We start from the raw sequence: 54759 nt of genomic DNA on the forward strand, positions 1-54759 counted from the left end.
GAATACCAGGGCCGACCAATCTGTCTGTTCGACATCCGCTGCCAAGCGTAAATTTCCTTTTCGCCGCATAGCCCTGCTGTGGCCCGCAGCATAGAGCTGTGGCCTGACAGGTGCATCCGTTTTCTCGGCTCTCACGGCATCGAACATCATGAATAGTCTACGCAGCACAGGCGTGCCCGGATCACATTTCGGACATTTGTCTTTCGCACAGCCACTTTTAACCGTGTGCGGTGCTGAAATGCGGGCTGGTGATCCGTCGGCAGTTCTGTACGTATACTTGTATAAAGTACAGTGAAAGCCGATCCATGCCGTTCGAGACCATCGCCTCTGCTCCCCGCCGCATTGCCGTGATCGGGGGCGGTATCTCCGGCATGTCGGTCGCCCACATGCTGGGCGATAGCAATCAGGTTGTCTTGTTTGAGGCGGCACCGCGTCTGGGGGGGCATGCCCGCACCGTGATGGCCGGAAAGCGCGGCGATCAGCCGGTGGATACCGGTTTTATTGTGTTCAACACTGTGAACTATCCGCATCTGGTGGCGCTGTTCGAAAAGCTGGAGGTGCCGGTTGCCAAAAGCCAGATGAGCTTTGGAGCCAGCATCGACGGCGGCCGCATCGAATACGCGCTGGCCAACCTCGATACTCTGTTTGCGCAACGACGGAACCTGCTGAACCCGAAGTTTCTGGGCATGATCCGTGATATCCTGCGCTTCAACAAACACGCGGTCGCGGTGGCCAAACCCGGTATGGTGATCCGAGATCTGCTCACGGCCCTTGGCACGGGCGATTACTTCCGCGACTATTACATCACGCCGTTTTCCGGTGCGATCTGGTCCACTCCCACCAAGGACATCCTCGATTTTCCTGCCGAAGCGATGATCCGCTTTTTCGACAATCATCGCCTGCTGCACACCGAAGGCCAGCACCAGTGGTTCACCGTTCAGGGCGGCTCGGTGCAATATGTGCAGCGCCTGCAGGCCACTCTGGCGCGGCAGGGCGTCGATCTGCGCCTTGGCGCGGGCATCGCCGGGGTGCGGCGGCAGGATGGAATGGTCCATGTCCGCGCGACGGGTGCGGAGTGGGAAGCGTTTGACGATGTGATCTTCGCCACCCATTCCGACGACACACTGTCACTGCTGTCCGACGCGACGCTGGCAGAGCGGGCGACGCTGGGCGCAATCCGATATCAGCCGAATGAGGCGGTGCTGCATTGCGACGAAAGCCTGATGCCAAAGCGTCGCAAAACCTGGTCCAGCTGGGCCTATGTCGAACCAAAGGGCGGCCCAGGGGAACGGATTGACCTGACCTATTGGATGAACAGCCTGCAGCCGATTCCGCAAGACGACCCACATTTTGTCACGCTCAACAGCAACCGCGTTATCCGGGATGAGCTAATCTATGACAGCACGATTTTCCGCCATCCGGTCTATGATGCGGCGGCCCTGTCTGCGCAGGGGGCGATCCGCCTGATGAACGGAACCGCCAACACCTGGTTCTGCGGTGCCTGGATGAAAAACGGCTTTCACGAAGACGGCATCGCCAGCGCGGTGGATGTGGTCGAGGCGATGCGCCACCGCAGCGCCTCTGGCGTGGCGGCATGAGCGTTGACCTGATCCATGGTGAAACCTTCCATGGCCGCAAGGGGGCGGTCCGCAACAGTTTTCGCTACACGGTGGATTACGTCGCGCTGGATGCAGAGGCACCGGTACGCGGCCCGGCGCTCTTTGGCCGCAACCGCCGCAACCTGACGGCGCTGTGGGATACTGACCACGGTGGCCCGCCGGGGCAGGGCAGGGGGGCCGCTTGGGTGCGCGAAGTGCTGGCGGCGCACAGCCTGCCCGCCCCCGCCCGCATCCTCCTGATGGCACAGCCGCGCGTGCTTGGCCATGTGTTCAACCCGGTGTCGTTCTGGCTCTGTTACGATGACACGGGTGATCTGCGCACGGTGATTGCGGAAGTGTCGAACACCTATGGTGACCGCCATTCCTATCTGGCTCACCACGACAACCACGGCCCGATCACCCGCGAAGATACATTATCCGCGCGCAAGATCTTCTACGTTTCGCCCTTTCAGCCGGTTGAGGGCGGCTATGATTTCCGCTTCGACATCACGGCTGAGCGGATAGGCATCTGGATCGACTACACCACCCCCGACGGCGGGCTGTTCACCAACCTGACCGGCCGCCGCGTGCCGTTGACCAATGCGGCCATTGTGCGCGCCTGTTTGCGCCGGCCCTTCGGCTCGCGCCGGGTGATGGCGCTCATCCACTGGCAGGCGCTGAAACTTGCGCTTAAAGGCGCAAAATTCCGCAGCCACCCCAAACCCCCTGCCGAAGACGTCACCAGATGACGCCCGCGCCGCTCTGGCCATGGTCGCTGTTCGCGGCGATGATCGCCGCTGCGGGCCTGCCGATCTACATTCATGCCCCAAAGTTCTACGTCGACAGCTACGGCACCAGCCTGACCGCACTCGGGCTTACCCTCGCCGCCCTGCGGCTGATCGACGTGGTGCAAGATCCCTTGCTGGGCTGGCTGGCCGAGGTCGGGCGCAAACGCCGTGCCACGCTGGTCTGGGTCGCCGCCATGGTCATGGCCGTGGCCATGATCGGCCTCTTTGCCGTTACGCCTCCCATTGCTCCGCTGGCATGGTTCGCGCTGACGCTGATCCTGCTGTTCAGCGGGTTTTCCTTTCTGACCATCGTGTTCTACGCCCAAGGCGTGGAAAAGGCGGCCCAGCTTGGCCCCAAGGGTCATTTTCGGCTGGCTGGTTGGCGCGAGACCGGCTCGCTGCTCGGCGTCTCCGCCGCCGCCGTTGCTCCTGTGGCGCTTGGCAGCCTGACCGCGCAGCCGTTCACAGGCTTTGCCATGGGGTTCGCCGTGCTGGCCCTGCTCGCCACGCTTGCCATGCGCCGCGAATGGGGCAGTATATCCGCCCGACCCGTTGACAGACCAACCGCCGACCTGTCGCTGTTCCGCCCCATTCTTGCCGACGCTTTGGCCCGCCGCCTGCTGTTCATCGCCCTTCTGAACGCCGCCCCTGTCGCCGTTACCTCGACCCTGTTCCTGTTCTTCGTCGAAAGCCGCCTCAACGCTCCGGGCCTTGAAGGCCCGCTTTTGCTGTTGTTCTTCCTCTCCGCCGCGGCCTCTGCCCCGTTGTGGAGCCGCGCCGCCGCCCGGTTCGGCGCGAAACGCAGCCTGCTTGCCGCCATGGTGCTGGCGATCGCCGCCTTTCTCTGGGCGGCTGCATTGCGTGAAGGCGACATGATCCCCTTTGCCCTGATCTGCGCCGCCTCCGGCGCGGCTCTGGGTGCCGACCTCACCCTGCTGCCCGCCCTCTTTGCCCGCCGCCTCTCGGCTCTTGGCAAGGGTGAAGGCGCTGCCTTCGGCCTGTGGTCCTTCATGTCCAAACTCTCGCTCGCCCTTGCCGCCGCCACCCTGCTGCCTGCGCTGCAGGCTGCAGGCTTCACCCCCGGTGCCGACAATACCGAAGACGCGCTCTTTGCCCTTTCGCTGCTCTATGCCGCCTTGCCCTGCGCGCTCAAACTGCTGGCGATCACCCTGCTGGCCCGCACCGAAACCGGGGAGTCCACCGCATAGGGCTTGACCGGGGCGCGACACTTGCCGAACCTGCAACGCAAGGTCCGGTCTGTCTGAACACAATCGGAACCATCACCAACCGCCCCCGTTGACCAAGACACGCGCAGGCCGGATGAAGGAGACTGACAAGATGAGAGACTGGACAGGAAAACGCTACTGGCTTGTGGGTGCCTCCGAAGGGCTGGGTCTGGCCCTTGCACAAATGCTCTCCCGGGCCGGGGCCGAGGTCATCCTGTCCGCCCGATCACAGGACCGGCTGGATGCAGCCGTTGCCACCCTTGCCGGCAAGGGAAGCGCTTTCGCCTGTGATGTGTCTGACCGCGCCTCGGTACAGTCCGCGGCCGACCATATCGGTGCGGTGGATGGCGTGGTCTACCTTGCAGGCGTCTACTGGCCCACAAAGGCGCAGGAGTGGAAGGCCGAAGAGGTCGAGGCGATGTGCGACGTCAACTTTACCGGCTGCGCCCGGGTGATCGGCGCGGTGCTACCCGCCATGGTTGCGCGTGGCAGCGGGCATGTGGTGATCACCGGCTCGCTCTCGGGTTTTCGCGGCCTGCCCGGGTCTATCGGTTATACCGCGTCCAAGGCCGGGGTCATGTCGCTGGCGGAATGCCTTTACGCCGATCTGCGTGACAGTGGCATCGATGTGCAGGTCGCCAACCCCGGTTTCATCCGCACCCGCCTGACCGACAAGAACGATTTCTCGATGCCGTTTCTGATGGAACCGGAACAGGCCGCGCGCGAGATGTTCGAGCATATGAACAGCGACGCGTTCAAGAAAAGCTTTCCGCTGATGTTTTCCTGGCTGTTCCGCCTGTCGCAGTTTCTGCCCGACTGGGCCTATTACCGGATCTTTGCCCGCAAGTAGTACCCGTTCAGGCTGTGATCAGAGTCGCAATGAAAAACCCGTCCATCCCGCCCCAATAGTCTGGCCGCAACCGCACCCCGCCCTGCGCTGTCACCCACTCAGGTGGCAGCCACGGCAGGGCAGGCGGCACCACCGCCAGCCCCGGATGGCGCAGCAGCGCCGCCGCCAGCTGATCCTCGCCTTCCGCTGCCAGCAGCGAACAGGTGCAATAGACCAGCCGCCCGCTGGGTTTCAGCCAGCCAAGCGCCCGGTCCAGCAGGGCGGCCTGCAAGGCGACCAGCCCCGCAACCTCTGATCCGTCCTTGATGAACGGCAGGTCCGGGTGCCGCCGCAGCGTTCCGGTCGCTGAACAGGGCGCATCCAGCAAGATCGCGTCAAACTGCGCCTCGGCCTCCCAGTGCAGTGCATCGGCCACCACCAGATCGGCGGTCAGCCCGGTGCGCGACAGGTTCTCTGCCACCCGCGCCATGCGCGGGGCCGAGATATCCAGCGCTGTCACCCGCGCCCCGGCATCCGCCAGCTGCAAGGTCTTGCCGCCCGGCGCTGCGCAGACATCCAGCACAGCCTCGCCTTTTTGCACGCCCATCAACCGCACCGCCATGGCGGCGGCAGCGTCCTGCACCCACCAGTCACCGCTGTCATAGCCCGGCAGTTGCGTGATCTGCCCCGGGCTTGCCAGCCGGATGCTGCCCGACGGCAGAACCTCCCCTTCGGGCAAAGCCACAGCCCCCGCCTTGGGTGTGACATCCACGGGGGGCACCTGCGCCTGCACCGCCTCAATGGCGACCACCGCGTCACGCCCATACGCATGGACCAGCGGCTGCCGGATCCAGCGTGGCATCTGCGGTGCGGGCAGGGCGGCAAGATCGACCGGCTCGGGCAGGGCCCGCAGCACCGCGTTCACCAGACCCGACAAATGCGTGGTCCGTTTGCCACGCCGCGCCAGCGCAACCGCCTCGTTCACCACGCCGTGTGCTGCGGCACCGTCCGCCCGTTCCCACACCGCCAGCCGCAGGATGTTCAGCACCGCCAAGGGCGGAGCCTTGCGCAACAGCGGCCGCAGCACCCGGTCAATCCGGTCCAGCTGCCGCAACACCTGCACCGCCAGTCGTTCCGCCCGCGCCCGGTCCGGCCCCGACAGCCCATCGGGCAATATCACCTGTGACAGCATCTGCCCGTCGCCCAGAACTGCATTCAGCACACCCACGGCGGCACTGCGTGCGGTCACGCTGTCTGATCCGGCTTTCATCCTGCGACGTCCCTGCTTCTTGTCTCGCTGGCCAAACGCCGTATATCAAGAAGCACAGACAGGAAAGCCGCCATGACCGATACCGCCGCCACGCCCGAACTTCCCCCAGCCGCGCAACGCGCCCTTGCCGAAGCGGCAGAGCGTCGGAGGCAGACCGAAGCCTTGGTGCTGCCGACCGAGCTTGGTGGCCGAAAGGGCCCCGAGCCCGTTCGCTTTGGCGACTGGGAGAAAAAGGGCCTGGCCATAGATTTCTGAACGGAAGCGCTACGCTTCAGCGCAACCGGAATGACGCCGAATTGCCCGTGCCCCGGTCGACCGTAAACCGCAGATCACGGCCATCCCGCGCTTCGACCAGCTGGCAGTTGAACGGAATTGCATAGCCGCTCCAGTCCATGTCTCGGCAGAAGTACCCGTCTTCCCAGCGCCAGTTGCCACTGATGGCCCAGCCAAGGGCTCTACCGTTGATCCTGCCATCCGGCGTGACCTTCAGGGTCAGGTTGTACAGCCCGATCCGCAGATCCTTGTCCTTGACCAGTGACAGGAATTCATCCTTGTCACGCACCGGCGCAAAGTCATTGGCATGCGCCAGACCGGGCAGGATCGACATCAGAACCGCAAACAGAAACGCCCGCATTCTTGCCCCCAGCTTTCAGAACACTTTGTATACGCAGGTTTGCAGGCTTTGGTTCACAACCGATGAATTATATCCCCAGCACATCCATCATATCATAGTGACCGGGCTTCTGGTCCTGCCCCCACAACGCCGCGCGCAACGCGCCCCGGGCAAAGATCGCACGGTCGGTGGCCAGATGGCGCAGCACGATCCGCTCACCCTCGGCGGCAAAGATCACGTCATGCTCACCCACCACATCGCCGCCGCGAATCGCCGAAAACCCGATCGTCCCACGCTCTCGCGCGCCTGTAATTCCGTCGCGGCCCGACACCATGGCAGAGTCCAGCGTAACCCCGCGCCCGTTCGCCGCGGCCTGACCCAGCATCAGCGCGGTGCCCGAGGGCGCATCCACCTTCATCCGGTGATGCGCCTCCACCACCTCGACATCCCAGTCGGCATCCAGCGCCTGCGCCACCTTTTGTGTCAACCGCACCAGCAGATTGACGCCAAGGCTCATGTTGCCGGCTCGCACGATCACCGCATGACGCGCTGCCGCTTCAATGGCCGCGATCTGCACAGGGTCCAACCCGGTCGTACCAATCACATGCACCGCCCGCGCCTGCGCGGCGAGGGCGGCAAATTCCACCGTTGCGGCAGGCGCGGTAAAGTCGATCACGCCTTGCGCCTGCACAAACGCCTCCAGCGGGTCATCGGTCACCAGAACACCCAGCGCAGCCCCGCCCATGCATTCCCCCACATCGCGCCCGACCCAAGGGTGCCCCGACCGTTCCAGACAGCCGACCAGCCGCGCCTTGTCCGATGCCGCAATCGTGCGGATCAGCATCTGGCCCATCCGGCCCGACGCCCCTGTCACCACCAACCCCGGCACATTCTGCATGGTCATTTCCTTTTTGGCCGCCTGCTCCGCGCGCGTGGTGTAGCGCGAAGGCGCGCGCGGCAAAAGCCCGCCGTTGCGGGGCGGGCAAAAACAGCTTACATGCCCCCCATGTCGAACAAACGCAATTCCCAGGGCGATGGCCCCAATCAACGCCAGCTGCGCGTCGGCGAACTCATCCGCCGAACACTGGCCGATGTGCTCAACCGTGCCGAGATCCATGATCCCGACCTGAACCGCATGTCGATCACGGTAGGCGAGGTGTCCTGCTCCACCGATCTGAAGGTGGCCACGGTCTACGTGATGCCGCTGATGGGGTCGGTGCCGGTCGAGGATGCGATTGCGGCACTGGCCCGCAACAAGGCCGAACTGCGCCATCGCGTCGCGTCGCAGTTGACGCTGAAATACGCGCCCGACCTGCGATTCCGCCCGGACGAGACCTTTGACCGGCTGGACGAAACCCGCCGCCTGTTCTCTGACCCGAAGGTGGTCAAAGACCTGTCGGCCCCGGACGAGGACGACGACGCGGACCCAGAGGGCGGCGCGCCCCGCGACCGGGACGCCTGAGCCGATGCTGCGCCTTGCCGCCATGTTTGCGCTCCTGTTGCCGCAGGTGGCAGGTGCCACCTCCTGCGATACGGTCCGCTTTGAAGGCAGCTCGTTCACGATGTGCGAGGTGGGCACCGGCGAAGACCTGCGCCTGTTCCACGCAGGCCCCTCCGGCCCGCTGGGCAGCTTTTCTGCGGTCAACACGGCCCTCGCGGCCGAGGGCAAGACGCTGGGCTTTGCCATGAACGCGGGCATGTATCACCCTGATCGTGCGCCGGTGGGTCTGTTCATCGAACAGGGGACGGAGCAATCGGCCATCGTCACCGCCGAAGGGCCGGGGAACTTTGGCCTGCTGCCCAATGGCGTGTTCTGCATTGGTGACCGGTTCCGGGTGGTGGAAAGCCGTGCCTTTGCCGCCAACCCGCCCGCCTGCCGTTTTGCAACGCAATCCGGACCGATGCTGGTGTTGGGCGGCCAGTTGCACCCGCGCCTGATCCCTGACAGCGACAGTACCTATATCCGCAACGGTGTGGGGGTCAGCGCCGATGGTGCGCGCGCGGTCTTTGTCATCTCAAACGATCAGGTCAATTTTCACCGCTTTGCCCGATTCTTCCGCGACGCGCTGGGCCTGCCCGATGCGCTGTATTTTGATGGCAAGATTTCGCGGCTTTATGCGCCGGCCCTCCGCCGCAACGACTTTGGCTTTGCCATGGGGCCGATGGTCGGCACCGTCATCAACAGGAACTGAGCCATGGGTCGTGTGAAAAAGGGTCGGGCCATTTCGGGCTGGGTCATCATCGACAAACCGGCAGGCGTGGGATCGACCACGGTGGTCAACAAGGTGAAATGGGCGTTTCAGGCGCAAAAGGCCGGTCATGCCGGCACGCTGGACCCCGATGCCACCGGCGTTCTGGCCATCGCGCTGGGTGAGGCGACAAAGACAGTACCATACGTCACCGACGGGCTGAAATGCTATCACTTCCGCGTGGTGTTCGGGGCATCTACCAGCAGCGACGATGCCTCTGGCACCGTGCTGGAAACCCGCGCCACCCGGCCAAGCGATGCGGATATCGAGGCCGCACTGGCCCCGTTTCGCGGCGATATCATGCAGGTGCCGCCGCAGGTGTCGGCGGTGAAGGTCGATGGTGAACGCGCCTATGATCTGGCGCGTGAAGGGATCGAGATGGATCTGGTGGCCCGCCCTTTGTGGGTGGAAAAGCTGGCCGTGCTGGCGCGCCCCGATGCGGATCATGTCGATCTGGAAATGATCTGCGGCAAGGGCGGTTATGTGCGGTCCGTCGCGCGTGATCTGGGGCAGGCGCTGGGCTGCCTCGGCCATGTTGCCACGCTGCGCCGGGTCTGGTCCGGCCCGTTTGACGCTGAAGGGGCGGCTACCATGGCAGACATCGAACGACTGGCTCGCACGGACGAGATTGACAGCCTGCTGCGCCCACTGGAACTGGGCCTGACCGACCTGCCCGAATTGCCCGCCACGCCCGAGGGCGCTGCGCGCCTGCGCAACGGCAATCCGGGCATGGTGCTGGCCTCAAACGTGGATTGGGGCGACGAGGCCTGGGCGAGCCATCAGGGCCGCGCCGTCGCGGTGGGTGTCTACAAGGCGGGCGAACTGCACCCCAGCCGGGTGTTTAACCTGTAAACCGCATGCCGCCGCGCAGGGCATCGAGCCCCGCCCGGCGGCGTTGCCACGGAGCGGTTTGCCGGGGCGGGCGTGGGTGGCTTATGTCGCGTGCCTCCGGTGGGAGTATTTGGGAAAGCTGCAAATGCAATGTGATGGACAGGTCGAGCGGGCACACCAGAAGGGCGATGCAGCGTCGGTGGCGGTGTATTCGCCTTGCGAGCGCTATCGCTATCTGCTGACGCGGGTTTGGGACAGGGCCGGGGCGCGTGCCTTGTTTGTCATGCTTAACCCATCCACCGCCACTGAAGTGCAGAATGACCCAACGGTGGAGCGTTGCGAACGCAGAGCGCGGGCACTGGGGTTTGGCGGTTTCCGGGTGGTGAACATCTTTGCCTTCCGTGCGACCGATCCGCGGGTCATGCGCGCAGCACCCGATCCGGTGGGGCCGGGCAATGATGCGGCGATCCTGTCGTCGGTGCTGGACTGGCAGGCCGAACGGGTGGTTTGCGCCTGGGGCGGGCATGGGGTCTATCTGGGGCGAGGGGATGCGGTGGCGCAGCTCTTACGTGGCACCGGGCAGCCGCTGTGGCATCTGGGGTTGACCGCTGCGGGTCAACCGAAGCATCCGTTGTATATCGGCTATGCGGAACAGCCCCGGCTTTGGGCTTAACTGGGGCGCAACGTGATCTGCGACAGATCGAGGTCCGGCGCGTTGCGGATCAATGCCACGGCCACGCCATCCAGCATCAGCGTCACATCCTCGGACCCTTCCACCGGTTCAGCGCTCAACACCGGGGCAGAGTGCAGGCTGGCATCATAAATCAGCACCAGCTGATCCTCCGTCGGGGTGTAGTCCGTAATCTCGGCCACCGGCAGGCCCGGCCCGAAATCCTGCAGCTGAAACACATCCGCCCCCGCGCCGCCCGTGCCGATATCGCCGGGCCCAAGCCCGAGCAGATCATTGCCCGCGCCACCGTTCAGCCAATCTCGCGCCGCGTCGCTGACGCCTTCGGATCCGCCCCACAGCGTGTCGTCCCCGGCACCGCCATCCAGCGTGTCGCGCCCGGCCCCGCCGATCAGCAGGTCATCGCCCGCCCCCCCGGCCAGCCAATCGCGACCCATGCCGCCGTCAAGCGTATCCTGCCCTTCGCCGCCCAGCAGCGTGTCCGCCCCGCCGCCGCCAAACAACCGGTCATCCCCTTCACCTCCGGCCAGCTGATCCGCGCCCCGGCCGCCCACCAGCAGATCATCGCCCGCCCCGCCATTGAGCACATCATCGCCGCCCTGACCGTAGAGGCTGTCGTCGCCCGCGCCGCCCTCCAGCCAGTCGCGCCCCGCGCCGCCCCACAGTTGGTCATCGCCGCCGCGCCCGGTCAGCTGATCATCGCCATCACCGCCCGACAGCCGGTCCCCCGCCGCCCCGCCGCTCAGGATGTCGTCGCCCGCGCCACCTGCCAGATCCAGCGGCACCGGTTCCGGCTCGGCGATATCATCCGACACCGGCATCCCGTCATCGACAAAGCCCAACGGCGCGCCTACGCTAAACTCAGGGCCGAGATCCGCGTCAAGGATCGACCCGCCCTCGTCCTCCTCCTCCGGCAAATCCTCGGCCTCGTCGGGCGCGTCAGCCTCCCGGGTCAGGCTTTCTGCCATGATCCCCGCCCCAAGCGCGCCCAAAATGGCCAGAAGTGCCAACATCACCCGTACCCCTTACCGCGCCCGAACCCGTTAACCATGCCGCCCGCAACCCACGGATTGCACTGGAAAACCATGCCTGCAAGCCTAGCACAGCTCTGCCGCTGCGCCCAGAACATGGACCCGGAATCTTAACCCGTCGTTAACGCGCGCTCGGCCCGCCCTACAGTGGGGCTTTCCTTCGCGCGCGATATCCCCTATAGGCGCGCATCCCCCGGATTTGGGGGGGCATATTGGTCTTGCTGGACGACATCCCGGCCTGCACCACCACCCTTCTGCACAAGGAGATTTCCGATGTCGATCACCGTCGAAGAAAAAGCCCGCCTGATCAAGGAATACGCCACAAAAGAGAACGACACCGGCTCGCCGGAAGTTCAGGTGGCCATCCTGTCGTCGCGCATCGCAACCCTGACCGAGCATTTCAAGAGCCACAAGAAAGACAACCACTCGCGTCGTGGTCTTTTGATGATGGTCGCCCAGCGCCGCAAGCTGCTGGACTATCTGAAAGGCAAGGAAGAGGCCCGCTACACCACCCTGATCGCCCGCCTCGGCCTGCGCCGCTGAGCGGAGCCGCGTTCGGTTCGTGAAGCGCCCGCCCCGAGAGGGGTGGGCGTTTTGCGTTTGGGGGGAAGCGTGAGCCGGATTAGATAGGGAGTTACGTCGCCGATGCTCATGCGCCGGCAGGGTCCATCAGACTCTAAGTTCTTGGCATTCTTTACTCCACCCGCTTGTAACACAGGTGGCACCCCGCCTGCCCCTTGCATACTTGGCCGGGTGCCGCTAACCCGAAACCGCATATTCCAAAGGGGCGTGACATGGACCTGACCAACCTCCGGGGCAAGTATATTCAGGCCGTGGCCGGTGCGGCCTCCGAGGCCGGGCTGGAAGAGGTGCGGCTGGCCGCCCTTGGCAAGAAGGGCGAGATTTCGGCCCTGATGGCGACCCTCGGCAAGATGGACCCCGAAGAACGCAAGGCCGCCGGGGCCGCGATGAACAGCCTGCGCGACGAAATCGACGCCGCCCTGCGCGCCCGCAAGGCAGGCCTGTCCGACGCCGCCCTGAATGAACGGCTGCAGTCCGAATGGCTGGACGTGACCCTGCCCGGCCGCCCCCGCCCGCGCGGTACCATCCACCCGGTCAGCCAGGTGATGGAAGAGCTGACCGCAATTTTTGCCGACATGGGCTTTGCCGTGGCCGAAGGTCCGCAGGTGGAAAGCGACTGGTACAATTTCGACGCGCTGAACATCCCCCCCGAACACCCGGCGCGGCAGGAGCATGACACCTTCTTCATGCACCGGGCGGACGGCGACAACCGCCCGCCCCACGTCCTGCGGACCCACACCAGCCCGGTCCAGATCCGCGCGATGATGGATCAGGGTGTGCCGCTGCGGGTGATCGCGCCCGGCCGGGTCTACCGGATGGACATGGACCAGACCCATACCCCGATGTTTCATCAGGTCGAGGGCATCGCCATCGACCGCGACATCAGCATGGCCAACCTGAAATGGACGCTGGAAGAATTCTGCCGCGCGTTCTTTGAGGTCGACAAGGTGGAACTGCGGTTCCGCGCGTCGCATTTCCCCTTCACCGAACCTTCAGCCGAGGTTGATATCCGCTATTCCAACGTCGGCGGCCAGCTGCGGATCGGCGAAGGCGACAAGTGGATGGAGATCCTCGGGTCGGGCATGATGCACCCCAAGGTTCTTCAGGCGGCAGGGGTGAACCCCGATGAATGGCAGGGATTTGCCTTTGGCATGGGGATCGACCGGATTGCCATGCTGAAATACGGCATTCCCGACCTGCGGGCGTTTTTCGAATCCGACCTGCGCTGGCTGCGCCATTACGGCTTTGCGGCGCTGGACATGCCAGATCTGGCCGGTGGCCTTTCCCGCTGAGCAGCCCTAACGGGGCTGCACCAGAACCTCGGTCATCGTCTGCGACTCCTGCGAGGCAAGGATGAAGCACAGCGCGGTGAACCCGATCATCAGGATCAGGGCCCAGGGGGATCTGGATCTGTGAGACTTGGGTTTGTTGAGCATGGGATCCATCATGATCAAGGTCTATCGTGCAGTCTTAGCAAGAATGTGGCGAACTGCCCTGATCTGGCGGGACAACGCGTTTCTGAACCGGAAACCCACTCCGCCCGGCTTCCCCTTGTGATTGCTTTGCGTTAAGCCCGGGCGCAGGAAATCCAAGGGATATTGCGATGAAATTCACCCTCTCCTGGCTCAAGGACCATCTGGACACCCAGGCGTCGCTTGATGACATTCTCTATGCCCTGACCGACCTTGGGCTGGAAGTGGAGGAGGTGGTCAACCCCGCCGCCAAGCTTGCGACCTTTACCATTGCAAAGGTGCTGGCGGCTGAACAGCACCCCGATGCGGACCGTCTGCGGGTCTGCCGGGTGCTGACAGATGAGGGCGAAAAGCAGATCGTCTGCGGTGCCCCCAATGCCCGTGCCGGGATCACGGTGGTATTGTGCAAACCGGGTGATTATGTGCCGGGCATCGACACCACGCTGGGCGTGGGCAAGATCCGGGGCGTCGAGTCGCATGGCATGATGGCGTCCGAGCGCGAGTTGGAGCTGTCGGACGAACACAACGGCATCATTGAATTGCCGTCGGGTGAGGTGGGGCAGCGCTTCATTGACTGGCTCGCTGCGAACCGCCCTGAGGCAGTGGACCCGATGATTCACGTCAAGGTCACGCCGAACCGCCCCGATGCACTGGGGGTGCGTGGCATAGCGCGCGATCTTGCTGCGCGGGGGCTTGGCACGCTGAAGCCCCTTACCATTCCGCAGATTGACGGGCAGTTCGACTGCCCGGTCGTGGTACAGATCGACCCGGCGCTGAGGGCGAAGGGTTGCCCGCATTTTGCCGGCCGCCTGATCCGGGGGGTAAGCAACGGCCCTTCGCCAGCATGGTTGCAGCAGCGGCTGAAGACGATTGGCTTGCGGCCGATTTCGGCGCTGGTGGACATCACCAACTACTTCACCTTCGGCCTGAACCGCCCCCTGCACGTTTTTGATGCGGCGAAGGTCAAGGGAGCTCTGCGCATTCATCCGGCGGACGGCGGTGAAGAGATGCTCGCCCTTGATGGCAAGACCTACACGCTACGTGCAGGCATGATGGCGATTTCCGATGATGTCGGCGTGGAGTCTCTGGCCGGGATCATGGGCGGCGAGGTGTCTGGCTGCACCCCGGAAACCACCGATGTATTCCTTGAATCCGCCTGGTGGGATCCGATCACGATTGCCGCCACGGGGCGGGCACTGAAAATCAATTCGGATGCACGGTATCGGTTCGAACGCGGGGTTGATCCAGCATTCACCCTGCCGGGGCTGGATCTGGCGACGCAGATGGTGCTCGACCTGTGCGGCGGCACCCCGAGCCATCTGGCTCAGGATGGCGCGCCAGTTGACACGACGCGCGCCTATCGGCTGAACCCGGCGCGGGTAATCTCGCTTGTCGGGATGAATATCCCCGAAGCCGAGCAGAGGGTCACGCTAGAGGCGCTTGGCTTTACGCTCAAGGGCGACATGGCAGCCCCGCCAAGCTGGCGGCCCGATGTGCTGGGAGAGGCGGACCTGATCGAAGAGGTCGCCCGCGTGGCCTCGCTTACCAAGCTGGTTGGTAGGCCCTTGCCGCGCGTCGTGGCGGGGGTGCCGCGACCGATCCTGACGCCGCTGCAACAGCGCGAGCGCATTGCACGGCGCACGATTGCGGCGCTGGGGTACAATGAATGCGTGACCTACAGCTTTATCGACGAGGCGGCGGCAAAGCTGTTCGGTGGCGGCGGGGATGCGGTGCGGGTCGAGAACCCGATCTCTTCCGAAATGAGCCATCTGCGCCCCGACCTGCTGCCCGGCCTGCTGCGTGCCGCAGCCCGCAATCAGGCGCGTGGTTTCATGGATCTGTCGCTGGCGGAAATCGGTCCGGTGTTTTCCGGTGGCGAACCGGGGGAGCAGCATCTGCAAGCCACCGGCCTGTTGATCGGCCATTCTGTTCCGCGTGATCCCTATGGCAGCCGCCGCCCGGTGGATGTGTTCGACGCCAAGGCCGATGCCGAGGCGGTACTGGCCGCCCTCGGCGCTCCCGTCCGGGTTCAGATCACCCGCAAAGTGGCAGACTGGTGGCATCCAGGCCGGTCGGGTGTGATTGGCCTTGGCCCCAACGTCATGGCGACATTTGGCGAGGTTCACCCCAAGGTGCTGTCCGAAATGGGCATCAAGGGGGCTGCGGTCGCCTTCACCGTTCTGGTCGCCAACATCCCCTATCCCAAGGTGAAAACCCCGACCCGTCCGGCGCTGGCCATCAGTGACCTGCAAGCGGTGGACCGCGATTTTGCCTTTGTTGTGGACAGCCGGGTTGAGGGGCTGACGGCAGTGAATGCGGCACTGGGGGCGGACAAGGCCCTGATCGCATCCGTGCGGATTTTTGACCAGTTCACCGGCGACAAGGCCGAGGCGCAGATGGGGGCGGGCAAGAAATCCATCGCGCTGACCGTGCGTTTGCAGCCAACGGACAAGACCCTGACCGATGCAGAAATCGAGGCGGTTTCGGCACGGGTGATCGACAAGGTGACCAAGGCCACCGGCGGTACATTGCGGGGCTGATCCGGGTTCGATGTCGGACGAATGAAAAAACCGCCGCGCAGTCCTGCTGCGTGGCGGTTTCAATTTCTGCGGCACCCATGCGGCTTATCTGCGCCAGGTTGCCAGCCAGGCATTTATCCGGCCAAAGAACCCCTTGGCCCGGTCACGCGCAGCATCGGCGCGCGCGTCAACCGAGTCCCACACCTCACCGGCGTCGGTCAGAACCGGGTCGATCGCCCGTTCGCGGAACTGCGCCCACATCCGCCAGAGCAGCAGAAAGACAAGGCCAAGAAACACGAAGAAGAAGATGTTGAACCACGGAATGATCGTCACATCAGGCCCTTCGACCGGGCGGATGCCGACGGCGTTCGGAAAGATCGAGATCAGCTCATTGCGCCATCCGTAATGCGTGATCACTGCCCATTTCGGCACTTCGGCATTCGACTTCAGATCATCGGCTTCAGTCTGCAAGCTTGCGGTATCGAACTTAAAATAGGGCGGCCAGCGCCAGCCTGTATCTTCGTTGCGATAAACCATCGGCCTGCCATTGGGCCGGACCGATTGAATGAACTGCACATCACGGTTTGCAAGAGTGCCGGACTGGTCATCCGGCTGCGACCAGAACATGCTGGTCCAGTCGGTCAGATCCTGACGTTCCTGATAGGTGCCCACGATGCGCACCACATCATGCTGCGGCAAGGTGTAGTGCAGGAACGATCCGAAGATCGTAAGGATCATGGCCCAGAAGGCCCATTTGACATATCGCATCACAGCCTCACGCGTAATTCACCAGATATAAGAGCGTGCCGATGGCAATGAAAGGCAGCACGATCACGCCCCACAAAAGTTTCCGCCGCAGGCTGCCTTCGTAGGCAGCCATGCCTTGCTCAATGAAATCACGGCGCATGTCATCGGTTGATCCATCCGGCGGATCAGCATCCCATTGCTTTTCCAGCGCCTCACGCCGCACCGACCGGGAATAGATCAGCAAAGACCAGTAGGCGACCGCCGCGAAGACGGACCAGAACACCATCAGCCGCAGAAATCCGATCATCGCCGCCCCCCGGATTTGCCCCATGGTCCTGCGATCGGGCCAAGATTTCGGGCAGGTTTCAGCTCTGGCCTCTGGCGGTCATCCATGCCGGGCTCTGCGCCGAAAAGCGCTGCACGCGCGCCTTGCTTGTCGACCACATATTCGCGTTCCAGAAAATCCGCTACATACTGGCGCTTGCGGTCAGACCAGCGGGCATAGCTGGCATAGAACAGTTCCTTGTGCACGATGAACATCTGCCGCACATCCATCGGCGCAAGGTCTGACAGAAGCATGTTGACCAGATCGCGGTCTTTGTGCGCCCGGGCCCGCAGGGTGTAGAAATAGGCAGGATGTTCGCTGGTGATGCGGGGCCAGGTGCCACCCGCTTCGATCCAGCGCAAAAGCGCGGCCAGGCCCTGAAACTCAAGCGGCAGGCTGCTGCCAAGCGTATGCGCGATCTTGCGCAATTCGGTGCGCCTTGCGTCGCCGATATCAAGGTTCATGGCATCTGCGGCCTCGACCAGAATGAAATCCATCTTCTGCCGGATCACAGCTGCCGCATCCATGCCGCGCGCCTGAACGATGGGTTCCGCCAGCTGGTTTCTCTCCAGCCAGTCCGCAATCTGGTTGCGCAGGGACAGGTCGAAGACCGGCGCAAGCGGCACCGCCCCCAGGCTTTCGCGGGGCAGGGCAGAGATGACGGCGGGCACCGGCACATCGCGGAACACGTAAACTCCGCCGAAATGGCTGGTCCAGAAATTGGGTTGCTCAAAGCTCATCTGTGGCAGCTGGATCGGCACCCGCGTCACATCGCCGGTCTTCCTCGCCAGAGTGATCATGTCCGCAATCAGCAGATCATCGCGCCAGCCATCCGGCTCGGCGCGGAAGCGGTCGATCAGCTTTGCCAGCTTGCCCGCATCGGCGACGTGGCCGCCTATGGTGTCCGCCTCGACCATGATGCGCCGGATCTCCAGCAGCTTGGCGGGGGTCGAGATTTCAAAGACTGAATTCTGCAACTCCCCCGCCACCGCATCGCGGGCGGTCAGGGCAAACAGCTGCGCTTCGTTGGTGTCAATAAACTGCCGGATGATCCCGCGTGAGGTGGAGAATTTGGCATTGAGCAGGGGCGCATGCTTCTGCGCCGTGGTCAGCAGGATGAACTGCCGGTTGGCCCCGTTGGGGTTGAGGTAAAGATCATCGCCCAGTTCGGCCCCGATTTCAGGCGAATAGCCAGAAATGTCGATGTGGAAATCTGTCAGCGCAGTCTCTCGCCCGCACAGATGCTTCATCGCGCGCTTGTAACGGTCGATAAGGGCGGGCGAGGTGATCTCGATCAGGTTGCCGAACATCAGGCCTTTGGCAATGAGGCGTTTCATTCCTTTCCTTCATGATGTTCAACGAACGCCAGCACCGAACCGTAGCGTTCTGTTACGTGTCTCTGTTGCGAAGTCATCATTTTCGAGCCACGCTCTGGCCAATCATGCGCCTCGAACATCTGTTGTGTGCCACCATACTTCTCTTTGGCGATTCTCGCGATTGCCTTCGAATCCCACCCCGGTTCGTGTGCCATTAGCCCTTCCCCTCCAAATACCGCCGCTTCGCCTCTTCCTGCCGCCCGAAGTCCCGCACCATCCCTTCAATCGCCACCTCATCCGATTTGTCGGCATAGCGGAACTCGGAATCGGCGTAGCGGTTGACCTCCTGAATCACCATGTCGACTGTGATCGGCGTCATCAGATCGCGGATCATGGTCAGCTTTTCGTCATAGGGTTTGAACAGAAACAGGTCGGGGCTTTCCATCCAGTCATCCGGCAGTTCAAAATCCATTGCCCGTACCTTCACCGCATCTGTGATGTTCTTGATGGCACGGCCAGTAAACCGCGCGTCCGCCTCCTGAATGGCCTTCAGGTAGCGGCCGATTTTGGCGATGGTGTCCAAGGGGCCCGTCTCGGCGGCCAGTTTGTCCCAGACACGCAGCAGCCCATCTTCTTGCGGGCGGGCATGGCCCTCAAAACTGGCCGCGACTGCCCGTTTGATCTCTTGGGCTGCAAACAGGTCGTGGTCGCCCACGGGGATCGCATGGTTCTTGCCCAGCAGCAGCGACAGGATGTCGATGTAATCCTCGCGGGTCTGCGGCCCATCCACCAGAAACCGCGCGCCGGCCCGTTGGCGCAGGGCGTCGTCTACATTTTCAGGATAGTTCGAGAACATGCCGAAGGTGCAATTGCCGCGCACCACCGTGGCTGCCCCGGCAAAGGCCTGCATGAATACCGCCGTCACCTCTTGCTGCCCCGCGCTTGATTGCCGGTCGCCGCGTTTGCCTGCGACCTGATCAATGTCGTCAATGGTGCCAAAGCCGATCACCGACGGGTCAAGCACGGAGTCGATAAAGGCCTTGGCGTTTTGGCCGGATTTGCCCTGATAGCTGTCGATCTGATCGATGCTGAAATTCTGATAGCGAAACGGATAGCCCGCATTGATGCAATAGTCGTTCAGCAGACCCGCCATCATCTGGATCAGCGTGGTCTTGCCGGTGCCGGGCTTGCCGTCGCCCATGAAGGTGAAGATGAAACCGCCCAACTCGGCAAAAGGGTTCAGCTTGCGGTCGAAATCATAGGCCATCAGCATCTTGGCCAGCCGCAGCGACTGGTATTTGGCGATATGGTTGCCGACCACCTCATGCGGTTTCTTGAACTGCATCGACAGCGCGCTGCCCTTGGCTGCGCGGGCGGGCTTGAAACCGGCGATGGTCAGGCCATCCGCCTCGACCTTCCAGCTGGCGCAGGTAAAGGCCTCCAGCCGCGGGGCGGTCTGAGCGCGCAGGGCAATCTTATCCATCAGCGCCTCGGCGAAACCGGCGACGGTTGCAGCGAGGCGTGGCTCCTCGGTGGCAAAAGTGGCGATGTCCTGATCCAGCTCCCACAGCACACCTTGCAGGGCGAGCGGGGCGTTGTCGGTCAGGATTTCATCCACCGTGCCGACTTCCACAGTCGTGCTGCCCAGAAGCGGGGCCAGCAGAAAGGCGGTGGCATTGGCAAAGGTGTAGAGTACCAGAAGCGCCTCGGCGGCCAGCAGTTCAGTGAATTCGGCGCGGCGCAGGTCGGGCAGGCGGCCCTCCAGATTGGCCTTTTTCAACTCGCCCAAGGGCGATTGCGCGGCAAAGGTCTCCGCCATTGCCAAAGCGATGGCAATGGCGCGGCGCAAGGCATGCAGGACCGAGGCTTGTGCAGGTGAGACAAGGCCATCTGCCCCTGCCTCCACCCGTTCCACCAGCCGCACACCGCCGGGGCGGGCGGTGGGGCGGGTGACAAGGCCGGGCGTGGTGGAGCGAAAGCGAGGGCGGCTGCCAAGCCCGGGGGAACGCTCATCGATGCGGGCAGGGGCCATCGTCTTGCCCAAGCGCGGTGCGTGGTCAAACCCGGTCAGAAGGCCAAGCGCCGCATCATACTGCGCGCGGATTACCTCTTCCTTCAATTCCATCGTGTCGCGTGTGGTCATGCCGCCCCCTACCGTGTTGCGATGATGCGTCCGCCGGTGCCCACCACGAATTTGCGCACGTCGCGGAAACCGGGCGGGTTCAGCTCGGCCAAGGCCTGATAGGGCTGTTCCGGCAGCACCACCATGCGGTCTGTCCGCGTGGTGCCGGTGTCGGCCCCCTTGCCGGCGAACGGGTCGAGCGCAAAGATCTGCCGTTCGATCATGCCGAACCAGCCTTCCTTGACCTGTTCCACCCGGTCGGCGCGCAGGTCTTCTATGGTCCAGACCAGTGCCCAGTCCTGGCCTTCCAGCGCGCGGGCGGTGGCCAGCACGTCAGAGATCGGCCCGGATTGCAGGGTGAAGCTGTGCGAATACATGGGGCCAAGGTGAATGCGGCGCAGCCGCTTGGGGTGCAGGGTGGTGAAATCGGTATCGAACCCCTGCGCGATGGTCAGCAGTTTCAGCCCGGCGGTGGATTGCGCCATCAGGTGATGCTGCGCGCGTGGCCAGCGGCTGTCATCGGTGGGAAGCGGGCGCTTGCCGCTGTCTTCAAGGTCCATCAGGTAGACCACCGGAAGGTTGACCTGCGTGTCATAGACCGCCCAATGCACCAGATACTGGCGGCGGCCGTTGCGGTCTTCGATCCACTGCGCATCCGGGTCATTGCGGGCCAGAAACAGCCCGCCCTGCGACAAGGCCTCGTAATACAGCCGCTGCGACAGCGCGAATTGCAGATCGGTCGGCAAGGACTGATCGCCGACGATCCGCCGGATCATCCGGTCCTTCAGCTCTTCGACCGAGGCGCTGCCGGACAGGTGCTTTTCCACCTGAGCCGCATCAACTGCCATCATCATCAGCTCCTGCGCCACTGGAAAACCGCTCTCATGCCGGTCAAAGGTCAGGCGTGGGGCAGCATCGGCGCGGCCGGTCATCAGGTATTTGTAGGACATCGCCCGGAAGGTCGCGGCAAGGGCGGTAATGTAGCGCCCCAGCACCCGCGCCTCGGTCCGGGTCAGGGTGCCCTCGGATTCCAGCTCGCCCGAAACCCGACCCAGATGGCCGGAGATGTGGTCGAATTTGGCGAAATAGCGCCGAGCGACCAGCGTGTCATAGAGCTCGGTATGGTCGCTTGTCAGCTGGTCCTTGACCTGGTTTGCCACTTATTCCCCGTACGCATTCTTGTCGTGCTTTTCGACAATCGCGGCGAAGCGGCGGTTAAAACGTTCATCCGCCTTGGCCTTCTGCTCCAGGATCTTGCGGGCAAACACCATGTGGCCTTCATGCGCCTCCAGCATCCCGGCCATACGGTCATTGGTGGCCGAGCCGATGGCCGCCATGGCGGCTTGCGCCTCCTGATCGGTTTTCACGCCAATCTCGTTGATCCGGTGGGCGACATCCTGTTGCTGCGCGGTCTTGAGGCTGCTGGTCAGTGCATCGTAAAGCACCACGCGCTGCTTGGTGTCGGTCTGCAGTTTGTTGATCAGCACAAGCTGGGTGGCCGCCTGATTTTGCAGGGAGTCCATCCAGGTTTTGCCCTTTTCGATATAGCGCTCCAGCGTCTGGCTTTTGGCCAGCTGCACCTGTTCGTCCTGCACCAGCGCGTTGAACTTGGTGTTTATTTCGGCCAGCTGGGTTTCGAGCTTGGTGCGCATTGCGGCGTCCTGTTCGACGCTGATCCGGTTTTCCAGATCAATGATCATGGGGTCCATCCCGGCAATCTCGGCCCGCACAGCCTCCAACGCGCCAACGGTCTGCTCGCGTTCGACCAGCGTTGCCGACAGGTTCGTTTCCACGCTGTCCTTTTGGCCATTGAGCAGATCAAGCTGGCCTTGCAGCAGTTTGACGATCACATCGGACTTGGCGATCAGGTCCTGCAGCTTGTCGTCGATGCTGGCAGTGCGCATCCGTTCCTGTCGCATCGATTCCGACTTGGCGTTGCTGAAGATGCCGATAAAGCTCTCCATCCCGGTTTTCGACCGCATTTCGTCGAAATCCTTGGAAAAGCCCTCGGTCACATCGTCCAGCCCCATGATCAGCTCGGCGATATTGGCGTTCATCAGGTCGGTGTGCTTGTGAACATCCTCCAGCGTGGCATTTTCGATGTCGATTGCCGCATCGCCCTGATCCAGATTTTGCCGTGCCTCTTCGATCCGGCTGGTCACGGCGCTGATCTTGGCCTGTGCTTCGGCCACCTGTTTCTGGCTTTCCTGAATCTGCGTATTGAAATCGGCCATAATGCCCTCCGCTGGACTGCGCCACAGTTCTGATATGGGGGATGTAAATTCGAATTACATGCCCCGCCACGGGGAAAATCGATCAAAGAATGACGGAACCCGCGCCAGCGCACCCCGCCTGTCAGATGCGCCATTCTTGCCGCAGTCTGGGCCCGACGCCAAGACCCTATTGGCCCGCTGTTTTTGCCTGCAGGTGTGGTCTGGCGGTGCGACCCAAGCAAAGGGCCCGGGGGTGTTGCCCCCGGACCGATGCAGGTCATGATCTCAGAACAGCCAAAGCCTATTCAGCGGCGTCTTTCAGGGTAAAGTCATAGCCCGAAACGCTCTTGGCTTCGAGAAACTCTTCCAGACCCCAGACGCCGCCTTCACGGGCCCGGCCTGACTGTTTGACACCACCAAAGAATGACCCGGCCCCGCGCGACTTGCCGTTGATTTCGACCATGCCGGCTTTCAGCGCATGGCCCAGACGGTTGCCCCGGACCGGGTCACTGGACTGTACATAGTTGGTCAGGCCATACGGCGTGTCATTGGCAATGCGGATCGCTTCCTCCTCAGTGTCAAACGGGACAATGGCCAGCACCGGGCCAAAGATTTCCTCGCGTTCGATGGTCATGCCGGGTGTGACATCGGCAAAGATCGTCGGTTTGACATAGAAGCCACGGTTGAACCCCTCGGGCAACCCGGGGCCGCCGGCAACCAGCCGTGCGCCTTCATCAATGCCCTTCTGGATATAGCCCTGAATCTGCTCCCACTGGCGCTTGTTGACCACCGGGCCGACGTGCGGACCTGCCTCATGCGCCGGGCCGACGGCAATGCTGTTGGCAACCTCTGCAGCCTTTGCCACGGCCTTGTCATAGATACTGCGTTCCACCAACAGGCGCGATGGTGCGTTGCAGCTTTGGCCGGTGTTCTCCATCATCCGGCGCACCGACCATTCCACGGCATTGTCGCGGGCATCGGCAAACAGCAGGTTCGCTCCCTTGCCGCCCAGTTCCAGCGTGACCCGCTTCAGCGTCTCGGCCGCCGCCTTGGAAATCGCCTTGCCCGCGCGGGTTGACCCAGTGAAGGAAATCATCTCCACATCCGGGTGGGTGGACAGCTGGCTGCCGACGCCAGCGCCATCGCCGTTCACCAGGTTGAACACGCCCGATGGAATGCCCGCATCATGGCAGAACTCGGCGAACAGCATTGCATTCAGCGGGCTTTCTTCCGATGGCTTCAACACGCAGGTGCAACCCGCCAGCATCGCTGGAATGGCTTTCAGTGCAATCTGGTTGACCGGCCAGTTCCACGGCGTGATCAACCCGACCACACCAATCGGTTCCATCACGACGGCAGAGCCGGGGGCCTGGGGGCCAAGCGGGCGCACCCATTCGATCTCTTCGAATGCCGTGAGGAAGTTTTGCGTGTGCCAGGGCAGGCAGGGGGCTTGCTCTTCCAGGGCAAAATCAATCGGCGCACCCATTTCCATGGAAATGGCTTCGGCAAATTCCTGCAGACGGGCGTCGTACTGATCAAGGATCGCCGCAACCAGCCGGGCGCGTTCCTTTGGCGGAGTCGCAGCCCAGCCCGGCAAAGCGGCCTTGGCCGCAGCAACGGCGGCATCGGTATCCGCCTGATCGCCCAGAGAGATCACCGCGCAGGGTTCCTCATTCGAGGGATTGATCACCTGATAGTCGCAGGGGCTCGCCGGGGCGACCCAAGTTCCGTTGATGTAAAAATCGCGCTTCGTCAGCATTGGTGTGCTCCCGCTGTGAATTTGATCATATGCTGGACCGATAGCCCCCCCGCCGCAAGCAGCTTTGCGACCTGTGCCTGGGTTAGTCTGCCGTGATTTGACCATTTCGTCCGTCAGATCGCACGGTGCCTTGTGCTGCCGCTGCGTGATCGCATGGAAAAATAATTTTGCCGGACAGCACTTAGATGGGCTGATATTCTCATTCTGTGCATCTCTTCCGCTGGGGGATGCAATGACGTTCCAAAACCACTAACTTTCGTCTGACAAACGAAGGAGTCGTCCATGTCGATCCGTATCAATGACATTGCCCCAGATTTCACCGCCGACTCAACCGCCGGCACGATCAATTTTCACGAATGGCTCGGCGACAGCTACGCCATCATCTTCAGCCACCCGCGCGATTTCACGCCGGTCTGCACCACCGAATTCGGAGCGGTTGCCCAGCTGGCCGGTGAATTTGCCAAACGCAAAACAAAAGTGATCGGCGTTTCGGTCGATTCGGTCGCAGATCACGGCAAGTGGAAACGCGATATCGAAGCTTTCGCAGGCGCGCCTGCCGATTTCCCGATCATCGACGACACCAGCCTGACAGTGGCGAAAGCCTACGATATGTTGCCTGCCGAATTCTACCTGCCGACCGAAGGCCGCACCCCGGCCAACACGGCGACGGTCCGCACGGTTTATATCATCGGGCCGGATAGAAAGGTTCGGTTGACCATGACGTATCCGATGTCTGTGGGCCGTAACTTTGCCGAGATCCTGCGCGCGCTCGATGCTGTGCAGGCCACCGATGGCGTGCCGGTCGCTACCCCCGCCAACTGGGTGCCAGGGCAGGATGTGATTGTGGCGCTGTCGCTGAATGACGAACAGGCCACGGAAAAGTTCGGCGAGCTGGATATCAAGCTGCCCTATCTGCGCTTTGCCAAACAGTCGGTCTAGTGGACTGAAGTGACCAAAGGCTCCGGATGTTCTCCGGGGCCTTTTCTATCGAGGGTAATCACCGCCCCAGACCCGCACCGCCTCGCGCCGCAGGCTTGCACGTTCGGCAGCGGAAAGCCGGGCAAGGGCGGCATCAGGGCAACTCGTCTCTTGCAACGCGCGCGACCACAGCTTGCGCAACGACGTGGCGCTCCACGGCAACGCCGCCTCTGCTGCCCAAGCCCGAAGTGGCGCGGGCAGCCTGTCATGTGCCGCCATCGCATTGCTCGACCGCCACCGGGCGCGTGGAGAGGTCAGGTTACGCATCACGCCCCCTGCTGCCGCCGCCAGGTCGGGAATGGGTCTGGCAGACCGGCCCAAAGATGCGGTGAATAATCTGCGGTCTCGAACAGTGCCGCATCCAGCGCTGCCGTCAGCGCGTTCCGGTCCATTGCCGCGCAGATGAACACGATCTCCTGTCGCCGGTCGCCCCACGGCTCTTGCCAATGCCGCGCTAGCTCTGACAGTGCATCGGGATGGGTCGGCCAGCGGTCGCGCGGGACCGAGGCCCACCAGCCGCCCAAGGGCGCAACCGAAGACACTGCCCCGGCCAGCGAGAACTCGGCGACCCAGTTCGGGCGCGTGGCCAGCCAGAAGTGCCCCTTGGCCCGGATCACCCCCGGCAGATCACCGTTCAGCACCGCATGCACCTTTACCGGGTCAAACGGACGGCGGGCGCGGTAGACGAAAGAACTGATTCTGTATTCTTCGGTCTTGGGCGTGTGATGCGCAAAGCCATACAACTCCTTGGCCCACAACGGATGCTCCTGCGCGCGGTCGAAATCGAACAACCCGGTGCCCAAGATCGCCTGCGTGTCCACGCGGGAATGATCCGCCTCGATCAGCCGCGCAGCGGGGTTCAGCGCGTGGATGATCTTGCGCGCCGCATCCACCCGATCTGCCGCGGCATCGCTGCATTTGTTCAGGATGACGACATTGGCAAATTCGATCTGGTCGGTTAGCAGGTTGACGCAGCGTGCGGGTGTCGCCTTCGCCCATGACCTCTCCCCGGGCGGCCAGAAAATCATGGCTGGAAAAGTCGCGCAGCAGGTTGATGGCATCCACCACCGTGACCATCGTATCCAGTCGCGCCACGTCTGACAGACTATCGCCTGCTTCATCCCTGAAATCGAACGTGGCGGCGACCGGCAGCGGTTCGGCAATACCGGTGGATTCGATCAGCAAATAATCAAACCGCCCTTCGGACGCCAGACGACGCATCTCAATCAGCAAATCATCTCGCAGAGTGCAGCAGATGCAGCCGTTGGTCATCTCCACCAGCTTTTCCTCGGTGCGCGACAGGTCGGCCCCATCGCGGATCAGGTCGGCGTCGATGTTGACCTCGCTCATGTCGTTGACGATGACTGCAACGCGGCGGCCGTCTCGGTTGTTCAGCACATGATTGAGCAGGGTGGTCTTTCCGGCACCCAGAAAGCCTGAAAGGACAGTGACGGGAAGGCGATCACGCATGGCTGCTTCTTTGTGTAATAACATAACATAATTAGCGGAGACGATGCGCAACCTCAAGTCGAAATGTGTGGGGCGTTCCTGCCAAGACGCGCCAGTCGCAGCCGATGGCCGGTCCCTGCATGGACCGGCCCTGGCAGTCAGGCCGCCGCGCGTTTGGAATACAGCACGACATTCGCCCCGATCGGCACCATGTCGTACAGCTGCTGAATGTGGTCATTGACCAGCCGCACACAGCCATTCGACACCGCCGAGCCAATGGTCCAGGGCTCTGGCGTGCCGTGGATGCGCAAGAAGGTATCGCCACGCTGCTCGTCAAATAGATACAGCGCCCGCGCGCCCAGCGGATTACCGGGGCCACCGGGCATACCGTCGGCATATTTGGCGTAGGCGTCAGGATTGCGCTCGATCATGCTTTTGGTCGGCGTCCAACTGGGCCATTCTTTCTTGGCACCGATGGTGAACTGGCCCGCCTCATACAGATCACCCCGCCCGACACCTACGATAAACCGCAGCGCGCGACGCGGTTCCAGCAGCCAGTACAGGGAAAACGTGTTGGGATCGACCAGCAGTGACCCCGGTTCAAAGGCATCGCGCAGCCGGACAATCACCGGCGCGTGCTCTGGCGGGACGACATAGGTCGCAAGGTTGGGTTTGGATTGCGCAATCGCCGGGGCGGCCAGCAAAGCGGCCGAAGAGGACAGAAACAGGCGGCGAGTCAGGTCGGACGGCATATAGCATTCCTCGTAAATGTTTGGATACTTTTGCCACAGATACGTTCGGAAGACACCCACTGTGACCTTGCTCACGCGCATGTGTAGGGCGTTGACCACCTCTGGTGGCCACACACCAAAAAGCCCCGGCGTTTGCCGGGGCTTTCTGCGGGTCATGACCGGGACAACTATGCCTCGGACGACTCTTCTTTCTTTTCAGCGACTTCTTCGCCGGTTTCCTGATCGACCATCTTCATGCCAAGGCGCACCTTGCCGCGGTCGTCAAAGCCCAGAAGTTTGACTTTCACTTCCTGACCTTCTTTCAGGATCTCGTTCGGGTGGGTCAGACGCTTGTTTGCGATCTGGGATACGTGGACCAGACCATCACGCTTGCCGAAGAAGTTCACAAACGCGCCGAAGTCGACCAGTTTGACAACCTTGCCGGTGTAGATGCGGCCTTCTTCCGGCTCTGCCACGATCGAATAGATCATGTCATAGGCGCGCTTGATGGCGGCAGCATCACTGGAGGCAATCTTGATGATGCCTTCGTCGTTGATATCGACCTTGGCACCCGAAAGCTCCACGATCTCGCGGATGACCTTGCCGCCCGAGCCGATCACTTCCCGGATCTTGTCGGTCGGGATCTGCATCGTCTCGATCTTTGGCGCGTACTGGCTGAAGGCCTGCGCCTGAGTCAGCGCCTTGGCCATTTCATCCAGAATGTGCATCCGGCCATCTTTCGCCTGCGCAAGCGCCTGCTCCATGATTGCGGGCGTGATGCCGGCAATCTTGATGTCCATCTGCAGGCTGGTGATGCCATTGGCGGTGCCTGCCACCTTGAAATCCATGTCGCCGAGATGATCCTCGTCGCCCAGAATATCGGTCAGAATGGCATATTTGCCGTCATCTTCCAGAATCAGACCCATCGCCACACCGGCGACCGGGGCTTTCAGCGGCACGCCCGCATCCATCATGGAAAGCGATCCGCCGCAGACCGTGGCCATCGAGGAGGAGCCGTTCGACTCGGTGATCTCGGACACAAGGCGGATGGTGTAGGGGAAGTCGGTGCCAGCCGGCAGAACCGCCTGCAGCGCGCGCCATGCCAGCTTGCCATGGCCGATCTCGCGGCGTCCGGGCGGGCCGAAACGACCAACTTCACCAACCGAATAGGGTGGGAAGTTGTAGTGCAGCAGGAAGTTGGAGCGCGAATTGCCGGTCAGCGCGTCGATCATCTGCTCGTCTTCGCCGGTGCCCAGCGTGGTCACGACCAGCCCCTGGGTTTCCCCGCGGGTGAACAGGGCCGAGCCATGGGTCCGCGGCAGAATGCCAGTTTCCGACACGATCGGGCGCACAGTCTTGGTGTCACGCCCATCAATCCGCGCGCCACCGTTGATGATATCGCCACGCAGGATTGCGCTCTCCAGCTTCTTGATCGAAGCTCCAAGGTTTTCGTTGGCGAGGTCTTCTTCGCTCAACGCACCCTTGATTGCCGAAACGGCAGCCGAGATTGCGTTGGTGCGCTCTTGCTTGTCCTTGATCGCGAAAGCGGCGCGCATCTGCGCTTCGCCAGCGGTTCTGACCTTGGCATACAGCGCCGAATAATCTGCGGGCTGGAAGTCGAAGGGTTCTTTGGCGGCTTCTTCGGCAAAGTCGATGATCAGATCGATCACCGGCTGCATCGCGTCATGGCCGAACTTCACCGCGCCCAGCATTTCGGCTTCGGTCAGTTCATAGGCCTCGGATTCCACCATCATCACGGCGTCTTTGGTGCCGGCGATGACCAGATCAAGCCGTTGATCCGGGTTGTTGCGCAGGTTCTGCATGTCCTCGACATCTGGGTTCAGAACGTATTCACCGTTCGAGAAGCCGACACGCGCGGCACCGATCGGGCCCATGAAGGGCACGCCAGACACGGTCAGCGCGGCAGAGACGGCGACCATGGCAAGGATATCGGGTTCGTTGACCAGATCGTGGCTCAGCACGGTCACGATCACCAGAACTTCATGGTTGAACCCGTCGACGAACAGCGGGCGGATCGGACGGTCGATCAGGCGCGAGGTCAGCGTTTCCTTTTCCGAAGGACGCGCTTCGCGCTTGAAGAAACCACCGGGGATCTTGCCGGCGGCGTAGTAGCGTTCCTGGTAGTGGACGGTCAGCGGGAAAAAGTCTTGTCCCGGCTTTGCCTTCTTGGCAAAGGTCACGTTGGCCATGACGGAGGTGTCGCCCATGGTGGCGATCACCGAACCGTCGGCCTGACGGGCAACCTTGCCGGATTCCAGTGTGAGGGTTTCGTTGCCCCACTGGATGGATTTACGAGTCACGTTGAACATCTATCGTTCCCTATATGGAAGCACCCACGGCCCCTGCCGTGTCTTCCCTTTGCATGGCGGCCCCATTGCCGCCGCCCCCTATCCTTTGCATGCGGCCGGGGGCGGGCCTCACGTCGCAGATGGCGGGGCCATACAGGAAAATGGGGGCCTTGGGAAGCGGGCTGTTGCGGGGCGGGGGATGCCCCCTGTGTTACAGATGTGAGAGTCGCACGATTTCAATAGCTTAACCATGCGGAATTAACCCAGTGTTAACTTTTGCGCCCTAAGCGACAACGTAGCGTGAGGTGATCAAGCCCGATGCAAACGACTTCGACTTTATGAGGTGCAGATCAATATCGGCATCCAGCGGGCCGAACATGCGTTTGCCTTGCCCAATCAGGATCGGGACGACAGTTACGGTCATATCAGCGATCAATCCTTCGCGCATAAAGCTCTGAATGATCTTTCCGCCGTCGATATAGACACGTCTCCAGCCTTGATTTGACAGCGCGTGCATGAGGTCCCGCGGCGCGAGGGCACTGAGGGTCACTTTGCCGCGAAGATTTTCGGGAACATCATCTGACGTCATCGTGCTGCTCAACACGATAACTGGTTTTTCATAAGGCCAGGCGTCGAAGGTCAACACGGTCCGAAATGAGCCGCTGCCCATGACAATCCCATCCACAGAGGCCATGAACGCATCATTGCCATGATCTTCGCCTTCGGTTTTTTGCTTCATCAGCCAATCAAGACCAAAATCTTCGCGGGCAACAAACCCGTCAAGACTCATCGCCATAAACACGTGACCTGTCGCCATTTTCAACTCTCCCGATTGGATAAGAGAAGCCCGCTCTTCCCTTTGTTGCCTAAAACAAGTTGGCGATAACGACAACGACCGCTGCGTCCGCATAGCTGACGGTCGGCCCAAAATGCAAAAGGCCCCGCCGGGAGGCAGGGCCTTTCAAAAGACTATCGCGTGGATCAGGCGGCCAGAGCGGCCTTGGCCTGAGCGGCAATTGCGTTGAACGCCTCGGGCTCGTGCACAGCGAGGTCGGCGAGAACCTTGCGGTCCACTTCGATGCCGGCTTTTGCCAGGCCGTTGATCAGGCGCGAATAGGTCATTTCAAAGTCGAACAGACGCACGGCGGCGTTGATCCGCTGAATCCACAGGGCGCGGAACTGGCGCTTGCGGACTTTGCGGTCACGGGTCGCATACTGCTGGGCCTTGTCGACGGCCTGCGTGGCGGTGCGGAAGTTGGTCGAGCGGGCGGCGTAGTAACCGGCGGCTTTCTTGATGACCTTGCGGTGACGTGCGTGGGTGACGACACCAGATTTAACGCGGGACATGGGTGTCTCTCCTCAGCGGTCGTAGGGCATGTACTTCTTGACGATCTTGGTGTCCGAAGCGGACAGCAACATCGTGCCAGAAGCATCGCGAATGAACTTGGTCGTACGCTTGATCATGCCGTGACGTTTGCCGGCGACGCCAGCTTTGGCCCGACCGGACGCGGTGAAGCTGAAGCGCTTCTTCGCAGCGGATTTGGTCTTCATCTTGGGCATTTCGATCTCCAATCGTCATATGCGCGACTCGGCATGCCTAAGTTGGCCGGCCCCGCAGGCTTTCCAGAACGGCTCCTATAGGGGCGGCCCGCCTTGGGCGCAAGGCAAAAGAGTCATACGGCGTTGAGCGGTCAGTTCACAAAGCGGGCAATGACACGGAAGAAGATGTCGGGGATCTGCGCCAGGGCCACGCCGCCGGGCTTCTGGTTAAGTGCTATCACCACCAGCGTACCACCGATCAGCAGAATGATGGCAGCCGCCCGGGGCGGGCGGCTGTCAACAAGGGCGGAAAACATCGAGGGTACGGACAGGACGACAAGAACCGCCCCTATGACGAACATCAGGTCAGAGTCCATCGCTACCCCCAATAATCCTGGGACGGATTATTCAGGATCGGCTTTGTAAATCAACCGCTCATCACAGGGGGCCACGCGCAGGATGTTGGTGGTGCCCTGCACGTTGAACGGCACACCGGCGGTCAGCACGATCTGGTCGGTTTCTGTGGCGAAGCCATGCTGGCGCGCGGCGCGCACAGCCGAGATTACGGCACCTTTAAAACGGTCCTGCTCTTCTGTCATCACGCAATGGGTGCCCCAGGTAAGGCACAACCGGCGTGCGGTGCCGATCAACGGGGTCAGGGCGATGATCGGAACGCGCGGGCGTTCGCGTGACACGAGGTTCACCGTGGTGCCGGTTTGGGAGAACACGGCGATGGCCTTGATATCAGCCGATTCCGCAATTTCGCGCGCGGCAGCGACGATACCATCGGCCACGGTAGAGCGGACCACCTGGCGGCTGGATTCGATGATCTGGCGATAGGTCGGGTCGCTTTCGACCGAAATAGCCACGTTGTTCATCGTGGTCACCGCTTCGATTGGGAATTTCCCGGCTGCGGATTCGGCCGACAGCATGACGGCGTCGGCACCTTCATAGATGGCCGTTGCGACATCCGACACCTCGGCCCGCGTGGGCATCGGCGATTCGATCATCGATTCCAGCATCTGGGTGGCGACGATCACCGGTTTGGCAGCGGCACGGGCCTTGCGGACAAGGCGCTTCTGGATCGGCGGCACCGAATAGACCGGCAGCTCGACGCCAAGGTCGCCACGCGCGACCATGATGCCATCCGACACGGCAAGAATGGCGTCATAGGCTTTCACGGCGGCTGGCTTTTCGATTTTCGACAGAACCAGAGCGCGGCCCTTAACCAGATCCTTGGCTTCGGTCACGTCTTCCGGGCGCTGCACGAAGGACAGGGCAATCCAGTCGACGCCGATGTCGCAGGCGAATTCCAGATCCTTGAGATCCTTTGCCGACAGGGCCGCCAGCGGCAGCACCACATCGGGCACGTTGACGCCCTTTCGGTTGGAAATCGATCCACCGACGGTAACAGTGCAATTGGCGTAATCGGCACCGCAATCATCGACGATCAGGCGGATCTTGCCGTCGTTAACCAGCAGCGAAGCGCCGGGTTCGAGGGCAGCAAAAATCTCGGGGTGTGGAAGCTGCACGCGGGTGGCGTCGCCCGGCGTGGCATCCAGGTCGAGGCGGAACTTGTCGCCATCGGCCAGATCATAGGACTCTTCTGCAAAGGTGCCGACCCGCAGCTTGGGCCCCTGAAGGTCCGCCAGAATGGCGATGGGGCGACCGGTATCGGATTCGACCTGCCGGATGATGGCGTGGCGCGCGCGGATTTCGTCATGCGTGCCATGGCTCATGTTCAGGCGGAACACATCTGCCCCCGCCTCGAACAAAGCGCGGATCATTTCATAATCATTGGATGCGGGCCCCAGAGTGGCCACGATCTTAACATTCCGAAGGCGTCTCATGCCTTGTTCCTTCTTCGGTTATCACTTCGTGGTGGGCCACGGATGGGGATAAAGCAATCGGACGTGCGGGGCAACTGGCGCTTTTGGCCCAAACCGCCTAAACGGTTAAAAGCATGGCGGAGTAAAAAAAGCATGACAGAATTTCGCCCGGAAATCAGGCACGAGGCATTTGAAATCCTTGGGGCCGCGCGCAGGGGGCTGTGGCTGGTGACCTGTGATCACGCCACAAACCGAGTGCCGGAGTGGCTGGGTGGCACGCTTGGGATCACGTCAGAAGATATGGCACGACACATCGCTTACGATGTAGGCGCGCGGGGGCTGTCGGTTGCGCTGGGCGAGGCGCTGGACAGCCCGGTGGTCTGTTCCGATTTCAGCCGGCTTGTGATTGACCCGAACCGGGGCGAAGATGACCCCACGCTGGTCATGAAGCTGTATGACGGCACCATCATCCCCGCGAACCGGCATGTTGGCCCGACGCAGGTGGAGGAGCGGTTGCAGCGCCTGTACCGGCCCTATCATGCGGCGCTGGCACAGATGGCTGGGGGGCGGGCCATTCTGGCGATCCATTCCTTTACACCGGCCCTGAAGGGCCGCCCGCCCCGGCCCTGGCACATCGGCGTGCTGCACAGCCCCGAGGATGAACGCCTGTCGCGCGCGGTGATCACAGAGCTGCAGGCCGTACCCGACTGGTGTGTGGGCGACAACGAGCCCTATTCCGGTCATCTTCCCGGAGATGCGATTGACCGCCACGCCCTGAAGCCGGGGCGGCACAACACGTTGATCGAAGTGCGCAATGACCTGATCGGGTCCGTCGTGGAACAGCAAGACTGGGCGCGACGGCTGGCTCCGGCGCTGACGGCGGCGCTGGGCGCGGTTGCAGGCTGAAAACCGCAAGGTGCGAAAACGGCAACAATGTCAGAAACGCCTGTGCCAGTGTTGCGGGCGGTTCGGGTAATGCTTCAAACGGCTTGACGGGCGGCATTTATGTGGCGCAAGTGAATCGAGTTTTCTTAAAACCACTTTGTTGTGGAGTTGCCCGTGGAACTATTGCTTTTGCTTCCCCTTTTGCTGGTCGGCGGTCTGGTTTTTGGTGGCGGGAATGATGACGATGATTCACCGCCGGACGAGGCAGAGGAGGTTCAGGCCGGAACCTCTGGGCCAGATCTTCTTCTGGGGGACAGCGGCGCGGATTTGATCCACGGTCTGGAGGGCGATGACGTTCTTCACGGAGACGCCGGGCCTGACCGTCTGAACGGCGGCGTGGGCAATGATATTCTTCTGGGTGGTGCGGGCGATGATGTGCTGTCCGGCAGTCTTGGCCGCGACATGCTGATTGGCGGGGCCGGGAATGATCTGCTGTACGGCGGCTTTGGCGCTGATGTGCTGATCGGGTCCAGCGGATCAGACTCGCTGTTGGGCGGAGAAGGCGCTGACACATTGATCGGGCTGGAATATGACCTGATTGCTGAAGAACTTTCAGAAGTGGCGGATGAAATCGAGGCGCTCGTCCGCGATTCCGGGCTTCCGGCGGCTGATCTGATTGCGGCACGGATCGGGGAGGGCGTGATATCGGGCAATCCGGCAGAGCGTGGCCCGGATGTGCTGGACGGCGGCGCGGGGAATGATGTGCTGATCGGCGATGATGGCGACACGCTGACCGGAGGCGAAGGCGTCGACGAGTTTGTCATTGCCTGGCGTGACGGCGAAGATGCCAGCCTCATCACGGATTTTGACCATCAGACAGAGACCCTGACACTTCTGTTGGCTGATCCCGATGCCGCCACGATCCTGATTCAGGCGGATGGGCCCACGGACAGCGTCTTGCTGGTGAATGGCGAGGCTGTGGTCCGGCTGGCCGGCCAGACAGCGGCAGCGCTTGCGGTGAACCCTTCGGCATGGCTGTTCCGCGCCGAGATATGACCCAAGACTTGCGACCCCGGCCCGGATCGGACATTCTGTCCGGGCAGGAGGATACCATGGCCCTTGATGACCAGACTCGAACCGAACTGGAGGCTGCGGCGTTCCGCGCGCTGATGCAGCATCTTCTGGAAAAGCGGCCTGATGTGCAGAACATCGACCTGATGACCATGGCCGGGTTCTGCCGTAATTGCCTGAGCCGATGGTATCAGGAAGCGGCCAATGCGCGTGGGATCGAAATGGACAAGGCTGCCGCGCGTGAGATTGTTTATGGCATGCCCTATGATGAGTGGGTGGCCCGGAACCAGACCGAGGCAGATGCAGGCAAACAGGCGGCCTTTACCGAGGCTTTTGCCAAGAACGTCGGCAAGGCGGAGTAGGGGCTGGCCCGGTCAGGGCCAGCCGCAGGGTCAGATTGCGGCTTTGCGCATCTCATCAAGATACAGCTCGCGCAGGCGCTGGGCGACCGGGCCGGGTTTGCCGGTGCCCACCGGCTTGCCGTCAATCTCCACCACGGGCATGACGAAGATCGACGCGGCGGTAGAGAAAGCCTCGTCGGCGTTTTGGGCTTCTTCGATGGTGAAGGGGCGTTCTTCCACCTCGAACTGCGCCTCGGCGGCGAAGCGCAGGACGGCAACGCGGGTGATGCCGTGCAGGATATCAGTGGAAAGCTGGCGCGTGATGATGCGGTTGCCCTTGACGATATAGGCGTTGTTCGACGTGCCTTCGGTTACGGCCCCGTCTTCGACAAACCAGCTGTCATCGACCCCGGCCTTTTTCGCAGCCATCTTGCCCATCGATGGGTACAGCAGTTGCACCGTTTTGATATCGCGCCGGTCCCAGCGCAGATCGGGGATCGAGATGACGCGGAAGCCAGTTTTCGCGGCAGGGGCATCGGCGAGGTTGGGGATATCCTGCGTGAAGGCCACGATGGTTGGCGGCAGGTCGGCGGGCGGGAAGACAAAGCTGCGGTCGCCGGGGTTGCCGCGCGTGACCTGCAGATAAATCATGCCTTGGTCGATGTTGTTCAGCGCCACCAACTCGCGGTGCATGGCGACGAGGTCTTCATCCGAACAGGGGGCGGCCACGTCGAGTTCGGACAGGCTGCGGTGCAGGCGTTTGATATGGCCGTCAAAGTCGATCAGCTTGCCATCGAGCACCGATGTGACCTCATACACCCCATCGGCCATCAGGAAGCCGCGGTCAAAGATCGACACGGTGGCCTCGTGTTCGGGCAGGTACTGGCCGTTGACATAGACGGTGCGGGTCATGATGCTATCCCCATAGGGCCGGATGCGGCGGGTGAATGCCGTGTTCGACGAACAGCAGCGGGTTGTCGCGGTCTTGGGCCAGCAAAAGCGGTCCGTCAAGGTCTGTGAAGGCCACGCCTTGCGCAAGGATTGTGGCAGGGGCCATCGCAAGGCTGCTACCGACCATGCAGCCGACCATGATGCCAAAGCCCATGGCTTGCGCCTCGGCCTTCAGCGCAAGGGCTTCGGTCAAGCCGCCGGTCTTGTCGAGTTTGATGTTGATGACGTCGTATTTACCATGCAGCGCTGGCAGGCTTTCGCGGTCGTGGCAGGATTCATCGGCGCAGACCGGCAGGGGGCGGGCGATTTCAGCGAGCATGTTGTCGTCCCCGGCGGGGAGCGGCTGTTCCACCAGCGCCACGCCCATCGCAACGAGGCGGGGGGCGAGGTCGGCGTAGATCTCTGGCGTCCAGCCTTCGTTGGCGTCGATGATCAGGGTGGCGTTGGGGGCGCCTTGGCGGACGGCTTCGAGGCGGGGCATGTCATCAGGCGTGCCGAGTTTGATCTTCAGCACCGGGCGGTGAGCGTTCTGCGCCGCCTGCGCCTGCATCGCGGCGGGGGTGTCGAGCGACAGGGTGAAGGCGGTGATCACCGCGCGCGGGGCAGGGAGGTGGAGCAGATCCCACACCCGTTTGCCCGCCGCCTTCGCCTCCAGATCCCAGAGCGCGCAGTCCAGCGCATTGCGGGCGGCACCGGGGGGCAGGTCGCGGGCAAGGGTTTCGCGGGTGATCCACGGGGCGGTGGCGGCGATCTGGGCCAGCACTCCGGCTACCGTTTCGCCATAGCGCGCATAGGGCACCGCCTCGCCCCGGCCGTGATGGCCATCGCGGGTGACGGTCGCGGTGACCACTTGCGCGGTGGACTTGGACCCGCGCGAAATGGTGAAGGTGTGGGCAAGTGGGAAGGTATCTGCGGTGACGGTGATCATGCGGTGCTCGGCCAGCCTTTTGTCATTCATTGCCCGAGGCCGCAGGGGGTGCAAGGTTGAAGCGCGATGCTGCGATTGCAAACAAGGGATTGTGGTTTGCTGCGCAATAATCTATCGCTGCGGCGCAGAGTCGTGAAATTAACTTGCCTGAGGCCGCCGATGAGCTTTCGTATCCAGCCCGCCCCGCCTGCCCGTCCGAACCGTTGCCAGTTGTTCGGCCCCGGATCGCGCCCGGCCTTGTTTGAAAAGATGGCGGCGTCGGCGGCGGATGTGATCAATCTGGATCTGGAGGACTCGGTCGCCCCCGGCGACAAGGATGCGGCGCGGGCGAATATCATCACGGCGATCAACACGGTGGACTGGGGGAACAAAACCCTGTCGGTGCGGATCAACGGGCTGGATACGCCATTCTGGTATCGAGATGTGGTGGATCTGCTGGAGCAGACGGGCGACCGGCTTGACCAGATCATGATTCCCAAGGTCGGCTGCGCGGCGGATGTCTATGCGGTGGATGCGCTGGTGACTGCGGTAGAGCGGGCCAAGGGACGCATCAAGCCGATCAGTTTCGAGGTGATCATCGAGAGTGCGGCAGGGATTGCGCATGTGGAGGAGATTGCGGCCAGCAGCCCGCGCTTGCAGGCGATGAGTCTGGGTGCCGCGGATTTTGCGGCCAGCATGGGGATGCAGACCACCGGGATCGGTGGGACGCAGGAGAATTATTACATGCTGCAAGGCGGGGTGAAGCACTGGTCGGACCCGTGGCACTGGGCGCAGGCGGCGATTGTGGCGGCCTGCCGCACGCATGGCATCTTGCCGGTTGACGGGCCGTTTGGCGATTTTTCCGACGATGAGGGGTTCCGCGCGCAGGCGTGGCGGTCCGCTACGCTGGGAATGGTTGGAAAATGGGCGATCCACCCCAAGCAGGTCGCGCTGGCCAATGAGGTCTTTACCCCATCCGACGCAGCTGTAACCGAGGCGCGCGAGATTCTGGCTGCAATGGAGGCAGCCAAGGCACGCGGCGAGGGTGCGACGGTCTTCAAAGGCCGTCTGGTAGACATTGCCAGCATCAAACAGGCCGAGGTGGTGGTGCGTCAGGCCGAAATGATTGCCGGGTAACGCAAGGTCATGTCGGAATCGTTGACAACATGCCACACTGTGGTCAATGCTCCGTAACCAGCGCCTGAAATACGGGCAGTCTGAAAAGAATACCCGCGCTGCGCACCAGGGGAGAGGAGGCCCCCGCGCAGCATCTGGGGAGGATGCACGCCCCGAACCAGCGGTTCGGGGCGCTGCTGTTTCGGGGGGCCATCAAAGCAGCCTGATGCAGATTGCGCGCGGTCTGTCGGGGGCGCGGTTGCATTGCCCGGCAGGCAGGGGCATATAGTGCCCTGTCCTTCACGGAGTGCCCGATGAATTACCTTGAGTTCGAAAAACCCCTCGCCGAAATCGAAGGCAAGGCCGAAGAGTTGCGCGCCATGGGGCGCAGCAATCCGGAAATGGACATTGCCCGCGAGGCCGAGGCGCTGGACAAGAAGGCCGAGGCGATGCTGCGCGATCTGTACAAGGATCTGTCGCCCTGGCGGAAATGTCTGGTGGCGCGCCACCCGGAACGCCCGCATTGCAAAGATTACATCGAGGCGCTGTTCAGCGAATATACGCCGCTGGCGGGGGACCGGAATTTTGCCGATGACCATGCGGTGATGGGCGGGCTTGCGCGGTTTAACGACCAGCCGGTGGTTCTGATCGGCCATGAAAAGGGCAATGACACCAAATCGCGGATCGAGCGGAATTTCGGGATGGCGCGGCCCGAGGGCTATCGCAAGGCGATCCGGCTGATGGATCTGGCCGACCGGTTCCGGTTGCCGGTGATCACGCTGGTGGACACGCCCGGTGCATACCCCGGCAAGGGCGCCGAGGAGCGTGGGCAGGCCGAGGCGATTGCGCGCAGCACCCAGAAATGTCTGGAAATCGGCGTGCCGCTGATTTCGGTCGTGATCGGTGAAGGCGGGTCGGGCGGGGCGGTGGCCTTTGCCACGGCGAACCGGGTGGCGATGCTGGAACACAGCGTCTATTCGGTGATCTCGCCCGAGGGCTGTGCCAGCATCCTGTGGAAGGACGCCGAGAAGATGCGCGAAGCCGCCGAGGCCCTGCGCCTGACGGCGCAGGATCTGCAGAAGCTGGGCGTGATCGACCGGATCATCAAGGAACCGATGGGCGGCGCGCAGCGCGGCCGGAAGGAAACCATCGAGGCGGTGGGCAAAGGCATCGAGGCGATGCTCAAAGAGCTGTCGGGCAAGAAGCCCGAGGCGCTGATCAAGGACCGCCGGTCGAAATTCGTCGAGATGGGGACCAAGGGTCTGGCGGCATGAGCCCTTGGGTTCTGGTGCTTCTGGCGGGGTTGCTGGAAACCGGCTGGGCGATCGGGCTGAAGTATTCAGACGGCTTTACCCGGCCGGTCCCGACCATCCTGACCATCCTGGGCGCGCTGGCCAGCTTCTGGCTGCTGTCCTTGGCAATGAAGGATCTGCCGGTGGGCACGGCCTATGCCGTCTGGGTTGGCATCGGCACCTTGGGCACCGCCATTCTGGCGGTGATCCTGTTTGGTGAGCCGGTCAATGCGGTGCGGGTTCTGGGTATCTTGCTGATCCTGAGCGGGATCACTGCGCTGAGATTGGCCTAAGGCCATCCCAGTCATTCCGCCGGGTCGAGCGAGACTTTTTGCACCAGCGGATTTTCCTGCAAGCCGACGCTCAAGGCATCAAGGTCAAGACCGCGCCTGGGTTGGGTGACCGTGGTGGTCAAGCTGACCGCATCGGTGCTGCGGGACAGGGCAATTTGGCCGGGCGTCAGACCATGGGCCTTGAGATGTCTTGTCAGATCGGTGCATCGGAAACCGGGCAAGGCGGTCACACTGACGCGCAACCCGATATGGATCGGCAATAGAATCTGTATCACGCGCAGGGCGACCAGCACCGCCAACACGATCAGCGTGCCGATGACGGCCAGTTCCAGAATGCCTGCGCCGTAGACGATGCCAAGCGATGCCGTGACCCAGAGCGAGGCAGCCGTGGTCAGACCCTGCACCGACAACCCTTCTCGAAAGATCACGCCCGCGCAGAGAAAGCCGATGCCGGTCAGGATGGCATGCGGCATGCGGGACATGTCGCTGACGATCTGAGTGCCGGGCAGCAGCACCGTATCCCAGTCAGCCTGTCGTGCCGCGATCAGCATCATCAACGCCGAGCCGAAGCAGACAAGAGTGTGCGTGCGCAGTCCGGCAGGCTTGCGCTGCAATTCGCGTTCGGCCCCGATCAGGGCACCAGTGATCAGGCTGCCCACCAGCGGCAGCATCAGTGGGGCGGAGTGAAGCGTGGTGTATAGACTTTCAAGGGTCATCAGGCAGCAACTCCGGCCCGGGCAACCGGTTCCCGCCATGCGGCCTATGGCTTGCGGAACCCGGCCTCAATCAGCAGCGCGTCAGAGGTGGTTTCGATGTCGTGCTCCAGCCGTTTCATGAAATCGGCCACTCGCAGGCCGGGTTCGATGCGGGGCAGGAAATGCACGACACAGGTGCCGGGTTTGCGCAGGATGCCGCGCTTGGGCCAGTACACCCCGATGTTGGTCGCGACCGGCACGCAGGGCTGGCCGAGTTGGTCATAGATCAGGCCCGAGCCAACCTTGTAGGGTTTGTCCACGCCGGGGGCGACGCGGGTGCCTTGCGGATAGATCACCAACTGGCCTGGGTCGGTGGCGGTGCGGGCGACATCGGCTTTCATGCTGGCGATGGCCGCGCCGCGCTTGCCCCGGTCGACAAAGACACAGCCGATGCGCCGGGCGTATTGGCCAAGGAAGGGTGCGTAGATCAGCTCGCGCTTCATGATGAACTTGCCGCGCGGGATGGCGTTGAAGATCACCAGAATATCAAAGAAACTCTGGTGTTTTGCGGCGACGATCACTTCGTCTGTGGGCGGTGTGCCGCGCACCTCGACCTGCAGGCCAAGCATGATGCGGGCGGTGAAGATCACCCAGCGGCAGTAAGTGTGGCAGGCGGCAAAGGCGCCCTCGCGGGAAAACAGCGCCCAGGGGGCAAAGACGACGGCGATGACGGCCATGGCCAGATACATCTGGATGTTGAACAGCAAAGACAGGATCCAGCGGACGGCAAGCATCAGGTCAGCCCTTTCAGGGTGCGGAAGGCAGCGGCTCGGGTGGCCGCAAAGGCCAGAACAGCGACAACAGGCGGCAGCAGCAGCGGTAACAGCCAGCCAAAGCCCTGAAACCCCAGTCCGGTCAGGAAGGCCCCGGCCTCGTCTGCGCGGGGAAGCAGAGCGACAAGGGTCATGGCCAGAACCGTGCCGATAGCCGCCCCGGACAATGCGCGCAAGGTGAAGCGGCGCACAAAGGCGCGGACGATATAGGCATCCTTTGCGCCCACCAGCCGCAGCACCCGGATGACGGGCAGGTTGGCCGACAGGGCGGAATTGGCAGCCAGCGTGATCATCGCCGCAGTAGATCCGGCAATCAGAATCAGCGACAGCGCGCCCAGCAGGCGCAGCCGTTCGGCCGCCTGAGCCATCGGGCGGCGCCAGCGGGTATGGTCATCGAGCACCGCGCCCGGCGCTTCGGCCGCAAGACGCAGGCGCAGGCCTTCGCTGTCATAGCCGGGGCGGGCCTCGGTCAGTTCGATCAGGCGGGGCAGCGGCAGGGCTTCAACCGGCAGGTCCGGGCCAAACCAAGGCTCCAGCAGGGCGCGCTGTTCTTCAGTGTCCAGCGCGCGGGCGGTGTCGATGCCGGGTGTGGTGGCAAGCAGGGCCAGAACAGCGGCCACCTGAGTGTCCAGCTGTTCCGGTGGAGCAGAGATGCGGATGGTCGCGGTGCCCGCAAGGGCAGAGGCCCAGCGGTCAGCCAGCCGACCAGAGGCCAGCGACAGCGCCAGCGCAAACACCGCCAGAAACGCCATTGCGGCGGCGGTGAACAGGGTCAACTGCGCCGTGAAGCCCGAGGGTGGCACCACGCGGTCGGCCTGCCGGTCGGGCGCAAGAAGGGCGGGAAGGGCGAATTTCACAGATCGGCCCCCGCAAGCTGCACCCGGCGGTTCTGGATGCGCAGTACCCTCGCGGCCAGCTGCGATTTTGCCTGCCGGATCAGGTTCATGTCATGGGTGGCGATCAGGATGGTCTTGCCCATCCGGTTCAGCTCGACCAGCAGGGTCAGCAGACGCAGCGACATATCCCAATCCAGATTGCCGGTGGGTTCATCGGCAAGGACCACATCGGGCGACATGATGATGGCGCGGGCAAGGGCCGCGCGCTGACGCTCGCCCCCCGACAGCTGCGGCGGCAGGGCATCGGCCAGTTTGCCCAGACCCACCCAATCGAGCAAGGCCGTCAGATCCTGCGCATCGCCTGCACGGCTGGCAACCGTCAGCGGCAGGGCCACATTGGTGACCAGTGGCAGGTGGTCCAGAAACTGGCAATCCTGATGCACCACGCCGATGCGCCTGCGGCTGAGCGCCACATCGTCGCGGGTCATCATCCGCGCGTCTCGGTCAAAAATCGACACCCGGCCTGCGGTGGGCCGCAACTCGGCATAGGCCAGTTTCAGAAACGTGGATTTTCCCGCACCAGAAGGCCCGGTCAGAAAGTGGAATGACCCCGGTGCCAGCCGCAGGGTGACATCGGACAGCAATTCGCCGCCGCCATAGTTGAAACCCACATTCTCGAACGCGATCACTCAGTGGCCCCCCATGGCATGGCGGCAGAATTGCGCAAAGTGGGTGCGGATACAATCGCGGACGGGCAGGATACAAGGCCCTGTGTTGCGAATGCGCCAAAGGAACAGCGGCTTGGGGTGCCCGACAAACTCTTGGCCTTGCGCCATATCGTTGCTAGTGTCTGTTAACATCCGGGAATATCCGGGAAAGGGTTTTGTGGCATGCGCCTGATCTGTCCGAACTGCGACGCCCAGTATGAGGTGGACGACAGCGCCATTCCGGACGCCGGGCGTGACGTGCAATGTTCCAACTGTGGCCATGCCTGGTTTCAGATGCCCGAGAGCGCGGAAGAGGATCTGACCGACGCGCTGTACCGCGAGCCCGAGCCGGAAGCGGTGCCGGTAGGACCCGCCGCCGTTGCCCAGACCGAAGCGCCCGATGAAGACCCCGATGACGATGAGGAGCCGGAACCGCCTCCCGCACCACGGGCGGGCGCGGCCCCTGTCAGGCGCGTGCTGGACGCCGATGTTTTAGCCATCCTGCGCGAGGAGGCCGAGCTTGAGCTGGCCGCCCGCAAGGCAGAGGGCGTGGGCATCGAAATGCAGGGCGATCTCGGACTGCCGCCGCCAGTGTCGCCGGTCGTGGGGTCGGCCGCCGCCGCTGCGGCGGCCACCGCCGCGGCGCGGACGGACACTGACCGCCGGATTGCCACGATGAAGGGCGAGGCGGTGCCGCCACCGCGCGCGGCGGCGCGGCGCGATCTGCTGCCCGATATCGAAGAGATCAACTCCAGCCTGCGGCCAAACGATACGGCGGTCAGCCGTGAAGAGGCGCGCCAGGCCAAAGCAGCATCCTCGGGATCAGGGTTCCGGTCGGGCTTTGCGTTGGCGCTGTTGCTGGCGATCGTGGTTGTGGCGCTGTACGTGATGGCACCGCAGATTTCGGCGCAGATTCCGGGAGCGGCCGATGCTATGGCATCCTATGTTGCAATGATCGACTCGCTGCGCCAGTCGATTGACGGTTTGATACGACGCGCGACCGGGGCGCTGAACGGCCTGACCGGCGGTTAGTCCGGCGGATAGTCTGCGCGGGTGACGCGGCGTTGCGGGTGACAAGCGCGCGGTGGGCGACCATTCTGCGCACAAGTTGCCGGAGGACATCATGACCACCTATCCCCATCTGCTTGCCCCGCTGGATCTGGGCCATATCCGCCTGCGCAACCGTGTGCTGATGGGGTCGATGCATACGGGGCTGGAAGAGACCGGCGACTGGGGCCGGGTGGCCGCGTTTTATGCGGCGCGTGCGGCGGGTGGCGTCGGGCTGATCGTGACGGGCGGCATGGCCCCGAACCGTGAGGGCGGGGTGTTTCCAGGGGCGGCAGGGCTGTTCACCGAGGGGGACATTGCCAATCACCGCCGGGTGACAGATGCGGTGCATGCGGCGGGCGGGTTGATCGCGATGCAGATCCTGCATGCAGGCCGCTATGCCTATGGCAAGGAATGCGTGGCCCCTTCTGCGGTGAAATCGCCGATCTCGCCCTTTGTGCCGCAGGACCTTGATGCGGCGGGGATTGAAAAACAGATCGCCGATATCGTCACCGCTGCCGTGCGGGCGCGTGAGGCGGGGTATGATGGCGTAGAGGTGATGGGGTCGGAGGGATATTTCCTGAACCAGTTTCTGGTGCGCCACACCAACCGGCGCGAGGATGATTGGGGCGGGTCCTATGAAAACCGGATGCGCCTGCCGGTAGAGGTCGTGCGGCGGGTGCGTGAGGCGGTCGGCCCCGATTTCATTCTGATCTACCGGATCAGCTTGATCGACCTGATCCCCGATGGCTCGACCTGGGATGAGGTGGTGGAACTGGCAAAGCGGGTGGAGGCGGCGGGGGCCACGATGCTGAACACTGGCATCGGCTGGCACGAGGCGCGGGTTCCGACGATTGCCACCTCGGTGCCGCGCGCGGCCTTTACCTGGCTGACGGCGCGGCTGCGCCCGCATGTGGCAATTCCGGTAATCACCTCGAACCGGATCAACACGCCGGAGGTTGGGGAGCAGGTCTTGGCGGCGGGGCAGGCCGATATGGTGTCGATGGCGCGGCCTTTTCTTGCGGATGCTAATTTCGTGGCCAAGGCGGCAGCGGGGCGGTCGGACGAGATTGCGCCCTGCATCGCCTGCAATCAGGCCTGTCTGGACCACACCTTCAGCGGCAAGCTGGCCAGCTGTCTGGTAAACCCGCGTGCTTGTCATGAAACGGAACTGGTCTATGCACCGACTAACTTGCCCAAGCGGGTGGCCGTGGTGGGCGCTGGGCCTGCGGGGATGATGGCGGCGCTGGTGGCGGCGGAGCGCGGGCATGCGGTGAGCCTCTTTGACCGCGCGGATCGCGTGGGCGGGCAGCTGCATCTTGCGGCCGCGGTCCCCGGCAAGGAAGAGTTTCGTGGGCTGATCACGTGGTTTACGACCATGCTGGAGCGGTCTGCGGTCACGTTGCGGCTGGGGATCGAGGCCACGCCAGAAGCTCTGACCGGGTTTGACGAGGTGGTGATCGCCACCGGTGTCGCCCCGCGCGACCCCGGCATTCCGGGCCAGGAGCGGGGGCTGGGATACTTGCAGGTGTTGCAAGGCGCAGCGGTGGGCCGCCGCGTGGCGGTGATCGGGGCCGGGGGCATCGGTTTTGATGTGGCTGAATATCTGGTGCAGTCCGGCGAAAGCCCGACCGAAGACCTGGCCCTGTGGCGGCGCGAATGGGGCGTGGGCGATCCTGCAGAGGTGCCGGGTGGTCTGGCCGTGCCTGCGCCCGAGGCACCCGCGCGCGAGGTCTGGCTGTTGCAGCGCAAGGCGGAAAAGCCGGGGCGGGGTCTGGGTAAGACCACGGGCTGGATTCACCGCGCGGCACTGGCCGCCAAGGGGGTGAAGATGCTGGGCGGGGTCAACTACAAGGCGATCACCGAAACCGGCCTGCTGATCGAGCGGGATGGCGTTGAACAGGTGCTGCCGGTCGATGACGTTGTCCTGTGCGCCGGGCAGGTGCCGGAGCGGGGTCTGGCCGAAGCGCTGATGGCGGCGGGGATCACGCCGCACATCATCGGCGGAGCCGATGTCGCGGCGGAGCTGGATGCCAAGCGTGCGATTGATCAGGGCGCGCGGCTGGCGGCGGCTCTTTAGTAGTTGTTGGGGTTGCCGGACAAGATTGTGCCAGTGCCTTCATCCCCGCCAGAGCCGACCCAGACCACGCTGCGCCCTGTGACGCGGACGGCCCAGCAGCTGGCCGGGTTGCCGTCATAGCCAAAGCACATGCGGTTGCCGTCAATCGACCATTGCCCAGAGTAATCGGGGCCGTGGATGGACCCGTCGGGTGCGTAGTATTCAGTGAACCCGCCCGAGGCGACCATGGAGCCGCGCACGGTATTGCCGACAATCGCCGCTCGGATTGCCTCAGCCGAGGCAAGATCCTGTGCCAGTGCAGGTATGGGCAGCAGGGCGGCAAGGCACAGCAGGATGCGGGCAGGGGTCATCGGAACCTCATTCACTCGGCCAAAGATTAACGTAACACACTGCGGTTTCAAAGGCCCGGCAAGGTCAGGTTTTCGGGACCATTATGTGCAGTTTTGCTGCGAGGGCAGCAAGCGCCATCTGGCTGTCCGCCGTCCAGTCTGCAGCGTGCGACAGGAACAGCACGGCCTGACTGGCATGAATTGCGGCGTCGGACAGCACCTTGAGGTGGTTGGCGCGCAGGGTCTCGCCCGATGAGGTGATGTCGGCAATCGCCTCGGCCGTCAGGTTCTTGACCGTGCCTTCGGTGGCGCCCTGACTATCGATCAGCTGGTAATCGGCCACGCCATGGATGGTCAGAAAGTCGCGCACCAGACGGTGATACTTCGTTGCGATGCGCAGCCGGAAGCCATGAGTCTTGCGGAAGGCGGCGGCGGCTGCGTCCAGATCATCCAGAGTGTCCACGTCGATCCACGCCACCGGGACCGCGATGATCAGGTCGGCGTGGCCAAAGCCCAAGGGCGCCAGTTCGGCCACCTGTGACGGCCAGTCGGCCAGCTTTTCGCGCACCAGATCGGACCCGGTGACGCCAAGATGGATGCGCCCGGCGGCCAGTTCACGGGGGATCTCGCCCGCCGACAGCAGCACCAGTTCCACCCCGTCGATGCCATCGACGCGGCCCGCATATTCGCGCTCTGCCCCTGACAGGCGCAGGGTTACGCCACGCGCGCCGAACCAGTCAAAGGTCTTCTCCATCAACCGCCCTTTGGACGGCACGCCGATCTTGATCATGACTGGTTCCCCATCAGGCGGGCCATCAGCCCGGCACGGATCACGCCGCCCACGGCGGGGATGGATCTGCCCTGACCCAGAACAGCGGTTAGCGCATCATAGCGCCCGCCGCTGGCCACCGGGGGCAGGGCGGGGTCGTCGGCGTGGAAGCTGAAGACGAAACCATCATAATATTCCAGGCTGGTGCGCCCATGGCTGGCCTCGAACGGCAGGGTTTCGGTGGCGATGCCTTGCGCCGCCAATGCGTCCAGCCGGGCGGCAAAGCGGTCCACCGCCGGGGTGATGGCGGGCAGCATCGGTGCGATGCCGCGCAGGTGGTGCAGCGCGGCGCGTGAGGGGGCCTGCAGTGAAAGGAGATCGTAGAGCAGCGCGGCTTCGGGCGCGTTCAATGGCGGGGTCTGGGCGTCTTCGGTCAGGGCTTGGGCGCGGACCATGATCTCTTCTTCGCTGCGCAAGCCGGTAAAAGTGCCCGCCTGTGCAATCAGATCAGCGGGCGAGCCTTTGGCCAGACGATCCAGCAGGTGCTTTCGGGCCGCAGGCAGCGGCGCGCGGCCCGAAAACCGGTCGAGCAGGGCGCGGAAGCGCTGGGGCCGCCAGATGTGGCGCAGCAGCGCCTGCTTGCGGCGATCAGAAGTGGCAAGTCCGCGCACGGCGGCCATCAGGATGCCGATATCGCCGGTGACCGGGCGCAGGGACAGGCCGTTTTCGCGCAAAACGCTGTCGATCAGAGCGAAGACGCGGGCGTCGGACTCCTCGGGCTCGTCGCGGCGGAAGATCTCGATTCCGGCCTGATGGTATTCGGACGGGCGGTCGCCGCGATGGGTCTGTTTCCGGAATACAGGGCCGGAATAGGCATAGGTCGCGGGGTCGGCGCCGCCCGCCATGTGCTGCTGCACCACCGGCACGGTAAAATCGGGGCGCAGCATCATTTCGCCCTGCACCGGGTCCAGCGTCATATATGCGCGGGCGCGGATGTCCTCGCCATACAGATCCAGCAGGGTTTCGGCAGGCAGCAGGATGTCCGCCTCGACCAGCGTGGCACCCTGTTCGGTGAACCACGCGGCAAGGCGGTCCGAAAGCACGCGTTCCTGCCCGGTGTTGCGCATCAGTTCTGATCCAGCATCCGGCGCACGGCGGCGACCAACTCTGCGCGGGGGACTTCCACTTGCGCGGGACGGTCCTTCCATTCCTCAAGAGTGGCGTTCTGTGCGATTTTCGCGCCGAGGATCAGGTCTTTGAGGATGACTGTGCCCGCCTCGGCCTCGTTCCCGCCCTGAATGATGGCGACGGGGGAGTTGCGCTTGTCGGCGTATTTTAGCTGGTTGCCGAAGTTCTTCGGGTTGCCAAGGTAGACCTCGGCCCGAATGCGCGCGTTGCGCAGATCGGTGACCATACCCATGTAATCGGCCATACGGTCACGGTCCATCACGGTGACGACGACCGGGCCGGTGATGTCGGTGCTGATGCGGCCCTTGGCATGCAGGGCGGCGAGCAGGCGGTCCACCCCGATGGAGACGCCCGTGGCGGGGACGGACTGGCCGGTGAAGCGTTTGACGAGGTCGTCATAGCGGCCCCCGCCGGCAACGGAACCGAAGTTACGCGGGCGGCCCTTTTCGTCGGTGATCTGGAAGGTCAGTTCCGCCTCATAGACCGGGCCGGTGTAGTAGCCGAGGCCACGGACGACAGACGAGTCGACACAAACCCGGTCTGCTTCATACCCCTGTGTTGAGAGCAGTGAGACCATCAGTTCAAGCTCATCGATCCCCTCGTTTCCTACTGCGGAATCTCCAACCGCTTGACGCATTGAAGCTAGGCGGCGCTCATTCAACTCGTCTCCGCCGATAACAGACTTCTGAGTCAGGTATTGAACAATGCTTTGCGCACTTTGAAGGTGGAGTCCTACTCCGTCGATGAAAGCCCCAGAGGCGTCTCTTCTTCCAGTCGTGAGCAGCTCTAGGACGCCATCTTCGCCAACTTTGTCATACTTATCGATTGTTCGCATGATCGCGGGCCGATTTGGATCGTCAGAGCCAACACCAATGAAGTCCAATACCCCATCGAGAACCTTGCGGTTATTGACTTTCACCACATAGTCGCCACGCTCGATGCCAGCCGCCTCCAGCGCGTCGGCCAGCATGGCGCAGATCTCGGCGTCGGCGGCGACCGAAGGGGCGCCCACGGTATCGGCATCGCATTGATAGAACTGGCGGAATCGGCCCGGACCCGGCTTTTCGTTGCGCCAGACCGGGCCCATGGCATAGCGGCGGTAGGGGCTGGGCAGGTCGTTGCGGTATTGCGCGGCGACGCGGGCAAGGGGGGCGGTCAGGTCATAGCGCAGGGCCAGCCAGTCGGCCTCGTCTTCCTGCCATGCGAACACGCCTTCGTTCGGGCGGTCCACGTCGGGCAGGAATTTGCCAAGCGATTCAACGGTTTCCACGGCGCTGGTTTCCAAGGGGTCAAAGCCATAGCGGTGATAGACCTCGGCGATCTTGTCCAGCATGGCTTTGCGCTGCGTTACTTCGGTGCCGAAGTAATCGCGAAAACCCTTTGGGGTTTCGGCGCGGGGACGGCGGATTTTCGCGTCGGACATGGCGGTTTGGCCCTTCGATCTTTGCCGGCCATCCTGTAACGGATGGGGGGGATGGCGGCAAGCGGCACGCGGGCAATCAGGGGGGTGCGGATGATGGACCGGGTTGACGGGATCGAGGAGCGGGTGGCGCACCTGCAGCGGGCGGTTGATGATCTGTCGGACGTGGTGACGGCGCAGCGCCGCGAGATTGACCGGCTGACGCGGCTGGTTGGCCTGCTGGTGGAGCGTGAGGCCGAGCGCGAGGCCGGCCCGGGCGAGGCCCCTGCCACAGATGTGAGGCCGCCGCATTGGTAAATCTGCGCGTGGATTACGCAGCACTGGCGCTGACGCTGGCAATCGGGGCTGCAGGCGGGATGCTGGCGACGGCTTTCGGGCTGCCGCTGGGGTATCTGCTGGGGTCGCTCTTGGCGGTGGGGGTGACGGCGGCCATGGGCTGGCGGCCGTTTGGCCGCGCGGTGACCATGCCGATGCGGCTGCGCATGGCGTTCGTGCCAGTGATCGGGGTGGCGATCGGCGGAGCTTTCACGCCGCAGGTCGCCCGTGAGGCATTGGGGTGGGGGCCCAGTCTGCTGGCACTTTTGGTGTTCGTTCCAGTGGCGCATGCATTGGGCTATGCGGTCTTTCGCCGTGGCGGTCTGGACCGCGTGGACGCCTATTTCAGTGCGCTGCCCGGTGGGTTGATTGAAAGCGTGCAGTTGGGTGAAGAGGCGGGGGCCGACGTGCGGCTGCTGACGGTGTTGCAGTTCTTGCGGCTGATCCTGACCATTGTCGCCGTGCCGTTGATCTTTCTGGGGGTGACGGGGCATTCGGTTGGCTCTGCTGCCGGGGTGCAGTTGACCGGGGCCGATGTGGCGCTGATCCCGCGTGACGTGCTGGTGCTGCTGGTGTGCGGCGGGATGGGGGTCTGGCTGGCGCGGCTGTGCCGGATTCCGGCGTATATTATCACCGGGCCGCTGATCTTGTCGGCTTTGGCGCATGTGCTCGGTTGGGTGGAAGGGGTGCCTCCGGGCTGGCTGATCGCGTTGACACAGGTTGTGTTGGGCACCGGCCTTGGGGTCCGCTTCGCCGGCGTTTCCGGCGCAACGCTGCGGCGTGCGGGGGTGCTGGCCGTGCTGAACGGGGCGGCGGTGATGACGCTGGCTTACGCCTTTGCCCTGCTGTTGCAGGACGTGGTGGGGCAGCCGGTCTCGGCGGTTTTTCTCGCCTTTGCCCCTGGCGGGCTGGCCGAGATGAGCCTGATCGCGCTGAGCCTGAACATCAGCGCGATCTACGTGACCACGCATCATGTGGTGCGGATCGCGCTGGCGGTATTTGCCGCGCAGATCGGGGCGCGCTGGTTTTTGAAGCGTTAGGGGCGGTTCTGGACAGGCGGAGCCGTGCGTGGCACTACAGGCGCGACCCAACAAAGGCCCGACCGATGGCTGACAGCACATTGCCTGCCCTGACCGCCGAGGCGCATTGCCGCGCCGCGACCCGCGTGCTGCGGATCGAGGGCGAGGCACTGTTGACGCTGGCGGCGGCCCTGCCTGCCGATTTTGCCGGGGCGGTGGCGGCGCTGCTGGAGGTGCGCGGGCGGGCGGTGTTGTCGGGCATCGGCAAATCTGGCCATGTGGCGCGCAAGATTGCGGCAACGCTTGCGTCAACCGGCACGCCATCACTGTTCGTGCATCCCGCCGAGGCGAGCCATGGCGATCTGGGCATGGTGATGCCGGATGATATCTGCATTCTGCTGTCCAATAGTGGCGAGACCTCGGAGCTGCGCGACCTGATCGCGCATTGCGCGCGCTTTGACATTCCTTTGATCGGGTTCTCGCGCGATCCGTCCAGCACCCTGATGCGGGCTGCGGATTACCGGCTGACGATTCCCGATCTGGCCGAGGCTTGCGCGATTGGCATGGCCCCCACCACATCGACCACGCTGATGATGGGTTTGGGTGATGCGCTCGCCGTCGCACTGATGGAGGCGCGACGGTTTGAGGCCGACCATTTCCGCACCTATCACCCCGGCGGCAAGCTGGGTGCGCAGCTGACAATGGTCCGGCAGGTGATGCATTCTGCGGTGCCCTTGGTGGCGCAAGATGCCCCGATGCAGCATGTGGTGCAGGCGATGACGGCGGGCGGCATGGGCGTGACCGGCGTCGTTGATGCGCAGGGCCTGCTGGTGGGGGTGGTCACCGATGGCGACCTGCGGCGCAACATCGTGGGGCTGCTGGACCGCACGGCGGGTGAAGTGGCGACGCGAAGCCCGAAGACCGTGGCACCGCAGACGCTGGCGGCGGAGGCCTTGGCCATTGTGAACAAGTCGAAAATCTCGGTGCTGTTTGTCTGCGAGGACGGGCGGCCAGTGGGGATCGTGCATCTGCATGATCTTTTGCGCATTGGCGTGGTGTGAGGGAATGATGGATCAGCAAACCGTAACTGTGGGCGATATTGCCATTGGGGGGAATGCGCCGATTGCGCTGATCTCTGGTCCGTGTCAGCTGGAAAGCTCGGCCCACGCCCGGATGATTTGCGAAGGGTTGCTGGAGGCCTGCGCGCCCACGGGCACCAGGTTCATCTTCAAGGCCAGCTATGACAAGGCGAACCGGTCGTCGCTTGGCACCAATCGCGGCTTGGGGATGGAGATGGGGTTACGCATCCTGTCCGACATCCGCGCCGAATATGGCGTGCCGGTGCTGACCGATGTGCACGAACCAAGGCATTGTGCCATTGCGGCAGAGGCGGTGGACGTCTTGCAGATTCCGGCGTTTCTGTGCCGCCAGACCGACCTGTTGCTGGCGGCGGGGGAAACCGGCTTGGCGATCAACATCAAGAAGGGGCAGTTTCTGGCCCCTTGGGACATGAAAAATGTCGCGGCCAAGGTGGAAAGCACCGGCAACCGGCGGATCATGCTGTGCGAACGGGGCACGTCGTTTGGCTACAACACGCTGGTCACCGATTTCCGGGGCCTGCCGACCATGGCGGAAACCGGCTGGCCGGTGGTGTTCGATGCCACCCATTCGGTGCAGCAGCCGGGGGGGCTTGGCGGCGCCTCTGGCGGACAGCGGCAGTTTGCGCCGGTGCTGGCGCGGGCGGCTTGCGCGGTGGGGGTGTCGGCACTGTTTATTGAAACGCATGAAGACCCCGACAACGCGCCCAGCGACGGGCCGAACATGATCCACCTGCACAATATGAAGGCGCTGATCGGAAACCTGTGCGCCTTTGACCGTCTGGCAAAGGGGCTGTGAGTATGGACGCCTGCATCATCATTCCCGCCCGCTTTGCCAGCACCCGCTATCCCGGCAAACCGCTGGTCGCGCTGACCGGCGCCAAAGGCGTGGCGCGCAGCCTGATCGAGCGGTCGGTCATGGCAGGGCGCGCAGCGTCCTGCGGCCAGATCCCGATTTATGTCGCAACTGATGACGACCGCATTGCCGACGAGGCGCGGCGGATCGGGGCAGATGTGATCATGACCTCTGACACCTGCCGCAATGGCACCGAACGGGTTGCCGAAGCGGTGGCGGTGGCAGGCATTACGGCGGACATCGTGGTGAACCTGCAAGGCGATGCACCCCTGACACCGGCGCATTTCGTGACCGCACTGATCGACGCGATGCGGGCCGACCCCGGGTGCGGCATGGCGACGCCGTTCTTGCGCTGTGACCCCGAGACGGTAGAAAACCTGCTGATGGACCGCCGCGCGGGCCGCGTGGGGGCGACCACGGTGGTGGCGGACCGGGCCGGGCGGGCGCTGTATTTCTCCAAGGAAGTGATCCCGTTTACCAACGGGCGTGGCATCGTCAACGGCAAGGTGCCGGTGTTTCACCATGTCGGCGTCTATGCTTACCGCCCCGCCGCATTGGCCGCCTATCAAAGCTGGGAGCCGGGGCCGTTGGAGGGGCTTGAGGGGCTGGAGCAGCTGCGGTTTCTGGAAAACGGTTATCCGATCCGCATGGTCGAGGTGTCCGCTCCGGGCGCGGTATTCTGGGAGCTGAACAACCCAAGCGATGTGCCGTTGATCGAAGGCTATCTGGCGCGGATGGATTGGGATTGAGCGTGCTCTGGGATGCTGAGGTGGATGCAGCGGGTCTGTTGTGCCCGCTGCCGGTTTTGCGCGCGCGCAAGCGGCTGATGGCCATGCAGCCCGGCCAGGTGCTGCGGGTGGTGGCGACCGATCCGGCCTCGGTCATCGACATGCCGCATTTCTGCAGTCAGTCGGGCGATACCCTTCTGGCGGCGGATCAGGAGGGCACCGTGCATGTGTTTCTGATCCGCAAGGGGTCAGGTCAATCCGCTTTGCAGCAGGCCGGGGTGGCCAGCCCCTAGAATCCAGCCCTCTTCCGGTGACGGGTGGGGGAGGGTGAAAAGGCGTCCCATGTCCTTGGGGTCAAGCCGGTGCAGCGCGATGGCCAGTAACCGGACCTGTGCCTCATCCGGCACCATTCCGGTCGTCGCAACGTGTCTGCGGACAGCATCGGCCAGCAGCGATGGATAAACCTCGGCCAGCACGATGGGCGTGGTGGGAGGCTCGAACGGCCATACCGCGACCTGCCCGGCAAAGCGCTGCCGCAATCGCTCCAGCACCGGCAGGCCGGTCAGCACCTGCGCGCCAACCGCCCCCGCGCCCGCCAGTTGCCAGACAGGTTTCGGTGACGACCCCGGCCCGCGCGCGGCCAGATCGGTGGCGCGGTGCACGGCGATGCCGGGTGGTAGATCGGGCTTTAGCCGGGGCAGTCCGGCGGTGGGCAGCTTTTCCCCATTGCCCCAGAAAGGACCACCACCCGGAAACGCGCTGTTCATCTGCGCCGCAATCTGGCGGTAATTGCTGAGGTTTCCGGGCGTATCAAGCACCCGCTCTGCCAGCCAGCCCCACCACGACAGCGCATCAGCCTGGCCGGTCAGAGTGGCGATAAACCCTGCTGGTGCGCCAAATGCAAAATCTGTGCCCAGCAGCAGGCGCTCGTGCCGGGCCAGACTGTCGACCATCAGCGTTGCAAGGGCAGA

At 63.2% G+C, this 54759-nt stretch carries 60 protein-coding genes and 1 pseudogene (2 of these 61 running past the window's edge); 27 read left to right on the forward strand and 34 right to left on the reverse strand.

The genetic code is table 11. The annotated features are described in order from the left end of the window. On the reverse strand, window positions 1-69 hold the beginning of the coding sequence (locus tag EEB11_RS02920) for a sigma-70 family RNA polymerase sigma factor (RefSeq protein WP_135428929.1). Its footprint begins 519 nt before the window's first position; the window shows 69 of its 588 coding nt (coding positions 1-69); the start codon lies at window positions 67-69; the stop codon falls past the left edge of the window. 236 nt (window positions 70-305) lie between these two features. Here EEB11_RS02920 and EEB11_RS02925 point away from each other — a divergent pair, with 236 nt between their 5' ends. From EEB11_RS02925 to EEB11_RS02940, 4 genes are all read left to right on the forward strand, one after another. Beyond that, the gene (locus EEB11_RS02925) at window positions 306-1598 is read left to right on the forward strand and encodes an NAD(P)/FAD-dependent oxidoreductase (RefSeq protein WP_135428930.1); all 1293 of its coding nucleotides are present in this window, start codon (window positions 306-308) and stop codon (window positions 1596-1598) included. Then, window positions 1595-2347, forward strand: a complete 753-nt coding sequence (locus EEB11_RS02930) for a DUF1365 domain-containing protein (protein ID WP_135428931.1) — start codon at window positions 1595-1597, stop codon at window positions 2345-2347. Before EEB11_RS02925 ends, EEB11_RS02930 begins: the two co-directional genes overlap by 4 nt. Further along, window positions 2344-3594 carry an MFS transporter gene (locus EEB11_RS02935; RefSeq protein WP_135428932.1) on the forward strand — a complete coding sequence of 417 codons (1251 nt, stop codon included), beginning with the start codon at window positions 2344-2346 and terminating at the stop codon, window positions 3592-3594. The genes EEB11_RS02930 and EEB11_RS02935 overlap by 4 nt, the downstream gene beginning before the upstream one ends. Window positions 3595-3724: 130 nt before the next feature. After that, the gene (locus EEB11_RS02940; RefSeq protein WP_135428933.1) at window positions 3725-4462 is read left to right on the forward strand and encodes an SDR family NAD(P)-dependent oxidoreductase; all 738 of its coding nucleotides are present in this window, start codon (window positions 3725-3727) and stop codon (window positions 4460-4462) included. A 7-nt stretch (window positions 4463-4469) separates the two neighbouring features. On the opposite strand, the gene EEB11_RS02945 is transcribed toward EEB11_RS02940, so the two are convergent. Next, a complete protein-coding gene (locus EEB11_RS02945) occupies window positions 4470-5711 on the reverse strand; it encodes an RsmB/NOP family class I SAM-dependent RNA methyltransferase (protein ID WP_135428934.1) in 1242 nt (413 codons plus the stop codon). A gap of 72 nt (window positions 5712-5783) precedes the next feature. On the opposite strand from EEB11_RS02945, the gene EEB11_RS02950 reads away from it, so the two are divergent. Continuing rightward, window positions 5784-5966: a DUF1674 domain-containing protein gene (locus tag EEB11_RS02950; RefSeq protein ID WP_135428935.1), complete on the forward strand. Its 183-nt coding sequence runs from the start codon at window positions 5784-5786 to the stop codon at window positions 5964-5966. A 16-nt stretch (window positions 5967-5982) separates the two neighbouring features. Here the strand turns inward: EEB11_RS02950 and EEB11_RS02955 are convergent, their stop codons facing one another. Together EEB11_RS02955 and dapB are read right to left on the reverse strand one after the other, a co-directional pair. Beyond that, on the reverse strand, window positions 5983-6345 hold the full coding sequence (locus EEB11_RS02955; RefSeq protein ID WP_135428936.1) for a dihydrodipicolinate reductase: 363 nt from the start codon (window positions 6343-6345) through the stop codon (window positions 5983-5985). Window positions 6346-6412: 67 nt separating this feature from the next. Beyond that, window positions 6413-7222, reverse strand: a complete 810-nt coding sequence (gene dapB, locus EEB11_RS02960; RefSeq protein ID WP_135428937.1) for a 4-hydroxy-tetrahydrodipicolinate reductase — start codon at window positions 7220-7222, stop codon at window positions 6413-6415. A 99-nt stretch (window positions 7223-7321) separates the two neighbouring features. Between dapB and rbfA the strand changes: the two genes are divergently transcribed. The 4 genes from rbfA (at window position 7322) to EEB11_RS02980 (ending at window position 10077) form a co-directional block, all read left to right on the forward strand. Continuing rightward, on the forward strand, window positions 7322-7786 hold the full coding sequence (gene rbfA / locus EEB11_RS02965; RefSeq protein WP_135428938.1) for a 30S ribosome-binding factor RbfA: 465 nt from the start codon (window positions 7322-7324) through the stop codon (window positions 7784-7786). A 4-nt stretch (window positions 7787-7790) separates the two neighbouring features. Then, a complete protein-coding gene (locus EEB11_RS02970) occupies window positions 7791-8516 on the forward strand; it encodes a phosphodiester glycosidase family protein (protein ID WP_135428939.1) in 726 nt (241 codons plus the stop codon). Window positions 8517-8519: 3 nt separating this feature from the next. Continuing rightward, window positions 8520-9425 (forward strand): tRNA pseudouridine(55) synthase TruB, encoded by a 906-nt coding sequence (gene truB / locus EEB11_RS02975; RefSeq protein ID WP_135428940.1) that lies wholly within the window; start codon window positions 8520-8522, stop codon window positions 9423-9425. Between the two features lie 124 nt (window positions 9426-9549). Then, window positions 9550-10077, forward strand: coding sequence for a DUF1643 domain-containing protein (locus tag EEB11_RS02980; protein WP_135428941.1), 528 nt, complete (start codon window positions 9550-9552; stop codon window positions 10075-10077). Here the strand turns inward: EEB11_RS02980 and EEB11_RS02985 are convergent. Further along, window positions 10074-11105 carry a calcium-binding protein gene (locus tag EEB11_RS02985; RefSeq protein ID WP_135428942.1) on the reverse strand — a complete coding sequence of 344 codons (1032 nt, stop codon included), beginning with the start codon at window positions 11103-11105 and terminating at the stop codon, window positions 10074-10076. The genes EEB11_RS02980 and EEB11_RS02985 overlap by 4 nt on opposite strands. A gap of 291 nt (window positions 11106-11396) precedes the next feature. Between EEB11_RS02985 and rpsO the strand changes: the two genes are divergently transcribed. Together rpsO and pheS are read left to right on the forward strand one after the other, a co-directional pair. Then, window positions 11397-11666, forward strand: coding sequence for a 30S ribosomal protein S15 (gene rpsO / locus EEB11_RS02990; RefSeq protein ID WP_135428943.1), 270 nt, complete (start codon window positions 11397-11399; stop codon window positions 11664-11666). Between the two features lie 251 nt (window positions 11667-11917). Next, on the forward strand, window positions 11918-12997 hold the full coding sequence (gene pheS / locus EEB11_RS02995; RefSeq protein ID WP_135428944.1) for a phenylalanine--tRNA ligase subunit alpha: 1080 nt from the start codon (window positions 11918-11920) through the stop codon (window positions 12995-12997). 6 nt (window positions 12998-13003) lie between these two features. Here the strand turns inward: pheS and EEB11_RS19475 are convergent, their stop codons facing one another. Continuing rightward, entirely contained in the window at window positions 13004-13153 is a 150-nt protein-coding gene (locus EEB11_RS19475; protein ID WP_167852645.1) for a hypothetical protein, read from the reverse strand. Window positions 13154-13308: 155 nt separating this feature from the next. Here EEB11_RS19475 and pheT point away from each other — a divergent pair, with 155 nt between their 5' ends. Then, complete coding sequence (gene pheT, locus EEB11_RS03000; protein WP_135428945.1) at window positions 13309-15717, forward strand: phenylalanine--tRNA ligase subunit beta; 2409 nt, start codon at window positions 13309-13311, stop codon at window positions 15715-15717. An 84-nt stretch (window positions 15718-15801) separates the two neighbouring features. Here pheT and EEB11_RS03005 read toward each other — a convergent pair whose 3' ends face one another. The 8 genes from EEB11_RS03005 to EEB11_RS03040 all read right to left on the reverse strand — a co-directional run bounded on the left by EEB11_RS03005 (window position 15802) and on the right by EEB11_RS03040 (window position 24178). Further along, window positions 15802-16464: a DUF1523 family protein gene (locus EEB11_RS03005; RefSeq protein ID WP_135428946.1), complete on the reverse strand. Its 663-nt coding sequence runs from the start codon at window positions 16462-16464 to the stop codon at window positions 15802-15804. Between the two features lie 7 nt (window positions 16465-16471). After that, on the reverse strand, window positions 16472-16750 hold the full coding sequence (locus EEB11_RS03010; protein WP_135428947.1) for a hypothetical protein: 279 nt from the start codon (window positions 16748-16750) through the stop codon (window positions 16472-16474). Then, window positions 16747-18105, reverse strand: a complete 1359-nt coding sequence (locus EEB11_RS03015; RefSeq protein ID WP_135428948.1) for a DUF6638 family protein — start codon at window positions 18103-18105, stop codon at window positions 16747-16749. Before EEB11_RS03015 ends, EEB11_RS03010 begins: the two co-directional genes overlap by 4 nt. After that, a complete protein-coding gene (locus EEB11_RS03020; protein WP_135428949.1) occupies window positions 18102-18299 on the reverse strand; it encodes a hypothetical protein in 198 nt (65 codons plus the stop codon). Before EEB11_RS03020 ends, EEB11_RS03015 begins: the two co-directional genes overlap by 4 nt. Next, window positions 18299-20227 carry an ATP-binding protein gene (locus EEB11_RS03025; protein ID WP_135428950.1) on the reverse strand — a complete coding sequence of 643 codons (1929 nt, stop codon included), beginning with the start codon at window positions 20225-20227 and terminating at the stop codon, window positions 18299-18301. The genes EEB11_RS03020 and EEB11_RS03025 overlap by 1 nt, the downstream gene beginning before the upstream one ends. A gap of 8 nt (window positions 20228-20235) precedes the next feature. Beyond that, window positions 20236-21366, reverse strand: a complete 1131-nt coding sequence (locus tag EEB11_RS03030) for a hypothetical protein (protein WP_245298752.1) — start codon at window positions 21364-21366, stop codon at window positions 20236-20238. Then, window positions 21367-22440: a hypothetical protein gene (locus tag EEB11_RS03035; RefSeq protein WP_135428951.1), complete on the reverse strand. Its 1074-nt coding sequence runs from the start codon at window positions 22438-22440 to the stop codon at window positions 21367-21369. A 280-nt stretch (window positions 22441-22720) separates the two neighbouring features. Further along, the gene (locus EEB11_RS03040) at window positions 22721-24178 is read right to left on the reverse strand and encodes an aldehyde dehydrogenase family protein (RefSeq protein ID WP_135428952.1); all 1458 of its coding nucleotides are present in this window, start codon (window positions 24176-24178) and stop codon (window positions 22721-22723) included. Between the two features lie 282 nt (window positions 24179-24460). On the opposite strand from EEB11_RS03040, the gene EEB11_RS03045 reads away from it, so the two are divergent. Further along, window positions 24461-25117, forward strand: a complete 657-nt coding sequence (locus EEB11_RS03045) for a peroxiredoxin (RefSeq protein ID WP_135428953.1) — start codon at window positions 24461-24463, stop codon at window positions 25115-25117. A 45-nt stretch (window positions 25118-25162) separates the two neighbouring features. Here the strand turns inward: EEB11_RS03045 and EEB11_RS03050 are convergent, their stop codons facing one another. The 9 genes and pseudogenes from EEB11_RS03050 to pyk form a co-directional block, all read right to left on the reverse strand. Beyond that, entirely contained in the window at window positions 25163-25423 is a 261-nt protein-coding gene (locus tag EEB11_RS03050) for a DUF6525 family protein (protein WP_245298753.1), read from the reverse strand. Continuing rightward, window positions 25423-26626, reverse strand: a pseudogene (locus EEB11_RS03055) (GTP-binding protein). The gene EEB11_RS03050 and the pseudogene EEB11_RS03055 overlap by 1 nt, the downstream one beginning before the upstream one ends. A gap of 137 nt (window positions 26627-26763) precedes the next feature. Beyond that, entirely contained in the window at window positions 26764-27357 is a 594-nt protein-coding gene (locus EEB11_RS03060; RefSeq protein ID WP_135428954.1) for a L,D-transpeptidase, read from the reverse strand. 167 nt (window positions 27358-27524) lie between these two features. Next, complete coding sequence (gene pnp / locus EEB11_RS03065) at window positions 27525-29666, reverse strand: polyribonucleotide nucleotidyltransferase (protein ID WP_135428955.1); 2142 nt, start codon at window positions 29664-29666, stop codon at window positions 27525-27527. A 262-nt stretch (window positions 29667-29928) separates the two neighbouring features. Next, entirely contained in the window at window positions 29929-30462 is a 534-nt protein-coding gene (locus EEB11_RS03070; protein WP_135428956.1) for a dihydrofolate reductase family protein, read from the reverse strand. Between the two features lie 164 nt (window positions 30463-30626). Beyond that, window positions 30627-30992: a 50S ribosomal protein L20 gene (gene rplT, locus EEB11_RS03075; protein ID WP_135428957.1), complete on the reverse strand. Its 366-nt coding sequence runs from the start codon at window positions 30990-30992 to the stop codon at window positions 30627-30629. Between the two features lie 12 nt (window positions 30993-31004). After that, the gene (gene rpmI, locus EEB11_RS03080) at window positions 31005-31205 is read right to left on the reverse strand and encodes a 50S ribosomal protein L35 (protein WP_100196796.1); all 201 of its coding nucleotides are present in this window, start codon (window positions 31203-31205) and stop codon (window positions 31005-31007) included. A gap of 131 nt (window positions 31206-31336) precedes the next feature. Then, a complete protein-coding gene (locus EEB11_RS03085) occupies window positions 31337-31561 on the reverse strand; it encodes a hypothetical protein (protein ID WP_135428958.1) in 225 nt (74 codons plus the stop codon). A 27-nt stretch (window positions 31562-31588) separates the two neighbouring features. Beyond that, window positions 31589-33034, reverse strand: a complete 1446-nt coding sequence (gene pyk, locus EEB11_RS03090) for a pyruvate kinase (RefSeq protein WP_135428959.1) — start codon at window positions 33032-33034, stop codon at window positions 31589-31591. Window positions 33035-33166: 132 nt separating this feature from the next. Between pyk and EEB11_RS03095 the strand changes: the two genes are divergently transcribed. The 3 genes from EEB11_RS03095 to EEB11_RS03105 all read left to right on the forward strand — a co-directional run bounded on the left by EEB11_RS03095 (window position 33167) and on the right by EEB11_RS03105 (window position 35331). Then, on the forward strand, window positions 33167-33919 hold the full coding sequence (locus EEB11_RS03095) for an N-formylglutamate amidohydrolase (RefSeq protein ID WP_135428960.1): 753 nt from the start codon (window positions 33167-33169) through the stop codon (window positions 33917-33919). A gap of 153 nt (window positions 33920-34072) precedes the next feature. Continuing rightward, a complete protein-coding gene (locus EEB11_RS03100; protein ID WP_167852646.1) occupies window positions 34073-34954 on the forward strand; it encodes a calcium-binding protein in 882 nt (293 codons plus the stop codon). 56 nt (window positions 34955-35010) lie between these two features. After that, window positions 35011-35331, forward strand: coding sequence for a DUF1244 domain-containing protein (locus tag EEB11_RS03105; RefSeq protein ID WP_135428962.1), 321 nt, complete (start codon window positions 35011-35013; stop codon window positions 35329-35331). Between the two features lie 30 nt (window positions 35332-35361). Here the strand turns inward: EEB11_RS03105 and EEB11_RS03110 are convergent, their stop codons facing one another. Both EEB11_RS03110 and dgcA read right to left on the reverse strand, forming a co-directional pair. Further along, window positions 35362-36222 carry a D-amino-acid transaminase gene (locus EEB11_RS03110; RefSeq protein WP_135428963.1) on the reverse strand — a complete coding sequence of 287 codons (861 nt, stop codon included), beginning with the start codon at window positions 36220-36222 and terminating at the stop codon, window positions 35362-35364. A 4-nt stretch (window positions 36223-36226) separates the two neighbouring features. Further along, complete coding sequence (gene dgcA / locus EEB11_RS03115) at window positions 36227-37189, reverse strand: N-acetyl-D-Glu racemase DgcA (RefSeq protein WP_135429287.1); 963 nt, start codon at window positions 37187-37189, stop codon at window positions 36227-36229. A gap of 159 nt (window positions 37190-37348) precedes the next feature. Between dgcA and EEB11_RS03120 the strand changes: the two genes are divergently transcribed. From EEB11_RS03120 to EEB11_RS03130, 3 genes are all read left to right on the forward strand, one after another. Next, entirely contained in the window at window positions 37349-38305 is a 957-nt protein-coding gene (locus tag EEB11_RS03120; RefSeq protein ID WP_135428964.1) for an L-malyl-CoA/beta-methylmalyl-CoA lyase, read from the forward strand. 293 nt (window positions 38306-38598) lie between these two features. Continuing rightward, window positions 38599-39558, forward strand: coding sequence for an acetyl-CoA carboxylase carboxyltransferase subunit alpha (locus EEB11_RS03125; protein WP_135428965.1), 960 nt, complete (start codon window positions 38599-38601; stop codon window positions 39556-39558). After that, a complete protein-coding gene (locus tag EEB11_RS03130; protein ID WP_135428966.1) occupies window positions 39555-39869 on the forward strand; it encodes a DMT family transporter in 315 nt (104 codons plus the stop codon). Before EEB11_RS03125 ends, EEB11_RS03130 begins: the two co-directional genes overlap by 4 nt. An 11-nt stretch (window positions 39870-39880) precedes the next feature. On the opposite strand, the gene EEB11_RS03135 is transcribed toward EEB11_RS03130, so the two are convergent. From EEB11_RS03135 to EEB11_RS03150, 4 genes are read right to left on the reverse strand one after another with little or no spacing between them, the layout of a single operon-like run. Next, window positions 39881-40585 (reverse strand): MgtC/SapB family protein, encoded by a 705-nt coding sequence (locus tag EEB11_RS03135; protein ID WP_210134370.1) that lies wholly within the window; start codon window positions 40583-40585, stop codon window positions 39881-39883. A 44-nt stretch (window positions 40586-40629) separates the two neighbouring features. Further along, a complete protein-coding gene (locus EEB11_RS03140) occupies window positions 40630-41358 on the reverse strand; it encodes a lysophospholipid acyltransferase family protein (RefSeq protein WP_135428967.1) in 729 nt (242 codons plus the stop codon). Beyond that, entirely contained in the window at window positions 41358-42254 is an 897-nt protein-coding gene (locus EEB11_RS03145) for a cell division protein FtsX (protein ID WP_135428968.1), read from the reverse strand. The genes EEB11_RS03140 and EEB11_RS03145 overlap by 1 nt, the downstream gene beginning before the upstream one ends. After that, complete coding sequence (locus tag EEB11_RS03150; RefSeq protein WP_135428969.1) at window positions 42251-42922, reverse strand: cell division ATP-binding protein FtsE; 672 nt, start codon at window positions 42920-42922, stop codon at window positions 42251-42253. Before EEB11_RS03150 ends, EEB11_RS03145 begins: the two co-directional genes overlap by 4 nt. Window positions 42923-43123: 201 nt before the next feature. Between EEB11_RS03150 and EEB11_RS03155 the strand changes: the two genes are divergently transcribed. Together EEB11_RS03155 and EEB11_RS03160 are read left to right on the forward strand one after the other, a co-directional pair. Beyond that, window positions 43124-43972: a zinc-ribbon domain-containing protein gene (locus EEB11_RS03155; protein ID WP_135428970.1), complete on the forward strand. Its 849-nt coding sequence runs from the start codon at window positions 43124-43126 to the stop codon at window positions 43970-43972. A gap of 91 nt (window positions 43973-44063) precedes the next feature. Then, complete coding sequence (locus tag EEB11_RS03160; RefSeq protein WP_135428971.1) at window positions 44064-46067, forward strand: oxidoreductase; 2004 nt, start codon at window positions 44064-44066, stop codon at window positions 46065-46067. On the opposite strand, the gene EEB11_RS03165 is transcribed toward EEB11_RS03160, so the two are convergent. From EEB11_RS03165 to hisS, 4 genes are all read right to left on the reverse strand, one after another. Next, window positions 46064-46417 (reverse strand): hypothetical protein, encoded by a 354-nt coding sequence (locus tag EEB11_RS03165; protein ID WP_135428972.1) that lies wholly within the window; start codon window positions 46415-46417, stop codon window positions 46064-46066. The two genes, EEB11_RS03160 and EEB11_RS03165, sit on opposite strands and share 4 nt — an antisense overlap. Before the next feature lie 64 nt (window positions 46418-46481). Further along, window positions 46482-47186 (reverse strand): ATP phosphoribosyltransferase, encoded by a 705-nt coding sequence (gene hisG / locus EEB11_RS03170; protein WP_135428973.1) that lies wholly within the window; start codon window positions 47184-47186, stop codon window positions 46482-46484. Then, window positions 47183-48292, reverse strand: coding sequence for an ATP phosphoribosyltransferase regulatory subunit (locus EEB11_RS03175; protein WP_135428974.1), 1110 nt, complete (start codon window positions 48290-48292; stop codon window positions 47183-47185). The genes hisG and EEB11_RS03175 overlap by 4 nt, the downstream gene beginning before the upstream one ends. After that, entirely contained in the window at window positions 48292-49776 is a 1485-nt protein-coding gene (gene hisS / locus EEB11_RS03180; RefSeq protein WP_135428975.1) for a histidine--tRNA ligase, read from the reverse strand. Before hisS ends, EEB11_RS03175 begins: the two co-directional genes overlap by 1 nt. Window positions 49777-49827: 51 nt before the next feature. On the opposite strand from hisS, the gene EEB11_RS03185 reads away from it, so the two are divergent. The 6 genes from EEB11_RS03185 (at window position 49828) to EEB11_RS03210 (ending at window position 54081) form a co-directional block, all read left to right on the forward strand. Continuing rightward, complete coding sequence (locus tag EEB11_RS03185) at window positions 49828-50070, forward strand: SlyX family protein (protein ID WP_245298754.1); 243 nt, start codon at window positions 49828-49830, stop codon at window positions 50068-50070. Further along, window positions 50064-51128, forward strand: a complete 1065-nt coding sequence (locus EEB11_RS03190; protein ID WP_135428976.1) for an AbrB family transcriptional regulator — start codon at window positions 50064-50066, stop codon at window positions 51126-51128. The genes EEB11_RS03185 and EEB11_RS03190 overlap by 7 nt, the downstream gene beginning before the upstream one ends. A gap of 65 nt (window positions 51129-51193) precedes the next feature. Beyond that, entirely contained in the window at window positions 51194-52168 is a 975-nt protein-coding gene (locus EEB11_RS03195; RefSeq protein ID WP_135428977.1) for a KpsF/GutQ family sugar-phosphate isomerase, read from the forward strand. Between the two features lie 7 nt (window positions 52169-52175). Next, entirely contained in the window at window positions 52176-53003 is an 828-nt protein-coding gene (kdsA, locus tag EEB11_RS03200; protein ID WP_435531093.1) for a 3-deoxy-8-phosphooctulonate synthase, read from the forward strand. Between the two features lie 2 nt (window positions 53004-53005). Continuing rightward, window positions 53006-53809, forward strand: a complete 804-nt coding sequence (locus EEB11_RS03205) for a 3-deoxy-manno-octulosonate cytidylyltransferase (RefSeq protein WP_135428979.1) — start codon at window positions 53006-53008, stop codon at window positions 53807-53809. A gap of 2 nt (window positions 53810-53811) precedes the next feature. Continuing rightward, window positions 53812-54081 carry a sulfurtransferase TusA family protein gene (locus EEB11_RS03210; protein WP_135429290.1) on the forward strand — a complete coding sequence of 90 codons (270 nt, stop codon included), beginning with the start codon at window positions 53812-53814 and terminating at the stop codon, window positions 54079-54081. On the opposite strand, the gene EEB11_RS03215 is transcribed toward EEB11_RS03210, so the two are convergent. Beyond that, a protein-coding gene (locus tag EEB11_RS03215) for a molybdopterin guanine dinucleotide synthesis (RefSeq protein ID WP_135428980.1) crosses the window boundary here: on the reverse strand, window positions 54037-54759 show its 3' portion. It continues 138 nt past the right edge of the window; 723 of the gene's 861 nt are visible here — the last part of the coding sequence; the start codon falls outside the window, past its right edge; it ends in the stop codon at window positions 54037-54039. The genes EEB11_RS03210 and EEB11_RS03215 overlap by 45 nt on opposite strands.

It is taken from the genome of Pseudotabrizicola sediminis, from assembly GCF_004745575.1.
GTDB classification, from domain to species: domain Bacteria; phylum Pseudomonadota; class Alphaproteobacteria; order Rhodobacterales; family Rhodobacteraceae; genus Pseudotabrizicola; species Pseudotabrizicola sediminis.

Bases quoted from the DNA above. Each gene is read 5' to 3' on its own strand.
- rpsO (WP_135428943.1), top strand. From the start codon at position 11,397: ATGTCGATCACCGTCGAAGAAAAAGCCCGCCTGATCAAGGAATACGCC.
- rbfA (WP_135428938.1), top strand. From the start codon at position 7,322: ATGCCCCCCATGTCGAACAAACGCAATTCCCAGGGCGATGGCCCCAAT.
- EEB11_RS03120 (WP_135428964.1), top strand. From the start codon at position 37,349: ATGAGCTTTCGTATCCAGCCCGCCCCGCCTGCCCGTCCGAACCGTTGC.
- dgcA (WP_135429287.1), bottom strand. From the start codon at position 37,189: ATGATCACCGTCACCGCAGATACCTTCCCACTTGCCCACACCTTCACC.
- EEB11_RS03195 (WP_135428977.1), top strand. From the start codon at position 51,194: ATGGCTGACAGCACATTGCCTGCCCTGACCGCCGAGGCGCATTGCCGC.
- EEB11_RS03155 (WP_135428970.1), top strand. From the start codon at position 43,124: ATGCGCCTGATCTGTCCGAACTGCGACGCCCAGTATGAGGTGGACGAC.
- EEB11_RS02980 (WP_135428941.1), top strand. From the start codon at position 9,550: ATGCAATGTGATGGACAGGTCGAGCGGGCACACCAGAAGGGCGATGCA.
- EEB11_RS03025 (WP_135428950.1), bottom strand. From the start codon at position 20,227: ATGACCACACGCGACACGATGGAATTGAAGGAAGAGGTAATCCGCGCG.
- EEB11_RS02985 (WP_135428942.1), bottom strand. From the start codon at position 11,105: ATGTTGGCACTTCTGGCCATTTTGGGCGCGCTTGGGGCGGGGATCATG.
- EEB11_RS03110 (WP_135428963.1), bottom strand. From the start codon at position 36,222: ATGACCCGCACCGTCTATGTCAACGGCCAGTACCTGCCCGAACACGAG.
- EEB11_RS02950 (WP_135428935.1), top strand. From the start codon at position 5,784: ATGACCGATACCGCCGCCACGCCCGAACTTCCCCCAGCCGCGCAACGC.
- EEB11_RS02955 (WP_135428936.1), bottom strand. From the start codon at position 6,345: ATGCGGGCGTTTCTGTTTGCGGTTCTGATGTCGATCCTGCCCGGTCTG.
- EEB11_RS03185 (WP_245298754.1), top strand. From the start codon at position 49,828: ATGGCGGCAAGCGGCACGCGGGCAATCAGGGGGGTGCGGATGATGGAC.
- EEB11_RS03085 (WP_135428958.1), bottom strand. From the start codon at position 31,561: ATGGACTCTGACCTGATGTTCGTCATAGGGGCGGTTCTTGTCGTCCTG.
- hisS (WP_135428975.1), bottom strand. From the start codon at position 49,776: ATGTCCGACGCGAAAATCCGCCGTCCCCGCGCCGAAACCCCAAAGGGT.
- EEB11_RS02970 (WP_135428939.1), top strand. From the start codon at position 7,791: ATGCTGCGCCTTGCCGCCATGTTTGCGCTCCTGTTGCCGCAGGTGGCA.
- EEB11_RS02925 (WP_135428930.1), top strand. From the start codon at position 306: ATGCCGTTCGAGACCATCGCCTCTGCTCCCCGCCGCATTGCCGTGATC.
- pyk (WP_135428959.1), bottom strand. From the start codon at position 33,034: ATGAGACGCCTTCGGAATGTTAAGATCGTGGCCACTCTGGGGCCCGCA.
- EEB11_RS03165 (WP_135428972.1), bottom strand. From the start codon at position 46,417: ATGACCCCTGCCCGCATCCTGCTGTGCCTTGCCGCCCTGCTGCCCATA.
- EEB11_RS02940 (WP_135428933.1), top strand. From the start codon at position 3,725: ATGAGAGACTGGACAGGAAAACGCTACTGGCTTGTGGGTGCCTCCGAA.
- pnp (WP_135428955.1), bottom strand. From the start codon at position 29,666: ATGTTCAACGTGACTCGTAAATCCATCCAGTGGGGCAACGAAACCCTC.
- EEB11_RS19475 (WP_167852645.1), bottom strand. From the start codon at position 13,153: ATGATGGATCCCATGCTCAACAAACCCAAGTCTCACAGATCCAGATCC.
- EEB11_RS03045 (WP_135428953.1), top strand. From the start codon at position 24,461: ATGTCGATCCGTATCAATGACATTGCCCCAGATTTCACCGCCGACTCA.
- EEB11_RS02935 (WP_135428932.1), top strand. From the start codon at position 2,344: ATGACGCCCGCGCCGCTCTGGCCATGGTCGCTGTTCGCGGCGATGATC.
- EEB11_RS03050 (WP_245298753.1), bottom strand. From the start codon at position 25,423: ATGCGTAACCTGACCTCTCCACGCGCCCGGTGGCGGTCGAGCAATGCG.
- EEB11_RS03005 (WP_135428946.1), bottom strand. From the start codon at position 16,464: ATGCGATATGTCAAATGGGCCTTCTGGGCCATGATCCTTACGATCTTC.
- pheS (WP_135428944.1), top strand. From the start codon at position 11,918: ATGGACCTGACCAACCTCCGGGGCAAGTATATTCAGGCCGTGGCCGGT.
- EEB11_RS03020 (WP_135428949.1), bottom strand. From the start codon at position 18,299: ATGGCACACGAACCGGGGTGGGATTCGAAGGCAATCGCGAGAATCGCC.
- rpmI (WP_100196796.1), bottom strand. From the start codon at position 31,205: ATGCCCAAGATGAAGACCAAATCCGCTGCGAAGAAGCGCTTCAGCTTC.
- pheT (WP_135428945.1), top strand. From the start codon at position 13,309: ATGAAATTCACCCTCTCCTGGCTCAAGGACCATCTGGACACCCAGGCG.
- EEB11_RS03095 (WP_135428960.1), top strand. From the start codon at position 33,167: ATGACAGAATTTCGCCCGGAAATCAGGCACGAGGCATTTGAAATCCTT.
- rplT (WP_135428957.1), bottom strand. From the start codon at position 30,992: ATGTCCCGCGTTAAATCTGGTGTCGTCACCCACGCACGTCACCGCAAG.
- EEB11_RS03060 (WP_135428954.1), bottom strand. From the start codon at position 27,357: ATGCCGTCCGACCTGACTCGCCGCCTGTTTCTGTCCTCTTCGGCCGCT.
- truB (WP_135428940.1), top strand. From the start codon at position 8,520: ATGGGTCGTGTGAAAAAGGGTCGGGCCATTTCGGGCTGGGTCATCATC.
- EEB11_RS03175 (WP_135428974.1), bottom strand. From the start codon at position 48,292: ATGCGCAACACCGGGCAGGAACGCGTGCTTTCGGACCGCCTTGCCGCG.
- EEB11_RS03125 (WP_135428965.1), top strand. From the start codon at position 38,599: ATGAATTACCTTGAGTTCGAAAAACCCCTCGCCGAAATCGAAGGCAAG.
- EEB11_RS03160 (WP_135428971.1), top strand. From the start codon at position 44,064: ATGACCACCTATCCCCATCTGCTTGCCCCGCTGGATCTGGGCCATATC.
- hisG (WP_135428973.1), bottom strand. From the start codon at position 47,186: ATGATCAAGATCGGCGTGCCGTCCAAAGGGCGGTTGATGGAGAAGACC.
- dapB (WP_135428937.1), bottom strand. From the start codon at position 7,222: ATGCAGAATGTGCCGGGGTTGGTGGTGACAGGGGCGTCGGGCCGGATG.
- EEB11_RS03015 (WP_135428948.1), bottom strand. From the start codon at position 18,105: ATGAAACGCCTCATTGCCAAAGGCCTGATGTTCGGCAACCTGATCGAG.
- EEB11_RS03070 (WP_135428956.1), bottom strand. From the start codon at position 30,462: ATGGCGACAGGTCACGTGTTTATGGCGATGAGTCTTGACGGGTTTGTT.
- EEB11_RS03035 (WP_135428951.1), bottom strand. From the start codon at position 22,440: ATGGCCGATTTCAATACGCAGATTCAGGAAAGCCAGAAACAGGTGGCC.
- EEB11_RS03130 (WP_135428966.1), top strand. From the start codon at position 39,555: ATGAGCCCTTGGGTTCTGGTGCTTCTGGCGGGGTTGCTGGAAACCGGC.
- EEB11_RS02930 (WP_135428931.1), top strand. From the start codon at position 1,595: ATGAGCGTTGACCTGATCCATGGTGAAACCTTCCATGGCCGCAAGGGG.
- kdsA (WP_435531093.1), top strand. From the start codon at position 52,176: ATGGATCAGCAAACCGTAACTGTGGGCGATATTGCCATTGGGGGGAAT.
- EEB11_RS03040 (WP_135428952.1), bottom strand. From the start codon at position 24,178: ATGCTGACGAAGCGCGATTTTTACATCAACGGAACTTGGGTCGCCCCG.
- EEB11_RS03140 (WP_135428967.1), bottom strand. From the start codon at position 41,358: ATGCTTGCCGTCCGCTGGATCCTGTCTTTGCTGTTCAACATCCAGATG.
- EEB11_RS02945 (WP_135428934.1), bottom strand. From the start codon at position 5,711: ATGAAAGCCGGATCAGACAGCGTGACCGCACGCAGTGCCGCCGTGGGT.
- EEB11_RS03135 (WP_210134370.1), bottom strand. From the start codon at position 40,585: ATGACCCTTGAAAGTCTATACACCACGCTTCACTCCGCCCCACTGATG.
- EEB11_RS03105 (WP_135428962.1), top strand. From the start codon at position 35,011: ATGGCCCTTGATGACCAGACTCGAACCGAACTGGAGGCTGCGGCGTTC.
- EEB11_RS03205 (WP_135428979.1), top strand. From the start codon at position 53,006: ATGGACGCCTGCATCATCATTCCCGCCCGCTTTGCCAGCACCCGCTAT.
- EEB11_RS03010 (WP_135428947.1), bottom strand. From the start codon at position 16,750: ATGATCGGATTTCTGCGGCTGATGGTGTTCTGGTCCGTCTTCGCGGCG.